Origin of the sequence: Rhizobium sp. SU303, from assembly GCF_021052345.1 — a bacterium.
In the GTDB taxonomy this organism is placed as follows: domain Bacteria; phylum Pseudomonadota; class Alphaproteobacteria; order Rhizobiales; family Rhizobiaceae; genus Rhizobium; species Rhizobium laguerreae.
In genome coordinates this window covers 339,416-396,407 of sequence record NZ_CP088096.1, presented here as the reverse complement: position 1 = coordinate 396,407, position 56,992 = coordinate 339,416, and the positions used below count along the sequence as shown (strand labels likewise).

General features: G+C 60.5%; 54 protein-coding genes and 2 pseudogenes (2 of these 56 cut by a window edge). 33 read left to right on the top strand and 23 right to left on the bottom strand.

Annotation, left to right across the window (positions count from 1 at the left end; translation table 11 throughout):
* Together RlegSU303_RS26435 and RlegSU303_RS26430 are read right to left on the bottom strand one after the other, a co-directional pair.
* Positions 1-131, bottom strand: the 5' portion of a protein-coding gene (locus tag RlegSU303_RS26435; RefSeq protein ID WP_131718340.1) for a TIR domain-containing protein. The gene continues 988 nt to the left of window position 1, outside the view; 131 of the gene's 1,119 nt are visible here — the first part of the coding sequence; it begins with the start codon at positions 129-131; its stop codon lies beyond the left edge, outside the window.
* Between the two features lie 11 nt (positions 132-142).
* The gene (locus RlegSU303_RS26430; RefSeq protein WP_231283897.1) at positions 143-922 is read right to left on the bottom strand and encodes an HNH endonuclease; all 780 of its coding nucleotides are present in this window, start codon (positions 920-922) and stop codon (positions 143-145) included.
* 70 nt (positions 923-992) lie between these two features.
* Between RlegSU303_RS26430 and RlegSU303_RS26425 the strand changes: the two are divergent.
* Positions 993-1,744 (top strand): annotated as a pseudogene (locus RlegSU303_RS26425) (IS6 family transposase).
* A gap of 55 nt (positions 1,745-1,799) precedes the next feature.
* Here RlegSU303_RS26425 and RlegSU303_RS26420 read toward each other — a convergent pair.
* Together RlegSU303_RS26420 and RlegSU303_RS26415 are read right to left on the bottom strand one after the other, a co-directional pair.
* Positions 1,800-2,165, bottom strand: a pseudogene (locus RlegSU303_RS26420) (transglycosylase SLT domain-containing protein); the annotation flags it as partial.
* Positions 2,166-2,168: 3 nt separating this feature from the next.
* The gene (locus RlegSU303_RS26415) at positions 2,169-2,711 is read right to left on the bottom strand and encodes a hypothetical protein (protein WP_131718344.1); all 543 of its coding nucleotides are present in this window, start codon (positions 2,709-2,711) and stop codon (positions 2,169-2,171) included.
* 91 nt (positions 2,712-2,802) lie between these two features.
* Between RlegSU303_RS26415 and RlegSU303_RS26410 the strand changes: the two genes are divergently transcribed.
* The gene (locus RlegSU303_RS26410; protein WP_131718345.1) at positions 2,803-3,156 is read left to right on the top strand and encodes a MarR family transcriptional regulator; all 354 of its coding nucleotides are present in this window, start codon (positions 2,803-2,805) and stop codon (positions 3,154-3,156) included.
* Here the strand turns inward: RlegSU303_RS26410 and RlegSU303_RS26405 are convergent.
* Positions 3,112-3,681 carry a hypothetical protein gene (locus RlegSU303_RS26405; RefSeq protein WP_131718346.1) on the bottom strand — a complete coding sequence of 190 codons (570 nt, stop codon included), beginning with the start codon at positions 3,679-3,681 and terminating at the stop codon, positions 3,112-3,114. The genes RlegSU303_RS26410 and RlegSU303_RS26405 overlap by 45 nt on opposite strands.
* Before the next feature lie 127 nt (positions 3,682-3,808).
* Between RlegSU303_RS26405 and RlegSU303_RS26400 the strand changes: the two genes are divergently transcribed.
* From RlegSU303_RS26400 to RlegSU303_RS26375, 6 genes are all read left to right on the top strand, one after another.
* The gene (locus RlegSU303_RS26400; RefSeq protein WP_131718347.1) at positions 3,809-4,804 is read left to right on the top strand and encodes a glycosyltransferase; all 996 of its coding nucleotides are present in this window, start codon (positions 3,809-3,811) and stop codon (positions 4,802-4,804) included.
* Between the two features lie 62 nt (positions 4,805-4,866).
* Complete coding sequence (gene glf / locus RlegSU303_RS26395; RefSeq protein ID WP_131718476.1) at positions 4,867-7,224, top strand: UDP-galactopyranose mutase; 2,358 nt, start codon at positions 4,867-4,869, stop codon at positions 7,222-7,224.
* Entirely contained in the window at positions 7,217-10,459 is a 3,243-nt protein-coding gene (locus RlegSU303_RS26390) for a glycosyltransferase (protein ID WP_131718348.1), read from the top strand. The genes glf and RlegSU303_RS26390 overlap by 8 nt, the downstream gene beginning before the upstream one ends.
* Complete coding sequence (locus RlegSU303_RS26385; protein ID WP_131718349.1) at positions 10,456-12,750, top strand: glycosyltransferase family 4 protein; 2,295 nt, start codon at positions 10,456-10,458, stop codon at positions 12,748-12,750. Before RlegSU303_RS26390 ends, RlegSU303_RS26385 begins: the two co-directional genes overlap by 4 nt.
* 189 nt (positions 12,751-12,939) lie before the next feature.
* Positions 12,940-13,854 (top strand): PhnA-like protein, encoded by a 915-nt coding sequence (locus tag RlegSU303_RS26380; RefSeq protein ID WP_131718350.1) that lies wholly within the window; start codon positions 12,940-12,942, stop codon positions 13,852-13,854.
* Between the two features lie 22 nt (positions 13,855-13,876).
* On the top strand, positions 13,877-14,371 hold the full coding sequence (locus RlegSU303_RS26375; protein ID WP_131718351.1) for a YciE/YciF ferroxidase family protein: 495 nt from the start codon (positions 13,877-13,879) through the stop codon (positions 14,369-14,371).
* A 358-nt stretch (positions 14,372-14,729) separates the two neighbouring features.
* Here the strand turns inward: RlegSU303_RS26375 and RlegSU303_RS26370 are convergent, their stop codons facing one another.
* The 3 genes from RlegSU303_RS26370 to RlegSU303_RS26360 all read right to left on the bottom strand — a co-directional run bounded on the left by RlegSU303_RS26370 (position 14,730) and on the right by RlegSU303_RS26360 (position 16,303).
* Entirely contained in the window at positions 14,730-15,449 is a 720-nt protein-coding gene (locus tag RlegSU303_RS26370; protein ID WP_131718352.1) for a Crp/Fnr family transcriptional regulator, read from the bottom strand.
* 218 nt (positions 15,450-15,667) lie between these two features.
* Positions 15,668-15,823, bottom strand: a complete 156-nt coding sequence (locus tag RlegSU303_RS26365; RefSeq protein ID WP_231283896.1) for a hypothetical protein — start codon at positions 15,821-15,823, stop codon at positions 15,668-15,670.
* 66 nt (positions 15,824-15,889) lie between these two features.
* On the bottom strand, positions 15,890-16,303 hold the full coding sequence (locus tag RlegSU303_RS26360) for a hypothetical protein (protein ID WP_131718353.1): 414 nt from the start codon (positions 16,301-16,303) through the stop codon (positions 15,890-15,892).
* Between the two features lie 714 nt (positions 16,304-17,017).
* On the opposite strand from RlegSU303_RS26360, the gene RlegSU303_RS26355 reads away from it, so the two are divergent.
* From RlegSU303_RS26355 to RlegSU303_RS26340, 4 genes are all read left to right on the top strand, one after another.
* Positions 17,018-18,379 (top strand): TadE/TadG family type IV pilus assembly protein, encoded by a 1,362-nt coding sequence (locus tag RlegSU303_RS26355; protein ID WP_131718354.1) that lies wholly within the window; start codon positions 17,018-17,020, stop codon positions 18,377-18,379.
* The gene (locus RlegSU303_RS26350; protein WP_131718355.1) at positions 18,376-18,906 is read left to right on the top strand and encodes a TadE/TadG family type IV pilus assembly protein; all 531 of its coding nucleotides are present in this window, start codon (positions 18,376-18,378) and stop codon (positions 18,904-18,906) included. The genes RlegSU303_RS26355 and RlegSU303_RS26350 overlap by 4 nt, the downstream gene beginning before the upstream one ends.
* Position 18,907: 1 nt before the next feature.
* Positions 18,908-19,492, top strand: a complete 585-nt coding sequence (locus RlegSU303_RS26345) for a TadE/TadG family type IV pilus assembly protein (protein WP_131718356.1) — start codon at positions 18,908-18,910, stop codon at positions 19,490-19,492.
* A 338-nt stretch (positions 19,493-19,830) separates the two neighbouring features.
* The gene (locus RlegSU303_RS26340; protein WP_131718357.1) at positions 19,831-20,613 is read left to right on the top strand and encodes a pyrroline-5-carboxylate reductase; all 783 of its coding nucleotides are present in this window, start codon (positions 19,831-19,833) and stop codon (positions 20,611-20,613) included.
* Here the strand turns inward: RlegSU303_RS26340 and RlegSU303_RS26335 are convergent.
* Positions 20,610-21,158: a cupin domain-containing protein gene (locus tag RlegSU303_RS26335; RefSeq protein ID WP_131718358.1), complete on the bottom strand. Its 549-nt coding sequence runs from the start codon at positions 21,156-21,158 to the stop codon at positions 20,610-20,612. The genes RlegSU303_RS26340 and RlegSU303_RS26335 overlap by 4 nt on opposite strands.
* 143 nt (positions 21,159-21,301) lie before the next feature.
* Between RlegSU303_RS26335 and RlegSU303_RS26330 the strand changes: the two genes are divergently transcribed.
* Positions 21,302-22,636, top strand: coding sequence for an aspartate aminotransferase family protein (locus RlegSU303_RS26330; protein ID WP_131718359.1), 1,335 nt, complete (start codon positions 21,302-21,304; stop codon positions 22,634-22,636).
* Between the two features lie 84 nt (positions 22,637-22,720).
* Here RlegSU303_RS26330 and RlegSU303_RS26325 read toward each other — a convergent pair whose 3' ends face one another.
* From RlegSU303_RS26325 to alr, 3 genes are all read right to left on the bottom strand, one after another.
* Positions 22,721-23,743 (bottom strand): helix-turn-helix transcriptional regulator, encoded by a 1,023-nt coding sequence (locus RlegSU303_RS26325; RefSeq protein WP_131718360.1) that lies wholly within the window; start codon positions 23,741-23,743, stop codon positions 22,721-22,723.
* Positions 23,744-23,830: 87 nt separating this feature from the next.
* Positions 23,831-25,081, bottom strand: a complete 1,251-nt coding sequence (locus RlegSU303_RS26320; RefSeq protein WP_131718361.1) for a D-amino acid dehydrogenase — start codon at positions 25,079-25,081, stop codon at positions 23,831-23,833.
* Between the two features lie 29 nt (positions 25,082-25,110).
* A complete protein-coding gene (alr, locus tag RlegSU303_RS26315) occupies positions 25,111-26,244 on the bottom strand; it encodes an alanine racemase (protein ID WP_131718362.1) in 1,134 nt (377 codons plus the stop codon).
* Positions 26,245-26,370: 126 nt separating this feature from the next.
* On the opposite strand from alr, the gene RlegSU303_RS26310 reads away from it, so the two are divergent.
* Positions 26,371-26,835: an Lrp/AsnC family transcriptional regulator gene (locus RlegSU303_RS26310; protein WP_003550368.1), complete on the top strand. Its 465-nt coding sequence runs from the start codon at positions 26,371-26,373 to the stop codon at positions 26,833-26,835.
* Positions 26,836-26,931: 96 nt separating this feature from the next.
* Here RlegSU303_RS26310 and RlegSU303_RS26305 read toward each other — a convergent pair whose 3' ends face one another.
* The 8 genes from RlegSU303_RS26305 to RlegSU303_RS26270 form a co-directional block, all read right to left on the bottom strand.
* Positions 26,932-28,272 (bottom strand): NAD(P)/FAD-dependent oxidoreductase, encoded by a 1,341-nt coding sequence (locus tag RlegSU303_RS26305; RefSeq protein WP_231283907.1) that lies wholly within the window; start codon positions 28,270-28,272, stop codon positions 26,932-26,934.
* Position 28,273: 1 nt separating this feature from the next.
* Positions 28,274-29,161 (bottom strand): dihydrodipicolinate synthase family protein, encoded by an 888-nt coding sequence (locus RlegSU303_RS26300; RefSeq protein WP_131718363.1) that lies wholly within the window; start codon positions 29,159-29,161, stop codon positions 28,274-28,276.
* 46 nt (positions 29,162-29,207) lie between these two features.
* Positions 29,208-29,915 carry a GntR family transcriptional regulator gene (locus RlegSU303_RS26295; protein WP_131718364.1) on the bottom strand — a complete coding sequence of 236 codons (708 nt, stop codon included), beginning with the start codon at positions 29,913-29,915 and terminating at the stop codon, positions 29,208-29,210.
* Between the two features lie 228 nt (positions 29,916-30,143).
* Complete coding sequence (locus RlegSU303_RS26290) at positions 30,144-31,178, bottom strand: L-idonate 5-dehydrogenase (RefSeq protein WP_131718365.1); 1,035 nt, start codon at positions 31,176-31,178, stop codon at positions 30,144-30,146.
* A 9-nt stretch (positions 31,179-31,187) separates the two neighbouring features.
* Positions 31,188-32,594, bottom strand: coding sequence for a TRAP transporter large permease (locus RlegSU303_RS26285; protein WP_131718366.1), 1,407 nt, complete (start codon positions 32,592-32,594; stop codon positions 31,188-31,190).
* Positions 32,595-32,598: 4 nt separating this feature from the next.
* Positions 32,599-33,171 carry a TRAP transporter small permease gene (locus RlegSU303_RS26280; RefSeq protein WP_131718367.1) on the bottom strand — a complete coding sequence of 191 codons (573 nt, stop codon included), beginning with the start codon at positions 33,169-33,171 and terminating at the stop codon, positions 32,599-32,601.
* A 225-nt stretch (positions 33,172-33,396) separates the two neighbouring features.
* Positions 33,397-34,371, bottom strand: coding sequence for a sialic acid TRAP transporter substrate-binding protein SiaP (locus RlegSU303_RS26275; protein ID WP_131718368.1), 975 nt, complete (start codon positions 34,369-34,371; stop codon positions 33,397-33,399).
* A 23-nt stretch (positions 34,372-34,394) separates the two neighbouring features.
* Positions 34,395-35,153, bottom strand: coding sequence for a FadR/GntR family transcriptional regulator (locus RlegSU303_RS26270; protein ID WP_131718369.1), 759 nt, complete (start codon positions 35,151-35,153; stop codon positions 34,395-34,397).
* Between the two features lie 226 nt (positions 35,154-35,379).
* Here RlegSU303_RS26270 and RlegSU303_RS26265 point away from each other — a divergent pair, with 226 nt between their 5' ends.
* Positions 35,380-35,640 (top strand): hypothetical protein, encoded by a 261-nt coding sequence (locus tag RlegSU303_RS26265; protein WP_131718370.1) that lies wholly within the window; start codon positions 35,380-35,382, stop codon positions 35,638-35,640.
* A gap of 65 nt (positions 35,641-35,705) precedes the next feature.
* Entirely contained in the window at positions 35,706-35,957 is a 252-nt protein-coding gene (locus tag RlegSU303_RS26260) for a hypothetical protein (RefSeq protein WP_231283906.1), read from the top strand.
* A 220-nt stretch (positions 35,958-36,177) separates the two neighbouring features.
* Here RlegSU303_RS26260 and RlegSU303_RS26255 read toward each other — a convergent pair whose 3' ends face one another.
* The 3 genes from RlegSU303_RS26255 to RlegSU303_RS26245 form a co-directional block, all read right to left on the bottom strand.
* The gene (locus RlegSU303_RS26255) at positions 36,178-36,705 is read right to left on the bottom strand and encodes a sigma-70 family RNA polymerase sigma factor (protein WP_131718371.1); all 528 of its coding nucleotides are present in this window, start codon (positions 36,703-36,705) and stop codon (positions 36,178-36,180) included.
* A 417-nt stretch (positions 36,706-37,122) separates the two neighbouring features.
* Positions 37,123-37,437, bottom strand: coding sequence for a hypothetical protein (locus RlegSU303_RS26250; RefSeq protein ID WP_131718372.1), 315 nt, complete (start codon positions 37,435-37,437; stop codon positions 37,123-37,125).
* 169 nt (positions 37,438-37,606) lie between these two features.
* Positions 37,607-38,311, bottom strand: coding sequence for a transcriptional regulator NanR (locus RlegSU303_RS26245; RefSeq protein ID WP_131708248.1), 705 nt, complete (start codon positions 38,309-38,311; stop codon positions 37,607-37,609).
* 138 nt (positions 38,312-38,449) lie between these two features.
* Here RlegSU303_RS26245 and oiaX point away from each other — a divergent pair, with 138 nt between their 5' ends.
* The 17 genes from oiaX to RlegSU303_RS26160 all read left to right on the top strand — a co-directional run.
* A complete protein-coding gene (gene oiaX, locus RlegSU303_RS26240; RefSeq protein WP_181018168.1) occupies positions 38,450-39,745 on the top strand; it encodes a 3-oxo-isoapionate-4-phosphate decarboxylase OiaX in 1,296 nt (431 codons plus the stop codon).
* Between the two features lie 5 nt (positions 39,746-39,750).
* Positions 39,751-41,088, top strand: a complete 1,338-nt coding sequence (locus tag RlegSU303_RS26235) for a four-carbon acid sugar kinase family protein (protein WP_017957297.1) — start codon at positions 39,751-39,753, stop codon at positions 41,086-41,088.
* A 120-nt stretch (positions 41,089-41,208) separates the two neighbouring features.
* Complete coding sequence (locus tag RlegSU303_RS26230; RefSeq protein WP_017957298.1) at positions 41,209-42,036, top strand: phosphogluconate dehydrogenase C-terminal domain-containing protein; 828 nt, start codon at positions 41,209-41,211, stop codon at positions 42,034-42,036.
* Positions 42,037-42,111: 75 nt separating this feature from the next.
* Positions 42,112-43,053, top strand: a complete 942-nt coding sequence (locus RlegSU303_RS26225) for a D-ribose ABC transporter substrate-binding protein (protein WP_131718373.1) — start codon at positions 42,112-42,114, stop codon at positions 43,051-43,053.
* 73 nt (positions 43,054-43,126) lie between these two features.
* Positions 43,127-43,771, top strand: a complete 645-nt coding sequence (locus tag RlegSU303_RS26220) for a DUF2291 family protein (RefSeq protein ID WP_131718374.1) — start codon at positions 43,127-43,129, stop codon at positions 43,769-43,771.
* Positions 43,768-45,318: a sugar ABC transporter ATP-binding protein gene (locus RlegSU303_RS26215; protein WP_131718375.1), complete on the top strand. Its 1,551-nt coding sequence runs from the start codon at positions 43,768-43,770 to the stop codon at positions 45,316-45,318. Before RlegSU303_RS26220 ends, RlegSU303_RS26215 begins: the two co-directional genes overlap by 4 nt.
* On the top strand, positions 45,315-46,379 hold the full coding sequence (locus tag RlegSU303_RS26210) for an ABC transporter permease (RefSeq protein ID WP_017957302.1): 1,065 nt from the start codon (positions 45,315-45,317) through the stop codon (positions 46,377-46,379). Before RlegSU303_RS26215 ends, RlegSU303_RS26210 begins: the two co-directional genes overlap by 4 nt.
* Before the next feature lies 1 nt (position 46,380).
* Positions 46,381-47,415, top strand: a complete 1,035-nt coding sequence (locus RlegSU303_RS26205; protein WP_131718376.1) for a Gfo/Idh/MocA family protein — start codon at positions 46,381-46,383, stop codon at positions 47,413-47,415.
* Positions 47,412-49,271: a D-apionate lactonase gene (gene apnL / locus RlegSU303_RS26200; RefSeq protein ID WP_131718377.1), complete on the top strand. Its 1,860-nt coding sequence runs from the start codon at positions 47,412-47,414 to the stop codon at positions 49,269-49,271. Before RlegSU303_RS26205 ends, apnL begins: the two co-directional genes overlap by 4 nt.
* A gap of 55 nt (positions 49,272-49,326) precedes the next feature.
* Complete coding sequence (locus RlegSU303_RS26195) at positions 49,327-50,331, top strand: dihydroxyacetone kinase subunit DhaK (protein ID WP_094087992.1); 1,005 nt, start codon at positions 49,327-49,329, stop codon at positions 50,329-50,331.
* A 3-nt stretch (positions 50,332-50,334) separates the two neighbouring features.
* Positions 50,335-50,979: a dihydroxyacetone kinase subunit DhaL gene (gene dhaL / locus RlegSU303_RS26190; protein ID WP_131718378.1), complete on the top strand. Its 645-nt coding sequence runs from the start codon at positions 50,335-50,337 to the stop codon at positions 50,977-50,979.
* 70 nt (positions 50,980-51,049) lie between these two features.
* A complete protein-coding gene (locus tag RlegSU303_RS26185; protein WP_131718379.1) occupies positions 51,050-52,303 on the top strand; it encodes an ABC transporter substrate-binding protein in 1,254 nt (417 codons plus the stop codon).
* Between the two features lie 93 nt (positions 52,304-52,396).
* Entirely contained in the window at positions 52,397-53,296 is a 900-nt protein-coding gene (locus RlegSU303_RS26180) for a carbohydrate ABC transporter permease (RefSeq protein WP_094087995.1), read from the top strand.
* Positions 53,293-54,177, top strand: a complete 885-nt coding sequence (locus RlegSU303_RS26175; protein ID WP_020047421.1) for a carbohydrate ABC transporter permease — start codon at positions 53,293-53,295, stop codon at positions 54,175-54,177. The genes RlegSU303_RS26180 and RlegSU303_RS26175 overlap by 4 nt, the downstream gene beginning before the upstream one ends.
* A gap of 33 nt (positions 54,178-54,210) precedes the next feature.
* On the top strand, positions 54,211-55,731 hold the full coding sequence (locus RlegSU303_RS26170) for a DUF5060 domain-containing protein (RefSeq protein ID WP_131718380.1): 1,521 nt from the start codon (positions 54,211-54,213) through the stop codon (positions 55,729-55,731).
* Between the two features lie 20 nt (positions 55,732-55,751).
* Positions 55,752-56,822 carry an ABC transporter ATP-binding protein gene (locus RlegSU303_RS26165; RefSeq protein WP_011649149.1) on the top strand — a complete coding sequence of 357 codons (1,071 nt, stop codon included), beginning with the start codon at positions 55,752-55,754 and terminating at the stop codon, positions 56,820-56,822.
* Positions 56,823-56,975: 153 nt separating this feature from the next.
* Positions 56,976-56,992, top strand: the beginning of a protein-coding gene (locus tag RlegSU303_RS26160; protein WP_094087998.1) for a GNAT family N-acetyltransferase. Its footprint extends 493 nt past the window's final position; 17 of the gene's 510 nt are visible here — the first part of the coding sequence; its start codon is at positions 56,976-56,978; its stop codon lies off the right edge, out of view.

The window sequence follows — 56,992 nt, the reverse complement described above, 5'->3', positions numbered from 1 at the left end:
AGCTTCGGCTTCTTCGTCTCTATCTTGGTGCACGCTGCCTTCAACGCCTTTCGGATGGCGTTGAGATTTGTATGCGCTGGCAGGTCGCTTTGCCACGAATAGAAGATGCAAAGATCTTGTGTTTTTGCCATCGTGTGCTGCCTTAAACTCGTCCGACGATCACTCGTGCACGATGGTGGGCCAGCCGCCTACGGTGCTCGTCCGTGAGGGAAATTGGATAATGCCAACGCAACTCGCCACGCGCGTGTTCACTGAGGTTGGGAGCGAATTCCGGTCGCCCTTCATCGTTGAAAGTAACGAGCGCGCGGTCGAATGCGGCGTCCCACAGCGCTGAGAGGAGGAAGCCGTTATGGACGTCGAGCCGCTCGGCATCACTTTCGCAATCTGCCCAGGGGATGATGTGCGAGGCACGTAGCAGCGCCGGGTCGGAAATCCCAGTCAGCGGGCAACGGCCTTGCCAATAATCCATCAGACCAGCGCGAAAAATGTCCTGACCGATCCTCTGCACGACCAGCCGTTCTACTTCGGTCGTCCTAGGAAGGACCGCTACCCGTATTTGAAACTCCCGCAAGGGTGCATCCGGCAAGCTGATCGTGAGTTCATAGACCCGACGCAAAATCCGGTAGAGGGTGCCAAGGCTATCAAAGGAGAGGCGGACGCGCCCAGGACCTGGCATGTCAGCCGCAGGTAGGTCTATCTCTGCTATGACGCCTGCGTGGTCCAGCGCGAGAAACCACGGCCCTTGCCCTCCTGCGGCCCCAAGATGGATTTCGCCCTCGGCCGTCGTCGAGCCGAAGGCTGCCCAGCCAGCCTTTTCTCCCAGTACGCGACGAAAGCCATTCTGCGAGGCAGCCTTCTCACACTCCTCGCGGACTATGAAAGACTGAGGTGCCTCAACCATCGCATGTCCCTGCTGGTGCATGGCTAGAGATCCATCCCGAACAGTCGCATTTCTGCAGGGGTCGAGCTCATTCGAAGCCTGACATGCGGCGATGTCACGTTGTCGGCAACTTAACGGGTGGCGGATAATTCGGTTGAGATGACCTCATCGACCATCAGCTACAAGAACCACCGCTTTCCACCGCAGATCATCGCCCGTGCGGTCTGGCTGTATTTCCGGTTCCCGTTGAGCCTGCGGTTGGTCGAGGAAATGTTGCTGGAGCGCGGCATCGTCGTCTCTTACGAAACGATACGGCGGTGGGGCCGCAAATTCGGGGCAGCCTACGCCAAGCAGTTGCGTAGAAAGAAGCCGTCGCGGAAGGATATCTGGCATCTGGACGAGGTCGTGATTTCCATCGGCGGTCAAAAACATTGGCTTTGGCGCGCCGTTGACCAGGACGGCTACGTTCTCGATGAGATCGTCCAGACCCGCCGCGATACCAAGGCTGCCAAGCGATTGCTGGTCAGGCTGCTGAAGAAGCAGGGCCTGTCACCGAAGCGCATCATCACCGACAAACTGCGCTCATACGGAGCGGCAAGTCGGGATGTGATGCCCGGCGTCGAACATCGATCGCACAAGGGCCTTAACAATCGCGCGGAGAATTCTCATGTGCCCCTTCGAAAACGAGAGCGGGTGATGCAGGGCTTTCGATCCGTCGGAGGTTTGCAACGTTTCATCTCGGTCTTTTCAGCAGTCCGAAATCTTTTCGTCGCGCCGCGCCAGAGACACTCAGCCCTAACCACCCATATTCATCGCATCCGCGCCATGGCGCAGTGGAAAGCCGTGACCGCTGCAATTGCATGAGTTTACCAACAAGCGGCTTTACGGCCGTTGATCAAACAACGTGACATCGCCCCTTCTCGGCCTGCGTGGTATCGGCGCCGGCATGCAATGCGAGGCGATAATAGCTGTTGAGCAGAGTAGCCGTGGCCTTCAGGTTCAGGCAGGGATCGAACGCATCCGAAATCGAAAGCTTCAGCTTGCGCAACTCTTCCATGCCGATACCGCCAAGGCCGATCTGGGTGTCCTGATGATCAGCGGCAAGCGAGATCGCGAGCTCAATGGCTTCCGCTTTCGACGCGGGCTGGCGCTCAAGCGGCGGGCCGCTGTTGATACGAATGGCGAAGGGCTTGAAGCCGCTCTCGAGACTGATGACCGCGGCAAGCGTTCTGATCTCCACCATGGGTGCGCAGTTCTGCGCGAGATCCACGAAAGTGACGGCCATCGTTCAGTACCAGACCCGCTGCGTTGCCGTGCCGTCGATGGTGACGTCGACATAGTGGGGTTGCGGGCGTACGTTCGGGCGAGCCGTCGAATAGCCCATGCACTGGCGGCGCCCTTCCTCCCGCTGCCAGCGTGGCGACCGCACCAAATCCTTGTTGAATTTGTGATCATCTCCAAAAACACTGGGGCAGTATGCATTGCTCACCGGCTGGAGGGACGTCGACACGCAGGTAGTTTCCTGTCCGCGAGGACCATAATCGGTTTCCAGCCGGTAACCCGTTTCGCAGTAATAAGGCTCATAGCCGGGGCGCGAACTGGTAAAGCCGACGCCGCTGCATGCCGGGAACGAATGTCCCTCGGCGAGCTCTCGCCACAGCTTCTGGATCGGCGGCCGGCATGCCGCGAACTGCGTCGCACCTCCTGGGTTGGAAAGGCACAGGATAACCTCGCAGCCCCATTCATTTGCGTGCGCCTGGCCAGGTGAAGTAAGGTAGGGTGGCAATATGCAGCAGGCCGCGACGACCGAGTTGAGCAGAAGGTTTTTCATGAGTACGACCCTCCAGAGGACATCCCATTGCGAAAGAGGTGGCTTGCCCGTAAAGGCGTTTATACTGATTTATATAACACAGTAAAAGAGCATGACAAGAGCACTCACAACCCAATGGCGTAATCTGGCTTTCTCAGGTCTCATCCTGCACGAAATCCTCGATCATCCACTCGAAGACGAGACGCCTCAGGCACGGCTGAAGCAGGTCGGCATGATGACGGTGCTGTACAGCATGAACCAGGCGCATCAGAAGTTAACCCTCTCCAGCATCATGGAAATTACTGCACTAACTCGCAGCGGCGTCAAAGAGACGGTCGATCTCCTGGTCAAACGGGGGATGCTGGACGAGACGATCGTCAAGAATTCGATGGGACGTGGAACGGCCCGTCAGTTCGAGATTTCAGAAGCGCTTCTGGAGAAACTGAGTTCTTTCGCAGCCGGATGATAGCGGTTTTAAGTGATTATTTTGGTTGCCTGTCGGTTGGTCAGAAATCACCGCAATGCCTGCAGCCGCGAGAATTGGTTGACATCGCAACGCCAGGGTCATGACATGCAGGGTGAAGGTGAGCGTGCGGGCACATTGGCGCTCGATTGTCATTCGCCGACAACAAGAAACCGCAAAATCGCTGTGTTCACCATCCCTGTCGCGTCCGCCTGGCGCGGAGGAAACTCGCCAACGAAGCCTCCTAATGACGCGCTGGGCTTTAAAGACAATCTGCTTGTGCACCCGTTGGACACGACGGCCGTAACCGCAGCGACAGAAGAGCATTTGCTCTCGGCAGGAAAAGCCGCAACCATCGCCCACGACAATGAGATGCCTGGACCGCTCCAGCTCGAGCGCGGTGCGAAGCAATGCGACAATTGGAACCTTATTTGCGATCGCATGGTTCGGGCTGCAGACATGATGCCGCGGGACCTCCATGCCATTACTGCCAGCAGCGCCGAGAGCGCTACGACGAATAGTCATCATCAGCGACTTCCAGGACGGCGATGGCGAAAACGTAGAGCCTCGGACCCCGGCGTGGTTTCGCAAACAGTGGCTCGCCGGCAACCGGGGACCTCGTCCTCAACCCGCCGATCGGGGCCCAAGCCTTCAGGTGATCGGCGGCTATATCGAACGGCTGCCGCTTGCCGTTCTCAAAGCCGGCCTTGTGGACTGCGCCGAAGTATGGACACATTGGCGCGGTCCGACACCGCCGACTGAACAGCCTGGCGCCAGCCCTCTCCTCATGCGCCGGGCATTTCAGGCAAACGGGTCTGAAGCGCCGTTTTCTTCCAACGACATGCTCGGGCACATTGCCGCCTTCGGGCCGCCGTCGATCCTCTGTGTCTGGGGCCTCGGTGTGAGTGAAGACGTGTTGCTGGCTTGCCGCGGAAGTTTCAAGATTTACAACTCGATCGACGCACCCGCCTTGCGAGTTCCCTTTGACGTCGGCCGGCACTTCGACCTCATTCTCACCGGATCGCAAGGGCAGTCGGAGGCGGTGCGGTCGCGCCATCCGACGATACCGACGATCATCATGCCGATCGGACCCGAGTTTGCCTCCGAACTCACCTTCACGCCGATCGACATGCCGAAGACCTACGACGTGATCTACGTTGCCGCCGCGCAAGCCTATAAGCGCCACGACATCCTGTTTCAGGCGCTTGCCAAGCTTCCGCGTTCGATGCGGGCCCTTTGCGTCTGCGGCTACGGCGAGATGATGGACACATTGCGAAGCGAGGTCGGCGAACTTGGCATCAATGTCGACTTCATCGACCCACCCGGCGTGCCGTTTGCGGAGGTGAACAGGCTGATGAACCAAGCGCGTATCGGCGTGGTTTGCGGCATCGATGACGGGGCACCGGCAATCCTGACCGAATACATGCTGGCGGGCATACCCGTCCTCGCCAACAGCCAGCTGCGCTGCGGGTTGCAATTTATCACCCCGGAGACGGGTCGAGTGGCCTCGCCCGAGAACTTCCATGAAGGCATTTGCGACATGCTGGGCCGGCTCGGGACGTTCAACCCGCGCCATGTGGTGCTCGCCAACTGGACGTGGCCGCACAGTCTGCGAAAACTGAGGCCCTTCCTTGGCGGATCAGCCAGATAGCGCCTTACGGGAACATTCGTCGCCATTCGCGGTTCGGGGTCATCGTGATTGCGAGGTGCTCCATGAACCTGCTGAATTCCGTCCCGCACTTGTCCGACAATAGCTTGTTGGATGACGCGCCGCTCATTTGTTTTTCGCATCTAAGATGGGACTTTGTGCTCCAGAGGCCGCAGCATCTGATGGAACGGTTTTCGCGCGAGCGGTCGGTCTTCTATTTCGAGGAATTCATCCCCACCGACCACCATTTCGCCTATCTGGAGATTCATCCCTTCGAAGGAACGAGCGTCAAGGCGGTCCGTCCGCGGATCCCACATTGGTGGAACGAGGTCGATCGAGAAGCCGCTCTTGGCAGACTGCTGGACGAACTGATTTGGCTCCACGGCGCCAAACGTCCGATCCTTTGGTTCTATACACCGCTGATGTTTGGCTTTGCCCGGCATGTCGACGCCGTCGCGGTTGTCTATGATTGCATGGACGAACTCGCGAACTTCAAATTCGCGCCGGCCAATCTCAACGCCTCAGAGCGGGCCCTGATGGCCTGTGCCGATGTCGTTTTTACCGGCGGTCTCAGCCTCTATGAGGCAAGACGGGACCAACACGACAATATCCATCCGTTCCCGTCGGGGGTCGATACGCATCACTTCCGCGCCGCCCGATGCCCTTTGCCCGATCCACCCGACCAGGCGGGTATTCCTCATCCTCGTCTCGGATACTATGGGGTGATTGACGAAAGGCTCGACCTCGACCTGGTCGGCAGTGTCGCATTGGCCCGGCCTGACCTTTCTTTCGTGTTCCTGGGCCCAATCGTAAAGATTTCGCCGGATGATCTACCCCATGGCGCGAATATCCATTATCTCGGACAGAAGGCCTATGCCGATCTTCCCGCGTATCTTTCGGGTTGGCAGGCTGCGCTGATGCCGTTCGCGCTGAACGAGGCCACGCGCTTCATCAGCCCCACCAAGACTCCCGAATATCTCGCCGCCGGCCGGCCGGTGGTTGGAACCCAGATCGTCGATGTCGTGCGAGGTTACGGCGACGTGCCGGGGGTGTTGTTGGCAAACGGCGCCGAGGCCTTCGCGGAAGCCTGCGACGCCGCGCTCTTGTTGTCCCGCTCCGACACGGCGTGGTTGGAAGTGGTGGACGGGGTTCTGGCGCAATCGTCATGGGATAGTACCTTTCGCAGAATGTCCGCGCTTGTCGAACAGGCGGCAGCGCAAAAAATCGTTTCGGCCACCCTTCCCGAACGATTTCGCGTCGGAACTTCGCGCAGGGCGCCTTCGGATACCTACGACTATCTGATCGTCGGCGCAGGATTTGCCGGGTCGGTTCTTGCCGAGCGGCTCGCTGCCGACGGCGGCAAGAGGGTCCTTGTCTGCGACAGACGGCCCCATATCGGCGGCAACACCTACGATCACTATGATGAGGCGGCGATCCTGGTTCACAAATATGGCCCGCACATCTTCCATACCAACAGCGAGGATGTCTTTGCCTATCTTTCCCGCTTTGCGGCATGGCGGCCCTACGAACATCGGGTGCTTGCCCAGGTCGGCGATCTGCGCCTTCCGATCCCGATCAATCGCACGACACTGAATGCGCTCTACAACATCGATCTGACCAGTGACGCCGAGGCGGCGCGTTTTTTGGCGGACCGTGCGGAGCCTTGCGATCCGGTGAAGACATCGCGCGACGTGGTGATATCGCAGGTTGGAGCGGAGCTCTATCGGACCTTCTTCGAGGGCTACACTCGCAAGCAGTGGGGGCTCGATCCGTCCGAACTTGACCGCTCGGTGACGGCTCGTATCCCGACCCGGACCAATACCGATGACCGCTACTTCCTGGATCGCTTTCAGGCCATGCCGGTTGGCGGCTACACCCGCATGTTCGAACGGATGCTGAACCATGACAATATCACGGTGATGGTCGGCACCGATTTCGCCGATCTCAGGCGTGAGGGCCTGGCTGATCATACCATCTTCACGGGTCCCATCGACGAATACTTCGGCCACTGCTTTGGGCGTCTGCCCTATCGCAGTCTCAAGTTCACCCACGAAACGCATGATGTGCGGCGTCTGTTGCCGGTCGCCGTCATAAACTACCCGTCGGAGGACGTGGCCTATACGCGCGTCACGGAATACAAGCACCTGACCGGCCAGGTCCATCCGAGGACTAGTATCAGCTATGAATATGCGAGCGCCGAGGGAGAGCCCTACTATCCGATCCCGCGCCCGGAAAACCAGGCGCTTTACAAACAATACGAAACCCTGGCGCGTACGCGCGACGACGTCACATTCGTCGGGAGGCTTGGCACCTACAAGTACTACAATATGGATCAGGTCGTCGCCCAGGCGCTGGCGACATACCGGCGCCTGCGGGATCGCCATGGAGCCAGCAGAGCCCTCGCCGGCGTCCAGCATGATTAGGAAGGCCCACGTCCTTCTGGCAACCGACAGCTTCAATCCCTCCGGGATGGGCGAACACATGCTCGCGCTCGGCCGCGGTTTGAGTGACCGCTGGAATGTCACCATCGCAGTGATGTCCGAGGCTCGAACGGGCTTGTTGGCGCGCGCCGCGCGCTGCGGGCTTGCGGTCAAACTGATCCAGGATACCGGCGAGTTTCACGAGTGGTTGTCGAGGTCCAGCGTCGATATCCTGCACGTCCACGCAGGGATCGGATGGGAAGGGCACGGTCTGGCAGCGGCCGCCGATGCCCGCGCCATCCCAATCATACGCACCGAGCACCTTCCATATCTTCTCAATGACCCGGAACAAATCGAGCGTTATCGACGCGAAACCGAGAAATTGGCGCATATCATCGTCGTTTCCGAAGCCTCACGTCAAAGCTTCCGGGAGGCACAGGTCGCGCCCTCGCGTTTGACGGTGGTTCGAAACGGCATATTTCCGCTTGTGCCCGTGCGATCCGCCACCGATTTTTCGCAGGAACTCGGCCTTGTCGGAAAGACCGTCCTCTTGACGGTCGCGCGTTTCACCGAGCAGAAAGACCAGGCGTCGCTGGTGCGCGCCTTGCCGGCCGTCTTGGAGGACAATCCTTCCGTTGTCTTGCTTCTTGTTGGGACAGGCCCCGAAGAAGAGCGCGTCAGTGCCCTGGTGACGGAGTTGGACGTGGGCGATCACGTCCAGTTTCTGGGGCACAGATCCGATGTCGCCGAGCTCATGGCAATCGCTGATCTCTTCATTCTTACATCGCATTTCGAGGGCCTTCCGCTGGCGGTTCTGGAGGCCATGTCGCTTGCCGTGCCCGTCATTGCAACTCGCATTGGCGGGACGGTGGAGGCGCTAGGTGATGGTCATCCCTATTTCACCGAGCCGGGCAATCCAGCGGCGATCGCCGCAGTCATCAATCACGCACTCGCCAATCCTCATCGTCTGGTGGCAAGCGGCCTGGCCGGCCTTGAGCGTTTCAAACGGGACTTTTCCGTCTTTCGAATGGCTGCGGAAACCGGGGCCGTCTACGAGCGGTTCCTCAGCCAGCCGAAGCATCAAATACAAAAGGACAGTTCCATGGAAAAAACACGGCTGGGCTTCATCGGTGTCGGCGGTATCGCCCGCCGGCACCTGGACATTCTGGCGAGCTTCGACGATGTCGAACTCGTGGCTTTTGCCGACCCCGATCTTGGCCGGGCCGACGAGGCGGCGATGCGATTTGGGGCGAGATCATTTGGCCATCATCGCGAAATGCTCGATAGCCAACAGCTTGATGCGGTCTATATCTGCATTCCACCTTTTGCCCATGGCGAGCCCGAGCGCGATCTCATCCAGCGCCACATGCCGTTTTTTGTCGAAAAGCCGGTGTCGCTGGGCCTGGCGCAGGCCGAAGACATCGCTGCGGGCGTAGCCAACGCCAACCTCGTAACGGCTGTCGGCTATCATTGGCGGTATCTCGATATCGTCGACGAGGCCAAAAGCCTGTTGGCGGACAATCCCGCCCAGCTTCTGTCAGGCTACTGGCTCGACTCGACACCCCCGCCGAAATGGTGGTGGAAAGAGGGCAAATCGGGCGGTCAGATGGTCGAACAGGCAACCCATCTCCTCGATCTCGTCCGGTGGCTCATCGGAGACGTCACCGAGGTCTACGGGCGCGCCGGCTATAAGGACAGACCGGAATTTCCAGGCCTGGACGTACCGACGGTGACGACGGCAAGCCTCACCTTTGAAACGGGCGTGGTCGCCAATATAGCTTCCACCTGTCTTCTCGGCTGGAGCCATCGGGTCGGCCTGCACGTTTTTGCAGATAAGCTGGCGATCGAGCTGACCGACCGGGAGATCATGGTCGATGTAGGACGAGGACGCCCCGTGCGCGCCGCCGACGGTGATCCGGTCTGGCGCGAGGACCGCGATTTTATCGATGCCGTGCGCGGTGGTGAAAACCGCATCCGGTGCCCCTATGGCGATGCTGTGGCAACCCACCGCCTCGCCCTTGCCGTGGTGTCCTCGGCCCGCAGTGGGTCGGTCGTGCACCTCGACCCTTCCGGGATAAGACGGGATCAACCAGCGCCGCTGCAGAGGCAACCGCGGCCGCCGGCACCGCACGGGCTTCCACCAGGCCATCGCAAGATACGCTCGCTTGGCGTCGAGGCGCCGGGCCGGGCCTATTTCTTCGACTATGAGGAAGGCCCGCCGGCCGACGGCCACTTGCGACTTGACACGCTGTTCACTGGCCTGTCTGCGGGCACCGAACTGACCTTCCTGAAGAACACCAATCCATATTTCCGTTCCCGCTTCGAAGGCGGGCGCGGCGTCTTCATCGAAAGCGAGCCCGACCTGCACTATCCTATACCATTCCTCGGCTACATGGAGGTCGCGCGCGTTTCGCAGTCCCGTGCACGTGGCTTTCCCGAGGGCGCGGTGCTTGCGGCGAGTTATGGTCATAAGACCGGCCATACGGCAGACCCGTTTCACGATCTCCTGGTCGAGATGCCCCCAGGGCTCGATCCCCTGCTCGGCATCTTTGTCGCCCAGATGGGGCCGATCGCCGCCAACGGGATCCTCCATGCCGACGCGGAAACGTTCGGGGCGAATGTCCCTGCACTCGGTGCGGGTGTCGCCGGCCGTCCGGTGATCGTTCTCGGGGCCGGCACCGTCGGTCTGATGACGGCACTCTTTGCCCGCGTGCTCGGCGCCTCCGAGGTGGTGATCAGCGACCCGTCCGACTTTCGCCGGAAAAAGGCCGAGGCGATGGGGCTGACGGCGATGAGGGAAGATCAGGCCTGGCAGCATGCCAAGGCTCGCTGGCACGACGGGACGATGGGACGCGGCGCCGATCTCGCGTTTCAGACACGAGCTCATCCCGGCAGTCTGCACACGGCGCTCAAAGCTCTGCGGCCGCAGGGTACCGTGATTGATCTTGCCTTCTACCAGCACGGGGCGGATGCCTTGCGGCTTGGCGAGGAATTCCACCACAATGGCCTGAACATACGGTGCGCTCAAATCAACCGCGTTCCTCGCGGGCTCGCTCCTCTCTGGGATCGACGCCGACTTGCGCGTGCGACGGTCGACCTCCTTGCCTCGGACGGAACAACGATCCGTGAGCACATGGTTACCCACGTCGTCCCAATCGACGAGGCACCATCCTTCCTCGCCGATCTGGTCGAGAACCGACCGGAGTTTCTGCAGGTCGTCTTCAAGGTTGGCGAATGACCATCGAACCGACGCCCATCCGGATCCTCTTCGTCTTCGCGTGGCTGGTCGTCGGCGGGGAGGAGACCGAAGTGCGGCTGCTGGCCAAACACCTTGATCGCCGCCGTTACCGCATCGACGTCGTGGCCTGCTTCAAAAAGCCCGGCATGCCCGAGCAGACCCATGTACAGCTCCGCTCGCTCGGGATCGACGTCGACACTACGCCCTACGATTTGTCGTTTACCGACACCGTCGGCTACCTTGCCGGGAAAATCTCGAGCTACGACGTCGTCATCTCCTGTCAGAACGTCGCGGATATCTATCCTGCGCTGGAGCGCCTGCATCTTCGCCCGCCGCTGATCGAGCATGGCGGGCTCGTTTCTGAAGCACTGGCCGGCCCCAAACATTTGACGAAACGCTACGTCGGCGTCTGCCGTTCCATCCGCGACGCCGCCGCATCGCGGATGTCGGGACGCGAGCATGATGCGCTGGAGATTCCCTCGATGGTCGACCTCTCAGCGTTCGATCCGACACTGCGGGGACCGACCCGCAGGGCTCTGGGGATTGCCGAGGACGAGGTTCTGATTGGCTGGGTCGGCCGGCTCGACCCCAAGAAGAACGTCGAGGACTTCATCGAAGCCGCTGCTCTGGTAAGCATCGCGGCCAAGCATGCGAGGTTCGCGATCGTTGGCGGACCCGACGCCTTCGTGCCGGACTATGCGATAAAACTCAAGGCCTTGGCGGCCCAACATGGGCTCGGCGGTGTGCTTCAGTTTCTGGGCGACCGAAAGGATATCCCTGCCCTCATGGCGTCATTCGATATCTTCGCCTGGCTTTCAAGCGGCGAAGGCATGCCGCATGTCATTGCAGAGGCCGGTGCTGCAGCCCTCCCTGTGATCGCAACGCCCGACAACGGCGCGCAGCAGCAGATTGACGACCACGTATCTGGTCTGTTCGTCCCTTATCGGGATGCCGCCGCCGTGGCCGGACAGATGATCGCTCTGTTGCAGGACACGCGACGTCGGCAGGCACTTGGCGCCGCATTGCGGCGGAAGGTCGAGACCACCTATTCAGTCGAGGCGGTTTTGCCGCAGTGGGAGCAGCTGCTGGCGGATGTCTGCGGCAAGGGAAAGGCGGCCGGTCCGACCGGACTGTTCCGGTCTTTTCTGCAGGGCGGTTTCGAATGCTCAACCCATCGGCTTCGGGCGCGGGAAGGTGAGGCCAAGGGCCGCCGTCTCGACATGATTGCCGCCGTCAGCCACGATCGCTACGCCGAAGAGGACTACCGTCAACTTCAAGGCCTGGGGATCCGCACAGTGCGCGACGGTTTTAGATGGCACCTGATCGAGAAATCCGGTGGCTATGACTGGTCGAGCGTGCGACCGATGATACGGGCGGCCGCGCTGACCGGCACGCAGGTCATCTGGGATCTGCTGCATTATGGCTGGCCGGACGATCTCGACATCTGGTCGCCGCGTTTTGTCGATCGCTTCGCCGCGTTCGCGCGCGCTTGCGCAAAGCTGGTGCGCGAGGAGTGTGACAGCGTTCCCTTTTATTGCCCAGTCAATGAGATCTCGTTTTTCTCCTGGGGCGGCGGCGATGCCGGCTATCTCAATCCGTTTGCCAATGGCCGGGGCTTCGAATTGAAAGTGCAGCTGGCGCGCGCCGCAATCGCCGCGATGGACGAAATCAGTTCAGTCGACCAACGGGCGCGCTTCGTTCACTGCGAGCCGGTGATCAATGTCACCGCGCATCCCTCACGGCCCGAAGACAGAGGCATTGCCGAAGGTCACCGCCAATCGCAATACCAGGCGTGGGATCTCATCAGCGGTCGGTTGTGGCCACAGATCGGGGGAAGCGAGCGCTATCTCGACATCATCGGCGTGAATTATTACTTCAACAACCAGTGGATTCATGGGAGCACGCCGATCGACATCGGGCACGCGCTATACAAGCCCCTCAACGAGATTTTGCGAGAGACTTTCGCGCGATACGGCAGGCCGATCCTCATCGCCGAGACTGGTATCGAGAATGAGCGACGCGCGACTTGGTTCGAATATGTTGTTGGCCAAGCTTCCCTGGCAATGCAGTCTGGCGTTCCGCTGGAGGGACTATGCCTCTATCCGATCGTAGATCATCCGGGCTGGGACAATGGCCGCCAGTGCGCAAATGGCCTTTTTTCGACCGAGGTCACGGCTTCCGGACGAACTGCCTACGCGCCGCTGGCGGCCGCTATTCAAGCGGCGGGGGCTGAGATGCCTTTCGCAACTGATCAGAGTCGGCCAAAAGTCCGTCCGGCCACCGCCCGATGAGAACGGGACGGCTGATTTAGCCGTACGCGCGAACGACCCACTTCTCGTCATGCGCCGACCGCGAGGCAGGACAGCGGTTCTGATCAAGCCGCCCTGCGCGCCATAAGATAAATTGGTTCTGCGGGAACAATTCCTCGACGCGTGAGTACGACGTCACCACGCACTCGAGAACTCAAAGGAGTTCAATCCATGTCAAAACTCGCCACCAACCGAATACCCGGCGACGTCGCACATACTTTCGATCCTTCCCTAACGACATCATTCACCAACATCGCATGGGGAGCCGTGTTTGCCGGTGTCGTTGTCGCTCTTGCCACACAGCTCCTTCTAAATCTGCTCGGCGTTGGCATTGGTGCGGCTGTCCTCGATCCGGCGACCTCGGACAATCCCGCGGCCAGCACGTTCTCGATTGTCGGCGGCATCTGGTTCGTCGTCGCCGGCATCATCGCATCCTTCATCGGTGCCTATGTTGCCGCGAGGCTTTCCGGCAGACCAAGCAAATCCACGGGCGGCTATCACGGGGTCACAACCTGGGCCGTGACCACGCTTGTCGTTCTCTTTCTTCTGACAACGTCGGTGGGTTCGCTCGTCGGCGGTGCGTTCAGCGGCCTGTCGAGTATCGTCGGCGGAGTTGGCCAGACGGTCGCAACGGCTGCGACCGCGGCCGCTCCGGCGTTGGCCACAGCAACCGACCCGATGGGCACCATCGAACAGCAGATCAGAAATGCCAGCGGAGGCAACGATCCTGCGGCTCTGCAGACTGCAGCGGTCTCGGCCATGACGGCGGTTGCCACCGGCGATCAGTCGAAGATAGACGATGCCAAAACACGTGCCGCCGAGGCGCTGGCCAAGGCCCAGAACATCCCAGTCGATCAGGCACGGGCGAAGGTGGATGAATACGAGGCCAGCTACAAAGCTTCGGTCGAAGAGGCAAAACAGCAAGCGTTGGCCGCAGCCCAGACGGCGACGAAAGTCGTGTCACGGGGTGCGCTCCTGGGTTTCCTCGCGCTCATGCTCGGCGCAATCGCAGCCTGGTTCGGCGGCACGGCCGGCACCAAGCCCGCTTTGCTTGTCGAAGAACACACTTCCACCCAACGGCTTTAATCACCACCGGAAAGGAAATATCATGTCTATCGAACCGAAAAATCTCAGCGATCTTCTCTACGAAACCCTCAAGGACATTTACTTTGCGGAAAATCAGATCCTAACCGCCTTGCCGAAAATGGCAGAAGCGGCCCGGTCTCCTGACCTCAAGCAGGCTTTCCAGACCCATTGGGAGCAAACCGAGGGCCAGGTCGAACGTTTGGAACAGATCTTTGAACTGATTGGCCAGCCAGCGAAGCAGAAAACCTGTAGTGCCATCCTCGGAATGATCGAGGAAGGGAAGGAGATGATGGAAGAGTTTAAGGGAACCCCCGCTCTTGACCCCGGCCTTCTAGCCGGCGCCCAAGCGATTGAGCATTACGAAATCAGCCGCTATGGCACCATGCTTTCTTGGGCAAGGACGCTCGGCCAGGACGAGGTTGCCGAGCTTCTCGGCCAGACACTCGACGAAGAAGAGTCGACCGACGAGCTACTATCAGAAATCGCCGAAACCGCGGTCAATGCAGCTGCCGCATGAAAGCTCGCGCGCGCGCCGCATAGGCGCGCGCCTGAGGAAGCAGACTCACTCAAAATCTGTCGGGTTAAATATCGCCGAGAATATCAGCAAGGAAAACAACGGATCTGCTTCGAAACCGGCGCCAGATGTGGCCACGTGCAGCGGCGGCACGGCGACCGTTAGTCCTTGCCACGCACAACCGCGATGATGGGAGCCCCCTCTGCTTTGCCGTAGGCTCATGCGTAGAGGGCGTCAGGGGACGACCTGATCCTCCCGGAGATTCGGCGCCCTTTGATCGAATGGAAACCAGCCCTTAGCGTCAGTCGCTGAAGCTGCAATGCATGCGCGGTGATGGGCCGTATGGTGGGAGTGGGTTACTCTAGGGCTGCGCGTAGCGCGCTTGCAGCAATGCCCGGTACTCGTGTTCAGGCTGCCCATAGGACCCCGCGGAATATTCCTCCAGTCCCGGTCGGTCTCTGAGAACAACGCGTCCACGGTCCGACCGAATTAGCCCCTCTCCCTCCAACATATGCAAGGCGGTGGTCACGCTTGGCCGTCGGACGGCCAGCATCAAGGAAATAAACTGGTGCGTGATGGGCATATTGTCCGTTACAAGACGATCGTGGCACATCAAGAGCCATCTCGCTAAACGTTGATCGATTTTGAATGCTGCATTTGCAAGGGCGGTATAGGCCACCTGCGCTGCAAAGACATAGAGGTAGCGAGACAACAGGTCTGCAAAAACTCCATTGTCGGCAACGATTTCCTGAAACAGCCCGACTGGAAGGCGATGTGCAAATCCTTCAACCTGGATCACGATGTCGTAAGGGTTGGTATTTGCCCCCACCGATGACGCAGTGGGCGCAAATCCTTCTCGGCCAAACATGCCGGCCTCCGCTTTCAGGCCGCTATCCGAAACAGCCAAAACAGAACCGATGCCAGACGACAAAAAATAGACCGTTTCCAGCGGCTTTCCCGCCTGCGCGATCTGATGACCTTTAGGTAGATAAACCCTTTCAAGGCGCTCGGTGAAAGACCGGCGCTCTTCGTCTGGAAGCAGTTTAATCAAGCCGTTATCGCATCCCAGCTGACCTTCCATCTTGCGACCCCTGTTATGACGCACCGCTCGCTAGCCGCTCGAATTTCGGCATGTCACATGGCCTTCGGCTATGGCCGCCCATCCTGACGCAATTCCCGGCGCAAGGGAATGGCCGAAGGGGATCAACGGTCAGTGGACCGTCGAATTCACTACCGAGTAGCGGGCAATTTCTGACCGAAGCTCGACGGTCCGTCGCAGAAGCCGGGCAGCCTCGTCCATCACAAGGACGACTCCGTCAACTTTTCGATTTCAACGTGAAGCCTATAGGCCTCGACCTCGTCGAGTCCTGCTCCCAGCAGTCGCCTCGCCGCGTCGATCAGGCGTTCGGCGCGATCGACGACGTCGAGATTATTCTTGATGATGATTTCGAGCATGCGTTTTCCCCTCGCTTGCAAGTCAAGCGTGCCGGAGAAACGCCGTAAGCGCAATCCCGCGAGGACCTAGATCCGGTCTCGTACCCTGTCATAAAGATCGCGCATCTCGTCGAGCGCGCGGTCGTAACGCGAGCGCGGCGGCGCCGAACGGGAGCCTCCTATAGCAAAGGCGATCGCCCCGACGGCGGCTGCGACCGCGATCATCGTCGAAACAGGATACAACTTCACCGTCGCTTGCGTCTGCCTCGCAGCCTCACGCGCGCCACCCTTGATAGTCTGGGCGGCATCCGACACCTGCTTCTGTAACGTTTCAAGCTGCCTGCGGAGGGCGCCAAGTTCTTCGCGAGGATCATAATCGGGCTGGACAGGGACGCCGACCTGTCCCGTCGCAGTATCCACGACGCCCTTCGGTACTGGGCTGGCGATCTTCGCAGCGGTGGCTTCGAGCGTAGCAGATTTACCGGGCTTACGAGGTGGCATGTGTGTCCTCCAAACATTGCTTCACGGGTGAAGATGGGGTTGTGCCGCCGGAGGGCAAGCCTGTAGCAAAGGAGCCCGGCCAAGCAAGCGTTACGCCAGCTTCCCAACCAGTTCCGCTTAGTCTGAGAACATGAACGTCTTGCCGCGCTGGGCGGCGTTTGGCCAAGAGGAGCACGCGGACCGGAAAGAGCGTGGCGGCACGGTTCGAGGCGGAAAGCTCGTGGTCGTCGTCCCGATCTGCCTTGATCGTGCAGTGGCGGCCATCGCATTCCTGCTTTACGTCACCGTCCTTGTCCATGGTCTTATGCACAGTGTCTAGAACATAGAGCCCGTGACGGCCGTAGAGCCAGCCGCCGCGATAGAATGCGAGGCTTGCTGCGCGGTGGCAAGACCGTCGACGGTTACTGAGCCGAGGCCGCGCGTCTGGAGAAGCTAGCGGGTTCGTCCCAACTTACGAAGACCAAAGATCCGCCCGGGTGTCATCTCATGAAGGCGATATCTAGACCCGCGCGGCGGTCGACGTTGCTAGTCCAGCAGCGTGAGACGGCTTCTCTATCAACTCGCGATATCCATAACTCGCAGACATATACGATTTGCGCAGGAAACACGGATTCGACAGTCAGCATTTTCCCGGAAAACTTATAAATTAACAGAGACTTAAACAGTTTGGACACTTCTTGCACATAAGTATGACTTTATGTGGCGGTGGCTGTTTTGCGCTTGGGTCTTTCACTTTCACTTACTCGGGCCTTCGAAGCCCTGCGCGGCCTCGGAAGGGACAGGGGCGGCAATGTCGCGATCGTCGTTGCTCTCACCCTGGTGCCGATGATCGTCGCAGTCGGTGCGAGCTTTGACTACGTTCGTACCTACAATGTCCGGCAAAGGATGCAGAGCGACCTCGACACGGCCCTGATCGCCGCAGTCAAAGAGATCGATACCGACGACACCGACGCCCTCAAGGAAAAGGTTGCAGACTGGTTCCACGCGCAGGTGGAAAACAGCTATACGCTTGGCGACATCGACATCGATACATCGAACCATAAGATCACGGCGACGGCCAGCGGCACGGTTCCGACGACGCTGATGAAGATCGCCAACATCGACACGGTTGACGTCAGCGTGGCAAGCGCCGTCAAGGGGCCGGCCACCTCCTATCTTAACGTCTATATCGTCATCGACACATCGCCATCGATGCTTCTGGCGGCAACAACTGCCGGCCAGTCGGCCATGTATTCCGGCATTGGATGCCAGTTCGCCTGCCACACGGGTGATTCACACACTATCGGCAAGACGAAATACGCCAACAATTACGAATACAGCACAGCCAAGAACATAAAGCTGCGCGCCGATGTTGCCGGTGACGCCGTCAGAGACGTGCTCGACATGATCGACACGTCCGACAGCAATCATCAACGCATCAAGGTCGGATTATACAGCCTTGGTGATACCCTCACGGAAGTTCTGACCCCGACGCTGAGCACTGACACGGCGCGCAATCGCCTTGCGGACGCAAGTTACGGCCTTACCAGCGCGACCTCGAAGGCAGCCACCTATTTTGACGTGTCGCTTGCGACGCTCAAGCAGAAAGTCGGCACCGGCGGGGACGGAGCCTCCTCGGGCTCGCCGCTCAAGCTGGTTCTCCTGCTGACGGACGGCGTCCAGTCGCAGCGCGAATGGGTGACCGACAAGGTGACATGGAAAAACGGAAAGGCCACGTACGGAGCATACTGGAACAAGGTGGCGCCTCTCAATCCGGACTGGTGCGCCTACGTCAAAAACCAGTCCGCCACCATGGCGGTTCTTTACACCGAATACCTGCCGATCACCTCGGACTGGGGTTACAACGCAACCGTCGGCTCGACCATGGCAAGCGCCAGCTGGAAGAGCACCTACGGCGGCACTATGCAAAGCGGCGTGTCGACCAGCATCACGAGACGCGACTACATCCCCTATGCGCTCTCCGACTGCGCATCTACCAAGAGCCTGTTTCTATCCGCGTCGTCGTCGACCGAGATTACCGCAGGCCTGTCGGCGCTTTTCACGCAATATCTCGCATCCGTCCGGCTGACCCAATGAGACGAGAAAAACGCTTCGCATCGCTGCGCCGTCTGCTTGGCGATCGCAAAGGGGTCGCTGCGATCGAATTTGCGATCCTGGCTCTACCGCTCTTCATCATGATATTCGGCATTATCGAAGTGTCGCTGATGTTCTTCGTCAACTCGGCGCTGGACGCTTCGGTGCACAAGATCTCCCGGATGATCCGCACCGGCGAGGTTGCGTCCTCCAACATCACGCTGGCCGATTTCAAGGCCAGAATCTGCAACGACATGCTTCTCTCGTTCAGTTGCTCCAGCGATCTGCTGGTCAAGGTGATCGTGCTTTCCGACCTCTCGTCCGCCGCCAGCACCGACCCCATCGACGCCAGCGGCAATCTCGCAGTCACCGAGACCTATGATATCGGCAAGGGCAGCGACTACATCCTGGTTCAGACGTTCCTGCCATGGAAAGCCGTCGTCAATTTCTTCAGCCTGTCGAGCGCCCAGCTTTCGGACGGCCGCTACCTGCTCGGATCTTCCGTTCTGTTCCGCAACGAGCCTTTCTGACATGATCATGAAACGGAGCCTGTCCTTCTTCCGCTTCGCCCGATCCCGCGCCCGCCATCTCCTGCGCGACCGGTCGGCCGCTTCGGGCGTGGAATTCGCGCTGGTGTTGCCGATCCTGGTGATGCTCCTGTTCGGCACCGTCGATCTCGGCCATGCACTCACAGTCAGCCGGAAGATAGATGAGATCGCCTCTTCCACCGGCGACATGATTTCGCAGCAGGGTTCCTGGACGAAGTCCGATGTCGCCAAGCTTCTCTCCGGCGCCAGCTTCATCCTGCAGCCCTATGAGACGACAGGGCTGACGATCATCGTCGCGGTGGACGATATCACCAAGAGCGGCAACGCGACGGTCAACTGGTCTGCAGCACTCAACACCTCGGCCCTTAACTCCGGCGCGGCGAGCGCAATCGAGGTCCCTTCGCAGATCCAGGATGATGGCGTGCAGGTCGTGCTGACCAGGGTGCAGTACACATTGACGACGCCGGTCTCGGCGTTCTTTTCAAACTTCACGGGGCAGAATGGCTACAGCTTCGATCGCCATTACTTCAATCGCCCGAGGGTCGGCGACAAGATCACTTACAATTGAGCTCCAGGGTTTGTCGAAATGGGCCGGAGGCCCGCGCAGCTGCGATTATCACTGTAACCTCTACGGATCGACCGTTTCCATCGGTCCGGCATGCAGCCACCTAGCTCGACCGACCCTTTCCAACCACGGCTTCCGCGACTTTGTGGAGAACGGCAATCGTCCGACCGCCGCTCATACCCGGCTTTGGGGCAGACGGCATTGACCCGGAGCCTGTCGGGTGCATAGTCGCTGGCGAGGTTCTGGAGAAGGCGGCAACCCCGCCTGTCATTTTGTGGGCTATGTGGTCCGGCGCAAGGATGTCGCGCTAGGCCGCCCGCTGCGGGCTGCGGAGTAATCATATGAAAATCGACAGTATCGGATTCGTCGGAACCGGCGCGATCACCGAAGCGATGGTTCGCGGGCTTCTCAGTGAGCCGGCCTATGCCTCCGAGATCCACGTGTCTCCACGAAGCGCTCACATCGCCGCGACGCTAGCAGCCGAATTCGCCGCCGTCAGAATTGCCAAGGACAATCAGGACGTCGTCGAGCGCAGCGACATTGTGTTCCTGGCGATACGGCCGCAAGTCGCCGAGGAGGTCGTGCGCACGCTGTCGTTCAAGGATGGCCAAATGGTCGTCAGCCTCGTTGCGGCGACGGAGCGCCAGGCCCTCTCCAAATGGATCGGCGCCGACGTGCATCTCGTGCAGGCGATTCCCTTGCCCTTCGTCGCCGGCCGGCAAGGCGTCACTGCCATCTATCCGCCCGATACCGCCGTCGCAGCGCTTTTCGATGCGCTCGGAACGGCTGTCCAATGCCAGTCGAGGAAGGAATATGATCTTCTCGCGGCAGCGAGCGCAATGATGTCGACCTATTTCGGCATCATGGAGCAGGTTGCCGTCTGGCTGGAAAGAAGCGGCCTCGAAAAGGCCAAGGGACAGGCCTACCTTGCCCCGCTCTTTGCAAGCCTTGCGCAGAAAGCAACCAGCCCCGGCAACGAACCGTTCAGCGCGCTGAGCCGCGAATTCGCGACCAAGGGCGGACTGAACGAGCAGGTTCTTTCAGACTTCGAGAAGAAGGGCGGCCTTGCCGCGCTGACGGCTGCACTCGACGGCGTGCTTGCCCGCATCGAGGGCAGGAACTAGAACGTCGGCGGCGTGCAGGCGCTGATGACCTCGCAGGGCACCGGTCCGACGCAGCGGAAGCGGTGCGGGCGCCTGCTTTCGAAACAATAGGCGTCACCCGCTCCAAGAATACGCCGCTCGTCATCGACCGTCACCTCGAGCCGTCCCGAGAGCACGATCCCGCCCTCTTCCCCCTCGTGAACAAGGGGAACCTTTCCGGTATCCGCGCCCGGCTGGTAGCATTCCTTGAGGATTTGCAGGCTGCGCCCGAACAGGTTTTCCCCAACCTGCCTGTAGGAGATGGCGCCCTTGCCGATCTCCACCAGTTCCTCGACCGCATAGAAGGCCTTCCTTGGACGCTCGGGCTCGAAGGCGAAGAATTCCGCCAGACCGATGGGGATGCCGTCCAGGATTCGCTTCAGGGCCCCGACCGACGGGTTGGAGGCGTTCGATTCGATGAGCGAGATGGTCGAATTGGGCACACCGGTGCGCTTGGCAAGCTCGCGCTGGGAAAGCTTATGGGCGATACGAAGGTGGCGAAGGCGGCTGCCGACGTCGACTGACATGATGCGGTTCGTTTGTGTTGTCCAGAATATCTAAAATCATACCTTTCCATTTGTTCAATTTCAATAGCTTGCACCGACAAAGAAAAGGACTTGTTTGAAATGGAGAAATTGCCATTCTCGGCGCCATCCCAAAGGAGGCCAGGATGGACCAGCTCAGCAAAACGAACGCGCCCGTACTCGAAAATTTCTGGATGCCGTTCACCGCGAACCGGCAATTCAAGGCCACTCCGCGGCTTCTCGCAGCAGCCGAGGGAATGTACTACACCGACGTCGATGGAAATCAGGTGCTTGACGGCACGGCCGGGCTCTGGTGTTGCAACGCCGGCCACGGCCGCAAGAAGATCGCCCAGGCCGTCGAGCGGCAGCTTGCAACGCTGGACTATGCGCCGACCTTTCAGATGGGGCATCCGATCGCCTTCGACTTCGCCTCGAAATTGGCTGCGAACGCCCCGGGTGGTCCAGAAGCCAAACTCGACAGGATCTTCTTCACCGGCTCGGGCTCGGAATCGGTCGATACGGCGCTGAAGATCGCCATTGCCTACCAACGAGCGATCGGCCAAGGCACCCGCACGCGGATCATCGGGCGCGAGAAGGGATATCACGGCGTCGGGTTCGGCGGCATTTCCGTCGGCGGTCTCGTCAACAACAGGCGGGTCTTCCCGCAAATACCGGCCGACCACATGCGCCACACGCTCGACGTCGAGCGCAATGCATTTTCAAAAGCCCTCCCCCCGAACGGCGTGGAACTGGCGGACGATCTCGAGCGCCTGGTGCAATTGCACGGCGCTGAAACCATCGCAGCTGTTATCGTCGAGCCGATGTCGGGATCGGCGGGCGTGGTCCTGCCGCCGAAGGGCTATCTGGAGAAGCTGCGTGCGACCGCCGACAAACACGGCATTCTGCTGATCTTCGACGAGGTCATCACCGGTTTCGGCCGTCTCGGCACTCCTTTCGCGACCGACTATTTCGGCGTCGTGCCTGACCTGGTCACCACGGCAAAGGGCCTCACCAACGGCGCAATTCCCATGGGCGCGGTCTTTGCCAGCCGCAAGATCTATGACGGCCTGATGGTCGGACCGGAAAATGCGATCGAGCTTTTCCACGGATATACCTATTCCGGCCATCCGGTCGCCTGCGCAGCCGGGCTCGCTACTCTGGAGATCTACCAGGAGGAAGGCCTGCTGACGCGCGCATCCGACTTGGCCGAATACTGGCAGGAGGCTCTCCATTCGCTGAATGGCCTGCCTCATGTCGTCGACATCCGCAATCTCGGGCTGGTCGGCGCAGTCGAACTGGCTCCTCGTGACGGGGCGCCGGGAACCCGCGCCTACGAAATCTTCGTCGACTGCTTCGAAAAGGGCCTGCTGATCCGGGTGACCGGTGACATCATCGCGCTTTCTCCGCCGCTCATCATCGAGAAAACCCAGATCGACACGATCGTTTCGATCCTCAGCGACGCCTTGAAGCGCGCGGCATAGATCCGCATCCCGCGTGTCGTTTCCGTCGGCGATCGGACCTGTGGTCCATCGTCGACGGAACCATCCGGCACACCGAGACGACGCTCAACGCTTCAAGGTCTGTGACGGCAATTGGCCGAAACGCTTCCTGTATTCGGCAGCAAATCGCCCCGGATGCATAAATCCCCATCTGAGCGCGACGTCGGCGATGCCCTGCCTCGCGTCAGACTCGAGCAAATCGCGATGGGCGGCAACCATCCGAAGTTCATGCAGGTAGGCCATCGGGGTCGTATCCCTGAACTGCCGGAAACCCTGCTGCAAAGTCCGAACGCTTACCTTGGCTGCCATCGCGATATCGTTCAGCGAAATCGGCTCGGCGATGTGTTCCTGCATGAAGTCGATGGCCCATTTCACATGGCGTGGGGCTGGCGCCGGAGCAGGGAGTGCAAGCTCGTTCGAATAGCGATTAGGACAGGTCTCCAGAAGCAGATAGATCGCCGCGTCGCAGAGCGAGCTGGCGGCCAGCGGCGACTGTTGCAACGGTCCGTTCCCACTGAGACCGCGATGGAGGCTCGAGACAAGTTGCTGCAATACCAGCCCCGGACCAGTCGTCAAATCGATGTGAGGATGAAAATCGATGTCGCCACTGATCGTTCGTTCGAACATATGCGTCAGGTGGCTAATGATCTTCGCCTGATCGACGAACAGGCCGAAATGACGGCGGGGCCCAAACAGGCGGGCACCCGCGGCACGACCTGCCTCAAGGATCGTACCACGAGCGGGAACGGAATAGATTTGCTCCCGCATGCCTTCGAAGGATGCGTTCCCTGCCATCGGTAGAAACACGATCATCCTATCGCTGGGCGCCTCCCGCCTGATCAGGATTGTGCCTTCGTAGGTACAGTCGGCTACCGTTACCTCTTCTCCCACGGAGACGAAATTGCAGTCGTATGCAATCGGCATATTGCCTTCCGCCGCAACCTTGATCGGGGAGGTTGGCGTCGACAATATTTCCGAGAGTTCATCCGGGTCCGTTCCACTGTGCGCCGTTTCCCGAAACAACATGCTCTGCACCGCCAGCTGTCGGGCGAGGCTGCCATCGTTATGTATATGAGAATTAACGGACATTCGTGACCTCGAAAGACGATGTACACAAGTGATAATGGATTTGCGCAATCATGTTCATCCCTCTTTTTTTGTGTTGCCCCGGCGGTTTCAACCGTAGCGGCTGATTGCGAGATCCCTCGCGTCGATTTCCGGCTGGCCGCCGCCGACGAGATCGCCGATGAGCCGCGCCGAACCGGTGCTCATCGTCCAGCCGAGCGTGCCGTGACCGGTATTGAGAAAGAGGCCGGCGACCTTTGTCGGGCCGATGACCGGCGTGCCATCCGGCGTCATCGGGCGCAGGCCGGACCAGAAGGAGGCCTTGGAAATATCGCCGCCCGGGAAGAGATCGGTGACCGAGTATTCCAGCGTGCTGCGGCGGGCCAGGCCGAGATCATTGGTGTAGCCTGAGATTTCAGCCATGCCGCCGACACGAATGCGGTCGCCCAGCCGGGTGATCGCGATCTTGTAGGTCTCGTCCATGACGGTCGATTCCGGCGCGCGTGACGCATCGGCAATCGGGATCGTGAGCGAATAGCCCTTGACGGGATAGACCGGCAGCCTGATGCCGAGCGGCGCGAGCAGCAGCGGTGAATAACTGCCGAGCGCGACCACCACCGCCTCCGCGCTCATCCGCTCACGATCGGTGATGACCCCGCGCACCCGGCCGGCCTCGACATCCAGCGCCTTGATCGTCGTCCCGTAAGCAAAACGGACACCGAGCGCCTCGGCTTTGGCCGCCAGCGCATTGGTGAACTTGAAGCAGTCGCCGGTTTCGTCCTTCGGCGTCAGCAGACCGCCGACAATCTTGTCGCGCACATGCTTCAGCGCCGGTTCGAAGCGGATGCAGCCGTCCCGGTCCAGCACCTCATAGGGAATACCGTCGGCAGCCAGCGCTTTGACATCCTTTGCCGAGGCATCGAGCTGCTGCTGCGTGCGGAACAGCTGCAACGTCCCCTGCATGCGTTCATCATAGGCGATGCCGGTCTCGGCGCGAAGATCGGCCAGCGCGATGCGGCTGTAATCGGCAAGGCGCAGCATGCGGCTCTTGTTGATCGCGTAGCGCTCGGAGGTGCAGTTCGACAGCATCCTGGCCATCCAGGAGAGCATGGCCATGTCGAGTTTCGGGCGCAGGATGAGCGGCGCATGCTTCATGAACAGCCACTTCATGGCCTTCATGGGGATGCCGGGCGCCGCCCAAGGCGAGCAATAGCCGAAGGAGACTTCGCCGGCATTGGCAAAGCTCGTCTCCAGCGCCGGACCCGGCTGCCGGTCGACGACCGTGACCTCATGGCCGGCCTTGGCCAGTTGATAAGCGGATGTGACGCCGACGATGCCGGCTCCTAGAACGATGACCTTCATGATGTTCCCAATGATGGAGCCGCCGGCTCTCAGCGATATTGCCTGTCGTAACGATCGCCCAGGCCGGTTAGGATTTCGTAAGAAATGGTGCCGGCGTCGCGGGCAATGTCCTCGAGCGTCTGATGGCGGCCAAGCACTTCGACGAGACTGCCGAAGGTCAGCGCGCCTTCGGGCAGTGCTGATATGTCGACGGTCGCGCTGTCCATCGACACGCGGCCGACGATCGGCAGGCGGATGCCCTTGAAATAGACGGCGCCGCGGTCGCTGAGGCATCGCGGCAGACCATCGGCATAGCCGGCTGCAATGGTGGCGAGACGCGTTTCCCGTTGCGTGATATGCGCGCCGCCATAGCCGACCTTCGCACCCGCCGGCACGGTGCGCGTCTGCACGACGGCGACATTGAGGCTGACTACCGGCTCCATCGGGCTCTTCTCGCCGGCGTTCGGAGCGCCGCCATAAAGCGCGATGCCGGGACGGGCGAGCACGCCGTGATAGGCGTCGCCCAGGAAAACGCCGCCGGAATTGGCGAAGGAAATGTCGAAGCAGGGAAATTCGTCGGCGATGCGGGACATCTCGGCAAACTGCTCGCCGTTCTGCTCGCTGTCGATGTCGTCGGCCGAAGCCAGATGGCTCATGATGAACAGGATTTCAACATTGCTGCCGTCGCGAAGAGCCGCCGCCAGCTCTGCTCGCTCTTCCCTGGGAAAACCGAGCCGCGACATGCCGGTGTCGAATTGTAGGACGGCAGGCAGGTGGCGCTTCAGAATGCGCGCAGCCGCTGACCACTGCCGCCACTGCGCCAGCGAATTGAGAACAGGGACGATGCCCATCTCGGCGCAGGCGATCTCATTGCCGGGCTGCAAGCCGTTCAGCACGAAAATCTGGGCGTCGTGCGCAAGGGCCGGTCGGAGCCTCAAGGCCTCTACAAACTGGGCGACGAAGAAATGCCTGCAACCTTCACTGTGAAGCGTTCCCGCCACCCGTTTGGCGCCGAGACCATAGGCGTCAGCCTTGACGACGGCGCCGGCGCGGACCGGTGCCAGCATCGATACGAGCTTGCAATAGTTACGGCCGAGGGCGGCAAGATCGATCGTCAGATAGCCCGTGGCTCCCTGCGCGGTCGTGGCAGTTCGTGTGCGGGAAACCAAAATATCGCTATCCATGTCCACCCCTTTTCGATCTCAGGGAGTTTATGAAATAATGAGCGAAATTGCCGATCATTCAGCAGTCGATTATTGCATGATCCGCCAATTATCCGCATAATCAATAAAAATTTGGAATAATCCACTATGCCTGCTCTCGACGCGATCGATCGCAATATCCTGAGACTGCTGCGCCTCGATGCCCGCATGAGCAATGCCAAGCTCGCCGCCGAGATCGGTCTCTCGCCATCGGCCTGTCTCAGGCGCATCAAGATCATGGAAAAATCAGGCGTGATCCGCGGCTATACGGTGCTGGTGGACACCGGCAATGCGGATGAAATGATCGCCGTGATCATCAACATCACTCTCGAACGACAAACGGAAGACTATCTCGACCGCCTGGAGGCGGCGGTACGCCGGCATCCAGAGATCCGGGAATGTTTTCTGATGACCGGTGGTTCGGATTACCTGCTGCGTGTGGAGGTTGCCAATGCCGGCGAGTTCGAGCGGATTCACAAAGAGATCCTGTCGACCTTGCCCGGCGTCCTCAGGATTCATTCCAGCTTCTCGATCCGCAATGTTCTGGCGACGCGCACGAGGGGCAGGCGCTGAACCGTGATCCCCACCCGCGCATCCAGCCAGATCGCGTATGGTCAGCCTCGCCGTATCGTCAACTGCGCCGTTGGCGCAGATTGGAGATCCCGCTTATCACTCGGATCCTGCACTCCACTCGCGATAGGCGAGGTGGATCTTTGCTCCGGTGAAGGGCTGCGGCGGCAATGCCGCAGGGGCAGCGAGACGCGCATAGACGCGGCCGAGTTCGGAATCATGTCCGAGCACCAGTTCCGCGGCCGCGATCCCTGATGCCGTCGAGTTCGACGCTCCAAGACCGTTGCAGCCGCATGCCGCGAACACGCCTCGCTCGATCTCACCGAATGCCGGAACATGATTGCGTGTGAGCGCCATCGCGCCGGCCCAGCGATACTGCATCCCGACGCCGCCAAGGGTGGGAAAGCGTTTGGAGAACTTGCCGTCGTGGAGGCGGCCGGCCCGCTGGATCGCGGAGTCGCTGACTGCGATGCTCGGATTATAGCTGTAGCGGGAGCGCACCAGGATTCGATCGCCGCCGGCCGTGCCGATGCGGCGGACGGTCGTTCCCATCGGCAGGGCGGGCGTGGCGGCCCACTTCCGTTCTCCGCCGAGGCGCGAGGGGTCGAACTCCTCGGTGAGGGAGGCGTAGGTGAAGACGTGGAGCAGGCGTCCACGGAAGAACCCGAAGCTCTCCGCATGTCCGTTGTTTGCCATGATGATCTTTGCCGCCTGCACGGAACCCTGCGGCGTCTTGACGAGCCAGCCCGTACCGAGGCGCTCGAACGAGAGCGCCGGCGACCGCTCGTAAAGGGTGGCCGGCTTCTTCAGACAGTCGGCGACCCCGCGAATGTAGGCGGCGGGCTGCACGATGACCGTGCCGGGCGTGAACAGACCGGAGGTGTAGACCGGCGATCCCGTTACCGCCCCGATCTCCCCGGCGCTCAGAAGCCGATGGTCTTCGCCCATTTTCGAGAGCTGCTGCGCATAGTCCTCGAGGTGCCTGTCGCCTTCCGCGCTGATGGCGACGCTGTATCGGCCAGAGGGATCGAACACGTCCTTGCCCCAACCGTTTTCGGCGGCCATCTCGCTCGCCAGAGCAATGGCCGAGCGCTGTATGAGCACGGATTGCCTGAACCTCGCCTCCGACTCTCCGCTGAAATCGTCGGACGAGACCTCGTGCGGCAGGTCGATGATGAAGCCCGAGTTCGCGCCCGCCGGCCCCTCGCCGACGATACCCGCTTCCAGCACGGCGACCTGCGCGGTCGGGTCCAGGCGTGATATGCGCCGGGCCGCGGAAAGGCCGGCGAAACCACCGCCGATGATCGCGACATCCGCAATGACCGATCCGGTCAGCGCCGGCCGTGGCGTGCGCGGCGCAAGTGTGGCAACCCAGCCCGAAACGCCTGCGCGTTTCGGAAGCCTGGATGCAATGAAAACGTTTTTTCCGGCCTGGGTCACGTCAGATCGCTTCATGCTCCATGAGCGTTTCGAGGGAGCGCCGGATGGCCGGAAGCTTTTCTGGGACAAGCCCGCGCAGCGGTTTTCGGGGAACTCCGGCGCCGTAGCCCACCAGATCTGCCGCCGCATAGACGGACTGCACGTAATCGCCTTCCCAGATCAGCCCCATCGACGGCTCCAAGATTTTCCAGAGGGCGCGAACCTCGTCCCATTTATGCTCGGCGGCGGCCTCGACGAGGGCGACGCAGGTTCTCGGAGCGAAGTTCGCCCCACCCCAGATCAGGCCGTCGCATCCGGCATAGAGCGCGTAGGGAACGAGAGGGTCAGCGCCGTTCATGACGAAACGGCCGGTGCGGATAAGTGCTGCCTGCTTTCCAAGATCGCCGCTGCTGTCCTTGACGGCACAGAAGCCGGGGATTTCGTTCAGCCTGTCGAAAAGTTCCGGCGTAACGGCGACGCCGACCGCCTGGGGAACGTTGTAGCCGATCACCGGAAGACCGGCCTTCGCAACCTCGCTGTAGAAATCGACGATGCCCTGGTCGTCGGTCGGTCCTTCGAAGAAGGGCGGGAGAACCATGACGCCTTCGGCGCCGGCATCTCGCGCGCGGATGGTACGCTCGACGACGTCTTCCACGAGGAGAGCGGAGGTCTGCGCAATCACCTTTGCCCGTCCGTTGACGATCCGCGCTCCGCGTCGGATCAGTTCCTCGGATTCCTCCTTGGAAAGGTAGACGTGCATGCCGGTGCCGGAGCTGAACAGTAAGCTCCTGACGCCTGCCGCAAGATAGCGCTCGACATTGTATTCGAGCCTGCCGTAGTCGATACGTCCGGCATCGTCGAACGGCGTGGTAATGGCAAGGTTCAGGCCTGGAAACTGGAAGTCAGACATTCGTTTGGTGTCCCGCGTTAGGCCGTCGAAGGTCAAGGCAATGGTCCTAGAGGGTTGGCGTCTCCAGACCCTCTGGGGCCGCGTACATGGCCATGTTTCGTCGTGAAAGTTCGAGGTGAAGCCGCGCCAGTTCTCCGGCTACGTCGGGATTGCGTTTCCCGATGGCGTCGATCATCTCGTCATGCTGTTGCGTGGCGAGTTCGAGCTCTTCCTGCATGCGAGGCGTGTTCGGGTGCTGGTAGAAGACCTTGCCGATGCGCGCGTGGTCGATCTGCAATCGCCGCAGGCTTGGAACCAGATAGATGTTGTGCGCCATCTCGCCGATCTGTCGGTGGAACTGGTCGTTGTAGAAGACGCGCCCCTCGACGTCGCAGTTGTCAACGGCGTTTCGAAATGATTGCTGAATCTGCTTGAGCACGTCGAGCTGCCCGCGCGTCCCGTTCTCGGCCGCCAGCTTGTTAGCGGTGATGTAGATCATCGGCGCAAGAAGGAAGAAGTCGCGCAGCGACTGGTAACTCATCGAACTGACGCGCGCCGCCCGGTTGGCTTCGAGCTCGATATAACCTTCGCCAGCCATCTGCCGCATCAGCTCGCGAACCGGCGGGCGGGACAGCCCGAACTCCTCGCTCAGCGCCACCTCGTCCAACACCGCACCTGGCGGCAGCTCCATCGTCAGGATGCGTCTGCGGAGCGCAAGACCCAGGTTGCCCTTGCGGTCGGGGTTGCCGATTTCGGAGAGAATGTCATCGTCCATCTCATAATCCTTTTGGAAGACATTATGTAGACATAAGATAGACGTCAAGAATTTCGTGAGGCTCCGGAATCGAATCCGCTCGCCCAGTCAGCGAGAAAACAGGTTCGGGTCAGGAAAAGTTACTGCCTTCACGCGCAGCGAATGCTGCGTCGGCAAGGCGACCGGCAACCGGCAACCTCGATTGCCCATCGATCCATCCGGCAACAGCTATGAGTTCGGCGACGCGCTCTAAAAGGTGAGTTGCACCTTGCAGGCAGCTGCGCGATCGCCGGCGAGCGTGAAGGCGGCGGTGGCTTCTTCGAGCGGCAGGCTGTGACTGATGATCGGCCGCACATCGATCTTGCGGCTGGAGATCAGCTCGACGGCAGTACCGAACTCCTCGTGGAAGCGCTGCGTTCCGTGGAGTTGAAGCTCCTTGCCGACGATGGCGTTGAGAGGGATCGGGACGTCTCCTGTGACGCCGACCTGCACGATCGTTCCGCGCGGCCTGATCGCGGCAATCGCGCCGCGGATTGCCGGGGCGGCGGCCGAGCATTCGAAGACGAGATCGAAATAGCCCTTTCCCGCCTCATATTCCGCAAGCGCAGCGACGTCCTTCGAAACATTGATCGTCCGGCTGGCGCCCATCGCTTTGGCCCGGTCCAGCGCCGCATCCGCGAGATCGGTCACCACGATCTCATCTGCGCCGAAATAACTGGCGACGGCAACCACCAGGGCGCCGATCGGGCCGGCTCCGGTGACCAGCAAGCGCTTGCCTGTGATATTTCCTGCGCGCGATGCCGCGTGCAGGCAGACGGAGAGCGGCTCGCTGCAGGCCGCTTCCGCGGCGGTTGTCGCAGGTCCGACCGCAAAGCATTGCTTGGCCGGCACCACCAGCCATTCCCGGAACATGCCCTGCTCATGCGGCAGGCGCATCGCACTGCCCATGAAGCGCATTTCCAGGCAGTGGATCGGCATGTTTTTCTGACAATATTCGCAATGCCCGCAGGGTTGGCTGGGATTGACCGCCACCAGCGTCCCGGCCTTCAGATCGACCCCCTCGCCCGCTTGGCTTACGGTTCCTGATGCCTCGTGGCCTGGTATGATCGGCTCGCGAACCCGAACCGGCCCGAAGCCGCCGTCCTGATAATAATGCAGGTCGGAGCCGCAGATGCCTGCGGCCGCCATTTTGAGAAGCACCTCGCCGGGGCCAGGGGCCGCAACCACGGCGGTCTCGATCCTGAGGTCGCCCTTTTGGTAAAGCCGTGCCACACGTGTCCGCATCTTCCGCTCCTATCTCAGCAGCCCGAGTTGCTGCGGCAGCCACAGCGATATGGCGGGCACGAAGGTGATCAGGATCAGCGCCAGGAAAAGCGGCACCAGCCAGGGCAGGATCGCCATGGTCGTGCGTTCGACGGAAAGTTTCGCGACCCTCGACAGCACGAAAAGCACCATGCCGAGCGGCGGGTGCAGCAGGCCAATCATCAGGTTCAGCGTCATGATGAGACCGAACTGGACGGGATCGATCCCGAACTTCAGGACGATCGGCAGAAGGATCGGCACGAGGATGGTAATGGCCGCGATCGTATCCAGGAAGCAGCCGACGAAGAGCATCAAGAGGTTCACCAGGATCAGGAAAACCCATTTATTGTCGGTGATCGACAGGATCGCATCGGACAGCAGCTGGGCCGCCTGGCTCACCGTCAGCAGCCATGCAAAGACCGATGCCGCGGTGACGATGAAGAGAACGGATGCCGTCGTCTCGATCGTATCGAAACTTGCCTTGGCGAGCGTCGAGGGCGTCATCGTACGGTAACGCACCAGACCGAGGAACAGAGACCAGAGGACGGCTGCGACGGCGGCCTCCGTCGGTGTGAACCAGCCCATCGTCATGCCGCCGATCAGGATGACGGGCGTCATCAGCGCCATGACGGCGGAGAAGCGGAAATACCAGTCGAGGGCAAGAAGCAGGGCAAGGGCAATGCCCGCCGCAACATTCATCGATACGCCGGCACGCATCATCAGATAGATGGCCAGCGGCACCGCCAGGACGACGACGATTTCCATCCCCGCCGATAGGAGCTCTCTGACATTAAACGGCGCATCCGAGCCCCACCGCTTCTTATAAGCAAAGGCGGCGACCGTGATCATCATCAACAGCGTCATGACGATGCCGGGCAGGATGCCCGCCATGAAAAGAGCGCCGATCGAGACGTTCGCCATCATGCCGTAGATCACGAAAGGCAGCGACGGCGGGAAGATCGGGCCGAGCGTTGCCGAAGCCGCCGTCACGCCGACCGCGGCCTCGACCGGATAGCCGTGATCCTTCATCGCCTTGATCTCGATCGTACCGATACCCGCCGCATCGGCGAGCGCCGTGCCGGACATGCCGGAGAAGATGACCGAACCGATGATATTGACCTGCGCCAGACCGCCCTTCATCCAGCCGACGAGAGCGACCGCAAAGGAATAGATGCGGCCGGTGACGCCGGCCGAGTTCATCAGGTTGCCCGCGAGGATGAAGAACGGCACGGCGAGCAGCGGGAAGCTTTCGACGCCGGCGATCATGCGCTGGGCGACAATGATGTCGGGGGCGACGCCGTAAAGGACGATGTAAAGCACCGATGCCACCGCCATCGAGATGGCAACTGGCACCCCGACCAGCATCAGCACCAGAAACGAGCCAAGAAGCAGTAGCATCAGATCAACCCTCGATGGTCTGGAATTCTTCGGGACGCTCCAGAACGGAGTAGCCGCGGCGCATATTGGCGATGAAGACGACGATCGCGCGGATCAGCATCAGCACGAAGGCGACGAGAACGGAGTAGAAGACGATGTTGCGCGGCAGGTCGATGGTGACCATCTGTTCGTCCGCGACGATGTCGACGTAACGCCACATCAGATGGCAGCCATAGGCGAAGAAGCCGATGCGAACGATATCGACGAAAGTGGCGAGCACGCGCGCCAGACCTGCCGGCATATAGTGATAGAACACATCCACCTGGATATGACGCGAGGTGCGCACGCACATGACGGAACCGAGAAAGACGACGCCGATCAGGCAGTTGATCGCAATCTCCTCGGTCCATGCGTAGCTGTCGTTCAGCACATAGCGCGTGAAGAACTGCAGGAAGACGCAACCCGCCATCAGCCAGAAGACGATCAGCGTGATCCAGTCTTCGATGGCATAATCCGAGACGTTTGCGGTCGGCGCGTGCCCTTCGAACTCGTGACCGATTTCTTCGGCGGTGATTGGCGTGTGAATTTCTTGCGACATGATCGGCCCTGTTTCAGTTGGGGAAGAAGGGCGCGGCGTGTGGGCGCGACCTTTAAACTGCCGACAAAGCTCGTTCTTTGCTTGCTGGCATCCTTCGGCCTTGTGCCGAGGATCTGCCACGCATCGATCGGAGCAGATGCTCGGGACAAGCCCGAGCATGACGAAGGAAAAGTCGGCGAGCTTTGTTAGCGAAGGGCGCGACGCTTAGGCACCGCGCCTTGGGCTTTACTTGATCGCGCGGATTGCTTCCCAATCGGCCTTCTCGTAGCCGAAATCCTCGAAATTGACCTTTTCCATCACGGTCTTTTCGAAATCGGCCTTGTCGACCTCGGCGACGTTCAGGCCCTTTTCCTTGAAGGTCGCAATGAGGCCGTTTTCCTTGCCGGCGATCGTCTTGCTCGTGCGCTCGGCGGCCTCCTGCATCACATCGCCGAAGATCTTCTTGTCCTCGTCGGAAAGGCTCGCCCACCGTGTCTTCGAGATCACGGTGTTGAGGTGATCGACGATGTGGCCGGTGAGGATGATGTTCTTCTGGACTTCGTAGAACTTCTTCGCCTCGATTGTCGTCAGCGGGTTCTCCTGCGCCTCGACCGTGCCGTTCTGCAAAGCGAGATAGACTTCGGCAAAGGCGATCGGCGTCGTGTTGGCGCCGCAGGCGCGCGGCATGGCGAGATAGGCCGGAACGTCAGGCACGCGGATCTTCAGGCCCTGCATATCGGCGCATTTGGCGATCGGCTTGTTTGATGTCGTATGGCGCGTGCCGTAATAGCTGACGGCGGCGATGTGGTTACCGGTCTTGTCTTCATAGCCTTTCGCAAGCCGCTTGAAGACATCGCTCTTGGTGTAGGCGATCAGATGATCGGGACCGCGGAAGATATAGGGGAAGTAAGTCACGCCGATCGGCTTGTAGTCGCGGGCCGCGAAGCTCGATCCCGAGATGATGATGTCGACCGTGCCGAGCTTGAGGCCTTGGTTGATGTCGGCTTCCTTGCCGAGCTGCGATGCCGGATAGACCTCGATCTTGTAGCGCCCGTCGGTGCGCTTGTTGATCTCTTCCGCAGCCCATACGGAATCCGTATGGAAGGGCTCGGATGTTTCATAGACATGCGCCCATTTCAGCACTGTCTGGGCATGCGCGATCGCGCTGCTCGCCATGATCGCGGCTGCGGTGCAAAGTATCGTTGCCAGTCTGCTTTTCATTGCTCTCTCCTCCCGAGCTTGGGTTAAGTCTTGGCAGTTCCTTTCGACGGCCGCTCGTTGCGTCCGCGCTCCTCTTCTCCCGAAAACTCCTCCCCGAAGCTCTCGGAAAACCTCTTCTGCGACATTGTGAGATGGGCGCGCATGGCCGCCTTGGCGCCGGCGGCATCGCCGGCGGCGATCGCGTCGCGGATGGCGCGATGCTCGTCCAGGGCGCTGCGCCATGTCGTGGGCCCCTCGAAGTGGCTGGCAAGCCTTGCGAAATAGGGGGTCATGCGCATGTCGAACATCTCGCCCGTCACCCGGATCAATGTCGCATTCCCAACGATGGCGGCAATGCCGGTGTGGAAGGCGCGATCGGCATCGAGCACTGCGATTGCATCGGTGACCACACCCCCCATGCGCGTCAGCGTTTCATCGAGCAGAGCGATATCGTCAGGTTTGGCGCGACCGGCAGCTTCTTCGGCAATGGCGCATTCGATAATGGCACGCGCCTGAAGCAGCTCGAAGGGCCCCTCCACGGGCTCGCGCTCGGCTCCGGCAATGGTCGCGGCTTGCTGGCGCACCACATAGATGCCGGAGCCCATGCGGATGTTGACGAGGCCTTCGACCTCCAGGACGATCAGCGCCTCGCGGACGGTCGGGCGTGAAACCGACAGTTGCTCCGCCAGGTCGCGCTCGGCCGGCAGCCGCTGGCCGACGGCAAGCTCGCCGCTCGCGATCATCAGGCGAATCTGATCCGCGACCTGCCGATACAGGCGGCGTGATTCAACAGGCGAAAACATCGTGGTCTCCTCGGCGCTTCTCCTCAAGCGCAGCTGGTCAATTGGCCTGACCAATTGGAGAATGAATATCATCGCATGAGTTGTGCGTCAATCCGCCGCACAAACGCAAGACACGAGTATCTGTGAAGGCGTTCGCCCTATTCCCGGAGAATGGCAGCGGTTGTGAGATTGATGGGAACCTTCGTCGTCATTCAAGGTTGGGTGGCCGGATATCGGGAGCAGGACGATGAATTATCTCTGGCTTTTTACGGTCGCGGGCGGAGCGGCGCTCCTGGGTGTTGCCCTTGGCTTTGGAATGATCAAGCAGGATGGACCACGAGCGGTCGCTGCCATTGCGGGTGCTTTCGTCGTTGCCATCGGCGCTCTCGGACTCGGTCTTTATGTCGCCAGTGCGCCCACGCCCCCCCTGCGTGCATCCGACAGAGATGGGTCGCAGAACAGCCTTGCGGCGGCTGCGACGAAGGAAAAGGATTTGCCCGAAAAGTGAAGCAAACCGCCGTGAGCGTGCTGTGCATTGACGCTACAGACGCCGCCATCGGCAGGAGGTGCACTGTGAGATGTTTTGTGGCTGCTGCGGAGCAGGCGTTCGCCTCCGCTCTGGAGGCGATGACGGATGAAGAGCTTTTCGCAATTATGGCAGATCTGGAAATCCGCAGTGAAGCCTGGGTTAATCCTTCGCCTCACGACGAAGACTTCGCAAAAATCGTCCTTACCGAAAGTGCCATAGAAAGACGATTCCCGGGACAGATGTTAAAGCCGTACAAGGAATGGCAAATTCGTCGGACACATCGAGATTGCGCATAAAACACGCCGTGGGCCGGCGTCCCATTGTTTGGCCGGCCGGCTCCCCATACGGAGACAAGGCCCGGGGACGGACACCAGCCAGCGCGGCGCTTACATCGAACTGAGAGGCCGTTGCGGATTTCATCAAACAGCGGGTGGAATAAGGGGATGCCTAGCTCCGGGGATGTGCAAAGCCTCAGTGAGCTGCCTCGCCGACTGAGTCGCCTGACCGCAAGCGTAGTCAATCGAGGAGGTGGTTTCCCAGCATCAACAGTAAGGACTCGCGGGCGCGGCTCACGCGGCTTTTCAATGTGCCGATCCGGCACCCGCACATCCTGGCGGCGTCCACGTAACTCGTCCCGGTAGCCACCAGTGTTAGGGCACGGCGCCTGTCGTCGGGAAGCAGCGTTAGCGCCTGTTGCAACTCACGCTGACGCAGAGCCCACTCTTGGGTTGGCGCGATCGACACCTGCTCCATCGCTACGTCCATGCCAGCCGGTTCCCGTCTTTGCTTGCGATAATTGGTGCAGAACGTGTTTCGAAGAATGGTGAAAAGCCAGGATTTGAGCGAGGTGCCTGGGTGGTAGAGATGAAGCGAGTTTAATGCCTTCATCAGTGTTTCTTGTACAAGATCATCTATATCATCGTCGTTGCGCAGAAACCTTCTGGCGAAGGCGCGTAACGCCGGCGTCAGTTCAACGATTTCTAGCTGGATTGCGGACGTCTCTTTGCTGTTAGAAGCAGAGCGTACCGTAGATAAGAACGTCATTTTGTCTCTCCTATGATGAAAAGGAAAGTTCTGGACGTCCTAATCGTTGCCGTCCGATACCGGACCAATGTCGATAGACAGCGCCATCCCCCGGCGGGCCTGCTGGTCGCAATTGCCTCCGTTTGCGTAGGCGCTAAGCTCGGCCGGAACGATGCCTTCCCGCGGCTGCAAGCAACCTGGCCGAGAAGAGGCAGGCGACGAGAAACTCACGGCGCTCGCACAGTCGTTCGCGAATGCTTGGGGGAAAGCGGGCGGCCTGAAACCCATCACGCCGGCCGGCAAGGGTCGCCGCCTCGGCGGCTATGCTTCCTCGGGTTTCCTTACGCAAAAACCCCGCCAAACTGAACTGACACCAAGGTTGGGTTTCCAACTTCCGGGGTCAGTTCAAAAAGCGGGGTTTTTTCGTGAAGCGGCCGATCAATTATTATGCGCGGCGCACGCCTCATCCATCGGGGTCGCGTTGCTCGTGCCGCCTTGTGTCTGGAGTTTGGCAGAGTTATTGACCGGATTGGGGCACTTGACCTTGTCCGTCGCGCCGCTGGTCGTGGAACCCGTCGTGGTGGTATCCGTTGCCATCGGCTTCTTGGTCTTCGTGTCGCTGGCTGCGCCGCCACCCTGATCGGCTTGATTCTTGTCGATGGTGGCACCGGCCGGAGCCGGATTCGATTGGGCGAAGGCGGATGTGGCCATGCCGATAGCCAAAAGTGACGCTGCTACGAGTTTCATACGCATTGTGATGTCCTCCTTGGGATCCTTGTTGACCCACTCAGAACCTCATTCTTAGATCATTGTTCCGGCTGCAGCCGACAAAATGCACTGCCGCGTCCACAGCCATCGCGCAGCCAAGGTTGAGGTCTGAAACAGCAAAAGGGACAGCTATGACGCGCAAGGGGAATGGCGACTACTTCGCGTAAAGCGCTCGCGACCGCTCGAGATGCTTGAGCAGTGCCGTTTCCGAGCCATCCACGTCGTTTGCTTCAAGGCGGTCGACGATTTCGTCGTGTTCGGCGAGCGTGAATTTTTCCTTGCCGGTCCAGATCAGCATCTCGGTATGGTATTCCTTCAGCCAGGCAAGCATTGCTTCGCTGACGGCGACGTAGATCGGGTTGCCTGATATCTGCGCGATGCGGGTGTGGAATTCCATGTCCGCGTCGATGAACTCTTCGGCCCGCCCAAGCGACATTCGCTGGCGTTCGATAACGTTCCTGAGGTCGGCGATATCATTTGCGGAGGCCCGCTGCGCGGCCTCGCGTGCCATGCCCCTTTCGAAGAAGATGCGGGCGCTCTTGAGATGCTCCAGCGAGTCCGCTGATTGCGACAGCATGATCTTGGCGGTGAGATCGACCTGGCGGAATATCGACTTTGCCGTCAGCCTGAGGACCTTCGCCCGCTCTCCGTGCGAAATGCTGACAAGACCTTTGTTGGCAAGGGACTGCATGGCCTCCCTGATCGCCGGCCGGCCAACGCCGAAGCGTTCCATCAGCACGCGCTCGGACGGCATTTCATCGCCGGGCTGAAGCTCGCCCGAGGTGATCATTCGCTCAAGTCGATCAAACACTTCGTCAGAGAGTTTCCGGCGGACGATTTGTTCGAGGGGCTGGGTCATCACATCTCGCTGGCTCAAAATGTTTCCTCCTAACAGTTTCCGGGTCGAGAACAAAGCTGTCGGCGAAATTTTGCGGATCCGAAGATTCTACTTTTCATAATTTGGAATACTCATTATACCAGATCATGAGTTGACGCCATGGCAATCTACCTGGCGAGAGGAGCAACCACCAGTTTCATGATGATCACCCTGACCTACCGTATCGAAACGCCCGGCAACGTCGAGGCGATGGCGGAAAAGATCGCGAGCGACCAGTCGACCGGAACCTTCGTGCCCGTCCCCGGCGAGACCGAAGAGCTGAAATCGCGTGTCGCCGCCCGTGTGCTGGCGATCCGTCCGCTCGAAGGCGCCCGTCACCCGACTTGGCCCGAGGTCGCCCCCGGCACGCTGCTTCATCGCGCCGATGTCGACATCGCCTTTCCGCTGGACGCGATCGGCACAGACCTTTCTGCATTGATGACCATTGCAATCGGCGGCGTCTACTCCATCAAGGGCATGACTGGCATCCGGATCGTCGACATGACGCTGCCCGAAGCCTTCAAAAATGCGCATCCCGGACCGCAGTTCGGCATCCCTGGAAGCCGCCGCCTCACCGGCGTCGAAGGCCGACCCATCATTGGAACGATCGTCAAGCCGGCGCTTGGTCTCAGACCGCACGAAACGGCGGAACTCGTCGGCGAGCTGATCTCATCCGGCGTCGACTTCATCAAGGATGACGAAAAACTGATGAGCCCGGCCTATTCGCCGCTCAAGGACCGCGTTGCGGCGATCATGCCGCGCATTCTCGATCACGAGCAGAAGACCGGCAAGAAGGTCATGTATGCCTTCGGCATCTCGCATGCAGACCCCGACGAGATGATGCGCAACCACGACATCGTCGCCAAGGCCGGCGGCAATTGCGCCGTCGTCAACATCAACTCGATCGGCTTCGGCGGCATGAGCTTTCTGCGCAAGCGCTCCAATCTGGTGCTGCACGCGCATCGAAATGGTTGGGACGTGCTGACGCGCGATCCGGGCGCCGGCATGGATTTCAAGGTCTACCAGCAGTTCTGGCGGCTGCTGGGCGTCGACCAGTTTCAGATCAACGGTATCAGGGTCAAGTATTGGGAGCCGGACGACAGCTTCGTGTCCTCCTTCAAGGCCGTCAGCACGCCGCTCTTCGACGCCTCCGATTGCCCGCTTCCGGTCGCAGGCTCGGGTCAGTGGGGAGGACAGGCGCCTGAGACCTATCAGCGGACCGGCCGCACCGTCGATCTTCTCTATCTCTGCGGCGGCGGCATCGTCAGCCATCCCGGCGGACCGGCGGCCGGCGTTCGGGCCGTGCAGCAGGCCTGGCAGGCAGCCGTCGCAGACATCCCGTTGGAGACCTACGCAAAAGATCATCCGGAGCTCGCCGCCTCGATTGCGAAATTCAGCGACGGCAAGGGCGCGTGACCGCGATGGATGGACCTCTCATCAGCTATTACGGGGATGACTTCACCGGCTCAACCGATGTCATGGAGGCCTTGGCCTCGAACGGCGTGTCGACCGTGCTCTTCCTCGACATTCCGACGCCGGAATTGCTCGCGCGCTTTGGGGATTGCCGCGCAATCGGCATTGCCGGGACAAGCCGCAGCGAGACCCCCGCCTGGATGCAAGAGCACCTTTCGCGCGCTTTCGAGTGGCTGTATTCGCTCGGTGCTGACATCTGCCACTACAAGGTCTGCTCGACCTTCGATTCCAGCCCCGACATCGGCAATATCGGCAAGGCGATCGAAATCGGCCGATCGGTTTTCGGGCAATCCGTCGTGCCCGTCATCGTCGGCGCGCCGCAATTGAAACGCTATACGGCATTCGGCAATCTCTTTGCCGCTTACCAGGGCCGGATCTTTCGCATCGACCGCCATCCCGTCATGAGTCGCCATCCCGTCACTCCGATGGACGAGGCGGACCTTGCGGTCCACCTGTCGAAGCAGACCCCCCTTCCCGTCCTGGTCGCCGATCTCGTCGCCATCACCGCGATGGACGCCGATGCGCGTGTCGATGAACTCGCGTCGACTTCAGAAGGGATACTGCTCATCGATGTCGACTCCGAGGCGACGCAGGAGGCCGCGGGCCGACAACTGCTTCGTGTCACCGGCCGTTCCGGAAGTTTTGTCGCCGGCTCCTCCGGGATCGAATATGCCATGCTCAGTGCTAGGCGGCGGAGCGGCTTCATCGCCAACAGCGGCGCCGAGTTTCCGGATGTCGGCCCGGTCGACCGCCTCGCCGTCGTGTCGGGCAGCGTATCGCCGACGACCGAGCGCCAGATCCGGACGGCTGTCGAGAACGGCTTCGAGAGCATCGCGCTCGATCCGCTTGCACTGGTCTCGGAACATTGCGAAGCCGCGATGGATGCGGCGGTAGAGGCCGGCATCCAGAAGCTCAGGCAAGGCAAGAGCGTCATCCTGTACACCGCGCTTGGCCCGTCTGCGGACCGTGGCGCCGACATAGACAGGCTTCCGGGCGCTCGTCACCGGCTCGGGAGCGCGCTCGGCACGATCTTGCGCCGCCTGATCGAGAACGAAGCACTATCACGTGCGGTCGTCGCCGGCGGTGACACATCCAGTCACGCACTCAGGCAGTTGAAGATCGACGCGCTGACGACGCTTCTTCCGCTGCCTCAGACGCCAGGCTCTCCGCTTTGCCTTGCGCATGGCGACTATCAGCCGACCAACGGCCTGCAGATCGCCCTCAAAGGCGGCCAGGTCGGGACTGACGGTTATTTCACGCAGATCCGCGAGGGAAGGAAACACTGATGATTTCCATGATCCGGCTTGGCGGAGAAAAACGTGTGGATCATATAATTTAAGTGATATGGTGATTGACTCATCATACCAGTATATGATCCTATCCAGAAACGGAAAAGGTGAGGAAACATGACTAAGATTGCCCTCTTCGGCGCAGGCGGGAAAATGGGATACCGGCTCGCCAAAAATCTCAACGGCTCGCGTTTCGAGGTCCGCCATGTCGAGGTGAGCGACGCAGGCAAGGCCCGTTTGAAGAATGATCTCGGTGTCGATTGCGTACCCGTCGATGTCGGGCTCGACGGCGCTGAGGTGGTGATCCTTGCCGTGCCGGATACGGCAATCGGCAAGGTCGCGGCAGGCATCGTCGACAAGCTCGCATCAGGTACCATGGTGATCGCGCTGGACGCTGCGGCTCCCTTTGCCGGCCACCTGCCGAAGCGCGATGATCTTACCTACTTCGTCACCCATCCCTGCCATCCGCCGATCTTCAACGATGAGACGGACATGCAGGCGAAAAAGGACCACTTCGGCGGCCTCTTCGCCAAGCAGCATATCGTCTCGGCGCTGATGCAGGGTCCGGAAAGCGCCTACGCGCTCGGCGAGGAAATCGCCAAGCTGATCTGGGCCCCGGTCATGCGCTCGCACCGGGTCACGGTCGATCAGCTTGCCATGCTCGAACCGGGCTTGTCGGAAACCGTCTGCGCATCGCTGCTCGTCGTCATGCGACAGGCCATGGACGAATGCGTGGCACGCGGCGTTCCGGAACAGGCCGCCCGCGACTTCCTGCTCGGTCATATGAACGTGCTCGGCGCGGTCATCTTCAAGGAAGTCGACGGCGTATTCTCGGATGCCTGCAACAAGGCGATCGAGTTCGGCATCCCGGCTCTGATGCGCGACGACTGGAAAAAGGTATTCGAACCGCAGGAGATCGCCGAAAGCATCCGGCGCATCACCTGAACCGGCTTGGGGAGGCAAACCCTCCCCTCAACCGCCCCAGGGAGAAGGGGCTTCATTCACAACAGGGAGGAAACCATGAAACTGACGCGCAGACTGACACTTGCAGCTTTTGCCGGCGCACTGGCGCTTGGAACGGCTCTTCCGGCCTTTGCGGCCGATCTCATCGCCATTATCACGCCGGCGCATGACAACCCCTTCTTCAAGGCCGAAGCCGTCGGCGCTGAAGCCAAGGCGAAGGAGCTCGGCTACGAAACGCTCGTCATGACGCATGACGACGACGCCAACAAGCAGTCCGAAATGATCGACACGGCGATCGGGCGCGGCGCCAAGGCGATCATCCTCGACAATGCCGGAGCTGACGCTTCCGTCGCGGCCGTCAAGAAGGCAAAGGATGCAGGCATCCCCTCCTTCCTGATCGACCGCGAAATCAACGCGACGGGCGTTGCCGTCGCCCAGATCGTCTCGAACAACTATCAGGGCGCCCAGCTCGGGGCGCAGGAATTCGTCAAGCTGATGGGCGAGAAGGGCAATTACGTCCAGCTGGTAGGCAAGGAATCCGACACCAATGCCGGCATCCGCTCGCAAGGCTATCATGACGTCATCGACGACTACCCGGAGCTGAAGTCAGTCGCCAAGCAGTCGGCCAACTGGAGCCAGACGGAAGCCTATTCGAAGATGGAAACCATCCTCCAGGCAAATCCCGACATCAAGGGCGTCATTTCAGGGAACGACACCATGGCCATGGGCGCCATCGCTGCGCTGCAGGCGGCCGGTCGCAAGGACGTGATCGTCGTCGGCTTCGACGGTTCCAATGACGTGCGCGACTCCATCAAGTCGGGCGGCATCAAGGCAACGGTCCTGCAGCCAGCCTATGCACAGGCTCAGTTGGCGGTGGAACAGGCAGACGCCTACATCAAGAACAAGACGACGCCAAAGGAAGAGAAGCAGCTGATGGATTGCGTTCTCATCAACGCCGACAATGCCGGCAAGCTCGAAACCTTCGCCCTGACGAACTGATCAGCCGCGAATTGCGGAGGGCGCAGCGCTGCGCCCTCCGCAATGCATTTTGCAAGACGTCGAGGTTCAAAGCATGTTGAGAATGAAGGGCGCCCTGCTCGCCGCCGTCGTGGCGGCCGCCTTGCCCGGTTGTAAGATCATCAAGACGCCGACGGCCGAGGAAAAGGCTGCGGCAGCGGCCAAGACCGCCTTCGACCCGAATGCAAAGGTCGAGGCGATCTGGCAGTCCGAGGCAGTGCCATATTTCGAAAAGCGCGCCGGCGACCTCAAGGACGTCATGCAACTGGCCACCTCCAGCGCCGACACCGCAGGCGAGAAATATGGTAATCCCCGCAAGCAGAGCAGCTCGCCATGGACCTATGCGGTGAAGATCAGCGGCAAGGTTGTCGCGGCCGATACAGCCTCGCGCGCGGCGACGCTCGATGTCGACACCGATGGCGACGGCAAGGCCGATGCGAAGGTGCAGATCGGGCCGGCGCTGCGCGGCACGGCACTCCGCGACACGCTGGAATTCGTCAATTTCAACGAATTCAAGAACCAGATCGAGTGGGCGCAGTTCGGCAAAGCCTTCAACGAGAAGGCCAATACCACCTTTCTCTCCGCCATCCCGCGTGAGGGCCTCCCCGGCAAGACGTTGACCGCGATCGGCGCCTTTCCGCTGCCGAAGAGCGGCGAGTTGCCGCTCGTCACGCCTTCGGAACTGAAGGTCGGCCCATGACCCAAGGAGAGGCACAAAAGGACGATGTTATCCTGCGGCTCGACGATGTGTCGAAGGTCTATTCGGGCATCGTCGCCGTCAAGCGCGCCAATCTTGAGCTTCGCCGCGGCGCGGTGAACGTCCTTGTCGGCGAAAACGGTGCAGGCAAGTCGACACTGATGAAGATCATCGCCGGTGTCGAGCGTCCGACGCTCGGACGCATCATCCTGGATGGGAAGCCCGTATCCTTCGACAGCCCTGCAGACGCGCAGCGGCACGGCATCGGCATGATCTTTCAGGAGCTCAATCTCTTCGCCAACATGTCGGTCGCAGAAAACATCTTTGCCAGGCGTGAAATCACCCGTGGCATCCTCGGCATCGACCACAAGGCGCAGGTGCAAAAGGCCAATGCGTTTCTGAAGCGTCTCGATGCCGGGATCGAGGCGGATACGATGGTCGAGGACCTGCCGATCGGCCAGCAGCAGCTCGTCGAGATCGCCAAGGCAATGTCGTTGAATGCCCGGATCCTGATCATGGACGAGCCGACGTCGGCGCTTTCGGCAGCCGAGGTCGAGATCCTGTTCAAGGTGATCGCGGAACTGAAGGCCCAGGGTGTTGCAATCGTCTATATCTCGCACCGGCTCGAAGAACTGATGCGGATCGGCGATTACATCACGGTGCTGCGTGACGGTCAGGTCACCGGTGAGGCAATGGTCCGCGACATCGACACACGCTGGATCGTGCGCTCGATGATCGGCTCGGATGCCAAGGACTTTGCAAAGTCCGTGGACCACGCCGTCGGAGCCGAGGTCTTTCGCGCCGAAAATATCAGCCTGCCGCGGCCGACGGGCGGGCTTTCGGTCAACGATGTCTCCCTGTCGGTCAAGGCAGGTGAAATCCTCGGCATCTACGGCCTGATGGGCGCCGGGCGTAGCGAATTCTTCGAATGCGTGATCGGGCGGCACACGCACTCGACCGGCAAGATCTTCATCGACGGCAAGCATGTTCGTGCCCGCGACACCACGCGGCGTATCCGTCGGGGCCTTGCGCTCATTCCGGAAGACCGGCAGCGGGAAGGTCTGGTCCAGGTGCTCTCGATCGCCTCCAATCTGACGCTGGCGAGCCTTGGCCGCTTCACCCGGCTCTTCCATATCGACAGGGGTGCGGAAAAGAATGCCATTCGCGATGCGATCCGCGATCTCTCGATCAAGGCGCCGAACCCAGACTTCGAGGTGACCTCGATGTCGGGCGGCAACCAGCAGAAGGTCGTCATCGGTAAGGCGTTGATGACCAATCCGAAGGTGCTGCTGATGGACGAGCCGAGCCGTGGCATCGATGTCGGCGCCAAGGCCGATGTCTTCCGCACCATGCGGCGGCTGGCGGCAAACGGGCTCGCCATTCTGTTTTCGACTTCCGACCTCGAGGAGGTCATGGCGCTTTCCGATCGCATCGCGGTCTTGAGCAACGGCCAGCTGGTCGCCGTCTTCGACCGCAACGAAGCCACGGAAGAAGCTATTATCGCGGCTTCGGCCAAGGGACACGGACATCAAGGGAAACTCGCGTCATGATGGCGGCAACATCAACCACTCTTGCGCCGAAGGGCGCCAACGGCTCGGCGCTTCTGACGCTGATGAAGCTCAGGACGTTCATCGCGCTGTTTGCCGTCATCATCTTCTTTGCGATCTTCGCACCGAACTTCACCTCGACGGCGAACATGATCCTGATGTCGAAGCATGTGGCGCTGAACGCCTTTCTGGCGATGGGTATGACCTTCGTGATCATCACAGGCGGCATCGATCTCTCGGTCGGATCAATCGTCGGGCTTTGCGGCATGGTCGCCGGCGGCCTGATCCTTTACGGCATCGAATTGCCGATCGGCTATACGATCTTTTTCAACCTCTTCGAGATCGTGCTGATCACTTTGTCGATCGGCCTACTCATCGGTCTGATCAACGGCCTGCTGATCACCAAGCTCAACGTTGCGCCCTTCATCGCCACACTCGGCACACTCTATATCGCCCGCGGTCTCGCTTTACTGTCGTCGGACGGCCAGACCTTTCCGAACCTGGTCGGCCGGCCTGAATATGCGACAACCGGCTTCGATTTCTTCGGCGCGGGACGAATTCTCGGTCTGCCGGTATCGATCTGGATCCTGATCGTGTTGGCGCTGCTGGCGGCCTATGTCGCCCGTTCGACGCCGATTGGCCGTCATATCTTCGCCGTCGGCGGCAATGAACGGGCCGCGCGCATGTCCGGTATCCGGGTCGATGTCGTGAAAATCTTTGTCTACATGTTCTCCGGACTGTGCGCCGCAATCGTCGGCGTCGTCATCTCCTCCGAACTGATGGCAGCCCATCCGGCGACCGGCGAAAGCTTCGAACTCAATGCGATCGCCGCAGCGGTGCTCGGCGGCACCTCGATGTCGGGCGGCCGCGGCACGATCGGCGGCACGATCATCGGCGCCTTCGTCATCGGCATTCTCTCCGACGGATTGGTAATGATGGGCGTCTCCTCCTTCTGGCAGATGGTCATCAAGGGCCTCGTCATCATCATTGCTGTCGTCGTCGACCAGGCGCAGCGCCGCCTGCAGCAGCGCGTCACCCTCATGCAGATGGCAAAGGCAGGTTGAGATGACGGAATTGAAAGGGGCTTTGATCGGTTGCGGTTTCTTTGCGATCAACCAGATGCATGCCTGGAACGACGTTCGGGGCGCTGACATCGTTGCGATCTGCGATCGCGATCCGGAACGGCTGAAGATCGTCGGCGACCAGTTCGGCATCGAGCGTCGATACAGTGATGCCGAGGCGATGTTTGCCGATGGCGGTTTCGATTTCGTCGATATCGCCACGACAGTGCAAAGCCATCGCTTTCTCGTCGAAATGGCGGCTCGGAACAAGGTGCCGGCCATCTGCCAGAAGCCGTTCGCCAAGACCTTGTCGGACGCGAAGGCGATGGTCGAGGCGTGTCGCAATGCCGGCATATCGCTGATGGTGCACGAGAACTTTCGCTGGCAGACGCCGATCCAGGCAGTGCGCAAGGCGCTGCACGCGGATGCGATCGGCACGCCCTTCTGGGGTCGTTTCTCTTTCCGTTCGGCTTACGACGTCTTCTCCGGCCAGCCTTATCTGGCCGAAGGCGAACGTTTCATCATCGAAGACCTCGGCATCCATACGCTCGATATCGCCCGCTATATCCTTGGCGACGTTCGATCGCTCACGGCCCGCACCAAGCGGGTCAATCCCAATATCAAGGGCGAGGATGTCGCGACCATTCTGCTCGATCACGAAAACGGCGCCACGTCGGTCGTCGACGTCAGCTACGCCACCAAGCTCTCGAAGGAGCCGTTCCCCGAGACCTTGATCGAGCTCGACGGTTCGGAGGGCACGATCCGCCTGACCCAGGGTTACGGCCTTGAAATCACCAACGCCAAGGGCACCACCACCACTGACGTGTCGCCGAAGCTGCTGTCATGGGCCTCGCGACCGTGGCACAATATCCAGGAGAGCGTCTACGCCATCCAGCAGCATTGGGTCGACCAGCTGGAGCGCGGCGCCGAACATTCGACCTCCGGGGCGGACAATCTGAAGACTTTTGCGCTCGTCGAGGCCGCCTATGACAGTGCGGCCAGGGGACAGACGATCGACGTCGGAGCGATGCTGCGATGACGGTCGATGCGTTCCAGCTTTACGGCACTCGCCTCGTTGAAACGCCGCCGGTTCGGCTGAGAGCCGGAAAACTGGAAGCCGATCTCGCCAACGGTAACCTCCGCACGATCCGCTACGATGGAACCGAGGTGCTGAGGGCGATTTCCTATCTCGTTCGCGACCGGGACTGGGGGACCTACAGCCCCGAGATCACCGATCTCAGGATCGAGCAGAGTGACGATCGTTTCGAGGTCGCCTATCTCGCCCGCTGCGAGGGACCGGATGATACAAAGCTCATCATCGATGTTCGCATCGTCGGAAGTCCGGACCGGCTCGACTTCGAGGCCGAAGCCATCGCCCCGACCGGCTTCGAGACCAACCGCTGCGGCTTCTGCATTCTGCATCCGATCGTCGGCGTGGCGGGTTCACCGGCGACGGTCGAGCATGTCGACGGGCAGATCGTGGCAACACGGTTTCCCGATGTCATCGAGCCCTGGCAGCCGTTCAAGGACATGCGCGCCATCACCCACGCGGTTATGCCTGACGTTCAGGCGGAATGCCGGATGGAGGGCGATACATCTGAAATGGAAGATCAAAGGAACTGGTCGGACGCATCCTATAAGACCTATGTCAGACCGCTCGCTCTTCCCTGGCCGTACCAAATGCCCGCTGATCGGCCGGTCCGGCAGAAAACATCGCTTGTTATCAGGGACGCACGCGGCTCGACACGGCGTCCCCCTGGAATGTCAGGCGGCGCCGTAAAACTTGAACTCGGTGCGCGCACCGGCACCATGCCTGATATCGGCGTGATCATTACGCCCGAAGAGGCCGATGCGACACTGTCGGCAAAGTCCGTCCTGTCGGAGATCGCTCCCCAGGAACTCCTCTTCCATTTCGACCCCGGTGCCGGGCACGGCGTCGACGCGCTCGCGCAGTTCGCCGTACTCGCCGCGGCCCATCGCGGCCGCTCGACGCTGGAGATCGCCCTTCCCTGCAAATCGTCCCCGTCAAGCGAGGCGGCCGAGATCGCCCGCCAGATGCGGCTGGCGGGATTCAGACCGGATGCGATCATGATCTCGCCTTCCGTCGACCGGCAATCGACGCCGCCGGGCAGCAAATGGCCGGAATGCCCGCCGCTGGATGAGGTCTATACGGCTGCCCGCGCCGCCTTTCCCGGCATTCGCATCGGCGGCGGCATGCTGAGCTACTTCACCGAACTCAATCGGAAGCGCGTCCCCAGTGGACAGCTCGACTTCGTCAGCCACTGCACCAATCCGATCGTCCACGCCGCCGACGATCTCAGCGTCATACAGACATTGGAAGCGCTGCCTTTCATCACGCGATCCGTTCGAGCGATCTATGGCGACAAGCCCTACCGGATCGGCCCGTCGACGATCCCGATGCGGCAAAACCCCTATGGCAGCCGCACGATGGACAATCCGGCGGGCGCGCGCATCCCGATGGCCAATCGCGACCCGCGCCACAATGGACGCTTCGCGGAGGCCTTCGCGCTCGGTTACGCGATACGGGTGCTGGATGCCGGTCTGGAATGCCTGACGCTCTCGGCCTTGTCAGGCCCGTTCGGTTTGATCGCCGGTCCGGCCGAACCGACCGAGCAAGGCGGACGGCGCCCGTTGTTCAACACCGTGCACACATTGTCCCGATTGGCTGGCGCATCCTGGCAGGAATGCGTCTCCTCCTCGCCCTCCGAGGTCCTGTCTTTCGTTGCACGGGATGTCGCAGGCGCCAGGCTTCACGTCGTCAATCTGACGGGCGAAGAACGAAAGGTCGATTGCGGCGCATGCCGGCCGGCAGATGCGGGCAAAGAGTTGCTGCTCGCGCCGTTTGCGACCGCAGCCCTCCCGCTGGCGGATTGACCTTCGGCGGTGCAATCGCATTTATGCAGGTGGAGCTCGCACTGGGAGGATCAGCATGAAGACGAAGAAGCTTATCAATGCCGGCGCAGATGCCGTCGATGAGATGCTGCAAGGCGTTCTGGCGGCGCATCCGCGCCATCTGTACGCCGTGGAGAACATGCCCCGCGCGATCATTGCCAGAAACGGGCCCCGCAAGGGCAAGGTCGGCTTGGTCATCGGCGGCGGATCGGGGCACGAACCGACATTTCTGGGGTTTGTCGGCAAGGGGCTGGCGGACGCGGCCGCAATCGGCAACGTCTTCGCGTCGCCGCCGCCCGATCCGATCATCGCCTGCGCCATGGCGGTCGACGGCGGCGCCGGCGTGCTGTTCATGTATGGAAATTATGCCGGCGACGTGATGAACTTCGACATGGCTGCCGAAATGCTTGCTCTCGATGAGATCGAAGTGCGCACCGTGCTCACCACGGATGATGTAGCGTCCGCCCCTGCCGATCAGCGGGACAAGCGACGAGGCGTGGCAGGCAACGTCTTCATCTTCAAGGCTGCCGGCGCAGCCTGCGATCTTCTCTACTCGTTTGACGATGTCGAGCGTGTCGCCCGCCATGCCAATGCGCGAACCTATACGATGGGTGTGGCGCTTTCGCCCTGTTCGCTGCCCCAGACCCTCCGGCCGAACTTCCTGATCGGCGAAGGGGAGATGGAGATCGGAATGGGTATCCATGGGGAGCCTGGCGTGGCGCGCGAGCCGCTGAGAACGGCCGACGAGGTGACCGACGAACTCATGGACAGCATTCTTCGCGAAATGAAAGCAGCCCGGGGCGATCGTGTCGCCGTGCTCGTCAATTCGCTGGGTTCGACCCCGATGATGGAACTCTACATTATCATGCGGCGCGTGAGGTCCCGGCTCGACGATGCCGGGCTCATCCTCCATACGTCGCTCGTTGGGAATTACTGCACCTCGCTCGAAATGGCCGGCGCATCGATCACGGCCATGCATCTCGATGACGAGCTTCAGCGATTGATCGACCACCCCTGTGATTGCGCGATGTTTGCGAGGTAATCGATGACGTTTACGACCGAAGACCTGCAGTGCATGTTTGCCGGGATTGCCAAGGATATTGCAGCAGAGAGCGACCATCTCTGCGCGTTGGACGGCGCCATCGGCGATGGGGATCACGGCCTTGCCATGGATGCAGGCTGCCAGGCCGCGGCGAAAGCGGTCGGCGAGCTTGACGCCGGGATTGCCCCGACAACCGCATTCAATGTCGCTGCAAAGGCTTTCCTGAATGCGGTCGGCGCTTCGTCCGGCCCGCTATATGCCACGGCCTTCATGCGTGCCGGAGCGGCCACCAAAGACAAGCAGACATTGAGCGACGACGACTTCCTGCGTGTCTTCGCCGCGATGGCGCAGGGAATCCAGGAACGCGGAAAGGCCGAACCCGGTGAAAAGACGATGGTTGACGCCTGGAAGCCCGCGGCCGACGCGGCACTCGATGCCTGGCAGTCGGGAAAGCCCCTCCCCCAATGCTTCGAGGCAGCCGAGCGGGCAGCGCGGGCAGGCTGTGAAGCGACCAGCAACATGAAGGCGGCCAAGGGACGGGCTTCGCGATTGGGGGACCGCGTGATCGGGCACATCGATCCCGGTGCCGCCTCGGCCGTCATCATCATCGCCGCAATGGCAAAATTTGCGCAGTGCGACAATGGTTAGCTCATCATACCAGTTGACATGTCGATGAGTATCTGCAACAAGGGGCCGGCTTTACAAGAGGAGGACGGTAATGCTGACCCTTTCTGCGAAATTGAAGACTGCGAGCATCATTGCGATCGCCGTGGCGTCGCTATCGGCCACGCCGGTTCTTGCTGAAGACATCACGCTCTGGACCCTCAACTTCGACAACAATGCTGCCAATACGGCCCTGAAGAAGGTGGCGACAGACTTTGAAGCTGCAAACCCCGGAACGCATGTCGAGATCGTCCAGCGCGCCGTCGACGAGCACAAGACCGCATTGCGCGTCGCTGCGGGCTCCGACAAGGGACCCGACATCTATTTCAGCTGGGCCGGCCTCGGTCTCGGCGGCGAATATGTGAAGGCCGGTCTGTCCTTGCCGCTCGACAAATACTATGCCGAGTATAAGTGGAGCGACGAATTGTTGCCCTCGGCAGCGGCTTTTGCCGACCTCTATCCCGGCGGCAAACACGGCGTTCCCTTCACCTTCAAGGGTGAGGCCGTCTATTACAACAAGAAGCTGTTCGAACAGGCCGGCATCAAGGAAGAGCCGAAGACCTACGAAGAACTCCTTGCCGCAGCCGATAAGCTGAAGGCCGCTGGCATTCCCGCCTTCACCTTCGGCGGTACGGTCAACTGGCACGTCATGCGTCTCATGGACGTTATCCTTGAAACGAAGTGCGGCGCTGAAAAGCACGACGCGCTGAAGGCGATGACGCTGGACTGGACCAAGGAACCCTGCGCGGCGGACTCATTCGCAGAATTTGCGAAATGGACGAAGGACTATACGCTGCAGCCATTCATGGGCATCGACAATAAACAGTCCTACAGCCTCTTCACCGCAGGCCGCGCGGCGATGATGCTCGAAGGCGACTGGCTGGTCAGCCAGCTTAACGGCTCGGGCGCCAATCTCGACGACTACGGCATTTTCCCCTTCCCGACCAATACCGACCGCCTCTATGGCTTTGCCGAGTACAATTACATCAGCACCAAGAGCAAGAGCCCTGATGTAGCGGCGAAGTTCCTCGACTACTTCCTCTCGACGAAGGTCCAGCAGGATCTGCTCGGCCAGCTGAGTTCGACCTCCGTCAACAAGAACGTGCAGTATGCCAACCAGAAGCCGCTCGAGGCGGAATGGCTGGGGATCTTCCAGAAATACGGCAAGGTCTACATGAACGGCGACCAGGCGTTCCCGCTCGATGTCACGACGGAATATTTCCGGGTCATCAACGATGTTGCTTCCGGCAACACCGAGCCGGCCGATGCCGCCAAGCAGCTGCAGAGCTTTATCGCAAGCCGAACCTGATTCCTCCCGAGGCGCCAGCCGATCGACCTCAGGGTCGCGCGGCTGGCACATTCTTTCGTGAGCTGGCAGCAAATGCACCGCCAGGAGGAAAACATGTCACTTCGACAATCGACACATGATCCGCGCGTACAAGCGCTCATCCTGCTCGTGCCGGCCCTGGCAATCTATGCCGTCTTCGCTCTCTATCCGATGCTCAACGTCGTGATCCTGAGCTTTCAGAAATGGAACGGGCTTGATCCCAATCGACAATTCGTGGGGATTGCGAACTACCAGGCAATTTTCACAAGAGATCCTGTGTTCTGGGTTGCCTTTCGCAACACGGTGATCTGGACCCTGATGAGCCTGATTTTTCCGCCGATGGTCGGACTGCTGCTGGCGCTCAGCCTCAATCAGAAGATATTCGGCCGCAATGGCCTCAGGGCCATCTTCTATCTGCCTGTCATCATCGCGCCGATCGCGGTGGCCACCATGTGGAAGTGGATGTACGATCCGTTCTTCGGCCTTTTCAGCCAGCTGCTCACCTCCTGGGGCATGCAAGGCTGGATCAATGACTGGCTGGGCAACCGGGATATCGCCCTTTATTCGGTTTTCGTCGCCTATTTGTGGCAGACGGTTGGCTTCTCGATGGTCCTGTTTCTCGCGGGCCTGCAGAATGTCTCTCAGACGCTCGTCGAGGCAGCGCGCATCGATGGCGCCGGCCGCTGGAAGGTATTCAAGCACGTGACATTGCCGGCCTTGCGCCCAACGATCACGATCGTTCTCGTTCTTTCCGTCATCTCCTCCCTGAAGGCCTTCGACATCGTTTACGGCCTGACCGGCGGCGGGCCGGCGCAGTCCACCCAGATGCTGGCGCTCTGGGCATTCACGCAGGCGATGCAGATCTTCGATTTCGGACGAGGCGCGGCGATTTCGGTCGTGCTGCTGCTGATCACCATGGCCGTCGTCATTCCCTATCTCAAATGGACCCAGAAGCACGAGGAGGTTGAATCGTGACAGCAGTACCGACCGACCAGACCGCAGTGCATCTGCAGGTCGAACCATCGTCGATGAAGCGGGATCCGATTCTGATCGGCCTCTGGATCACGCTTGTTATCGTGGCGCTCGTCTGGGTCGCGCCATTCGTCTTCATCGTCTTCACCTCCTTGAAAACGCCGGCGGCGGTGACGGGTACGGGCGCCTTCGTGCCGCCAACCGAGCTCGCTTTCGAAAACTACAGCGCCGCATGGAGCCGCGGCAACTTCGCAAACTCCTTCTTCAACAGCGTCATCATCACCGTCATCAAGGTGCCGCTCGGGCTGTTCCTTTCGGCGATGGCCGCCTATGCCCTTGCCAAGATCAAGCTGAAGATCACCAAGGCCCTGCTGCTGCTCGTGGTGTTCGGCACGATGATCCCCTTCCAGGTAATGCTTGCGCCGCTCTTCACCCTGGTCAATTCGTTCGGCCTGATCGACACCTATCCGGGCGTCATCCTTCCCTACATCGCCTTCGGCGTTCCCTATCAGGTTTTCATCCTGCACGGCTTCTTCAAGAGCATTCCCAAGGAGCTGTCGGAGGCAGCACTGATCGACGGCGCCAGTCACTTCATCATCTTCAGACGGATCTTTCTGCCTGTGTGCCTGCCCGTGCTTGCCGCACTGCTCATCCTCGACTTCGTTTCCACCTGGAACGAATTCGCCATGGCGCTGGTGCTGCTCCAGGATCAGCACATGTGGACCTTGCCGCTCGGCCTGATGTCGTTTCAGGGGCAGTTCTCGAGCAATTACGGCCAGCTCAATGCCGCCATTGTGATGACCGTCCTGCCGGCGACGATCGTCTATCTCATCTTCCAGCGTTACTTCGTCTCTGGCCTCACCTCCGGCGCCGTCAAAGGCTAGCGACCACAAAAGCATTCACGAGGAGAATATTCTATGTCTGATGCAACTGTCGAAAAATGGGGCGTGTTCGAGGCCTCTTTTGATGGACCCTCCGGCGGAAATCCCTATCTCGACGTGGCATTCGATGCCGTATTCACCCACAAGAGCCGCGAAGTTCGCGTGCCGGGCTTTTATGATGGCAACGGCACCTACCGCATCCGCTTCATGCCGGATAGCGAGGGCGAATGGTCGTTTCTGACCCGTTCCAAGACTGCCGTACTCGACGGCAAGACCGGCGCACTGATTGCGACCAGGCCTTCGGCCGGCAATCACGGCCCAGTGCGCGTGCGCAACAAGTTCCACTTCGCCTATGCCGACGGCACCCCGTTCCTATCCTTCGGGACGACCTGCTATGCCTGGACGCACCAGCCGCTCGACATGCAGAAGCAGACCCTCGAAACCCTCAAGAAGGCCCGCTTCAACAAGATGCGGATGGGCGTGTTTCCGAAGGACTATCCCTATAACGTCAACGAGCCGCTGCACGCCTGCTTCGAACGCGGGGCGGACGGAAGGGAAGACTTCGACCGTCCGAACCCCGCCTCGTTCCAGCACTTCGAAAAGCAGGTCGCAGCGCTCTGCGAATTGGGGATCGAAGCCGATATCATCATCTTCCACCCCTATGACCGGTGGGGCTATGCCGACATGTCGGCGAAACAAGATTTTCGCTATGTCGAATATCTGGCCGCTCGTCTCGCCGCCTACCGGAACGTCTGGTGGTCGCTTGCCAACGAATATGATTTCCTCATCGATACGAAGCCGATGGAACAGTGGGATCGCTACTTCCACATCCTGGAAGAGAACGACCCCTACCAGCACCTGCGCTCCATCCATAATGGCGACGTGACGGCGAATTTCGATCATCGCAAGCCGTGGGTCACGCACACCTGCATTCAAAACCCCGACGTCAAGCGGACCCAGGAATGGCGCGATGCCTACGGCAAGCCTGTCGTCAACGACGAGCCCGAATATGAGGGCGACATCCTGCAATCATGGGGCAATCTCAATGCGCAGGAGCTCGTGCATCGCTTCTGGATCACGATGGCGCGCGGCGGCTATGCCGGCCATGGCGAAACCTATTCCCATCCCGAGGACCTGATCTGGTGGGCAAAAGGCGGGGAACTGCGTGGCGAAGCGTGGAAGCGCATCGCCTTCCTCCGCGACCTCCTGGAAGCCGATGTCAAGTACGGGCTCGAGCCGCTGGGCATCATCGGCGAATGGCCCTGGTCCCGTGTGTCGGGCGCGCGCGACGGCGACGGCGATTTCCGCCTGATCTATTTCGGCGAGCATCAGCCAGTGATCTGGTCCACGGGCCTGCCGGTCGACGGCGACGACTATGATGTCGATCTCATCGACACATGGGAGATGACGATCACGCCGGTCGAGAAGGTGGCGGCTCCCGTTCCGCATCCGACGCGCCATGGCTCGGTCGTGCGCGGCGGCAAGCCGGACGCGGCCTTCGGCGTGAAAATTCCGCGCAAGCCCTACCAGGCACTGCGCGTGCGCAGGAAGCGCTAGAAGATGACAAGGGGTACGAAATGTCTGGCTTGAGCATCAGAAACGTCAAGAAGTCCTTCGGCACGGTCGACATCATTCATGGTGTCGACGTCGAGATCGCCGACGGTGAATTTACCATTCTCGTCGGCCCCTCCGGCTGCGGCAAGTCGACATTGCTGCGCATGATTGCCGGGCTCGAGGACATCACCGCCGGTCAAATCAGCATTGACGGCCGGGTCGTAAACAATCTGCAGCCGAAGGATCGCGATATCGCGATGGTCTTCCAGAACTATGCATTATACCCGCAGATGACGGTTTCCCAGAATATGGGATTTGCGCTCGAGCTCGCCGGGGCCAAGCGGCCGGAAATCGAACAGAAGGTCGGTGAGGCTGCAGCAATTCTCGGATTGCAGCCGCTTCTCGATCGAAAGCCGGCGCAGCTGTCGGGCGGACAGCGACAGCGCGTCGCCATGGGCCGGGCCATCGTTCGCGATCCGAAAGTCTTTCTCTTCGACGAGCCGCTCTCCAATCTGGATGCGAAACTGCGCGTGAAGATGAGAGCGGAAATCAAGGCTCTGCACCAACGCCTGAAGACCACGATCGTTTACGTCACCCACGACCAGATCGAAGCCATGACCATGGCTGACAAGATCGTCGTGCTCCACGGCGGTCGCGTCGAACAGATCGGCAGTCCGCTCGAGCTCTATGACCGACCACGCAATATCTTTGTCGCCGGTTTCCTCGGCTCCCCCGCGATGAATTTTCTCGAGGGAACCCTTGAGGGCGCAGGCAACCCGGTATTGTCGCTGCCGGGTGGGTCACGCGTAACGCTTTCGCGGGCTCCAGCCAATGCCGCCAACAGACCGCTGACGCTGGGCATTCGTCCCGAAGACATCACCTTCGGCGGCGAAAACGGTGTGGATGCCGTGGTCAAGGTGGTCGAACCCACGGGATCGGAAACCCATGTCGCCGTGGAGCTCGAAGGCAGGGAACTGACATGGGTCGTTCGCGAACGTGTCGAGCTGGTGCCAGAGCAGCCGGTGAAGCTTTCTTTCGAAACGGCCAAGGTTCACTTCTTCGACCGGCAGACGCAGCAGCGCCTGAACGCCTGAAGACGAAAGGCCCGAAGCAAGTCCGTCGAACACGAAACCGGAATGTGACGGCATCGGGCTTGCTTGATGATTCCTCGTCTTCGCAGCGAATTGGCGACTTGCAATCTCTGATCTCGCCGATAGGCTGTACCTCCAAAACGAGGTAGCCAAGGCATGCACATTCGAAGGGC

Coding starts and splice junctions, on each gene's coding strand:
- alr (WP_131718362.1), bottom strand. CDS start 26,244: ATGGATAGCGATATTTTGGTTTCCCGCACACGAACTGCCACGACCGCG.
- RlegSU303_RS26195 (WP_094087992.1), top strand. CDS start 49,327: ATGAAGACGAAGAAGCTTATCAATGCCGGCGCAGATGCCGTCGATGAG.
- RlegSU303_RS26405 (WP_131718346.1), bottom strand. CDS start 3,681: ATGATGACTATTCGTCGTAGCGCTCTCGGCGCTGCTGGCAGTAATGGC.
- RlegSU303_RS26300 (WP_131718363.1), bottom strand. CDS start 29,161: ATGTCTGACTTCCAGTTTCCAGGCCTGAACCTTGCCATTACCACGCCG.
- RlegSU303_RS26350 (WP_131718355.1), top strand. CDS start 18,376: ATGAGACGAGAAAAACGCTTCGCATCGCTGCGCCGTCTGCTTGGCGAT.
- RlegSU303_RS26165 (WP_011649149.1), top strand. CDS start 55,752: ATGTCTGGCTTGAGCATCAGAAACGTCAAGAAGTCCTTCGGCACGGTC.
- RlegSU303_RS26210 (WP_017957302.1), top strand. CDS start 45,315: ATGATGGCGGCAACATCAACCACTCTTGCGCCGAAGGGCGCCAACGGC.
- RlegSU303_RS26335 (WP_131718358.1), bottom strand. CDS start 21,158: ATGTCAGTCGACGTCGGCAGCCGCCTTCGCCACCTTCGTATCGCCCAT.
- RlegSU303_RS26370 (WP_131718352.1), bottom strand. CDS start 15,449: ATGGAAGGTCAGCTGGGATGCGATAACGGCTTGATTAAACTGCTTCCA.
- RlegSU303_RS26365 (WP_231283896.1), bottom strand. CDS start 15,823: ATGCTCGAAATCATCATCAAGAATAATCTCGACGTCGTCGATCGCGCC.
- RlegSU303_RS26295 (WP_131718364.1), bottom strand. CDS start 29,915: ATGGACGATGACATTCTCTCCGAAATCGGCAACCCCGACCGCAAGGGC.
- RlegSU303_RS26380 (WP_131718350.1), top strand. CDS start 12,940: ATGTCAAAACTCGCCACCAACCGAATACCCGGCGACGTCGCACATACT.
- glf (WP_131718476.1), top strand. CDS start 4,867: ATGAACCTGCTGAATTCCGTCCCGCACTTGTCCGACAATAGCTTGTTG.
- RlegSU303_RS26320 (WP_131718361.1), bottom strand. CDS start 25,081: ATGAAGGTCATCGTTCTAGGAGCCGGCATCGTCGGCGTCACATCCGCT.
- RlegSU303_RS26245 (WP_131708248.1), bottom strand. CDS start 38,311: ATGACCCAGCCCCTCGAACAAATCGTCCGCCGGAAACTCTCTGACGAA.
- RlegSU303_RS26290 (WP_131718365.1), bottom strand. CDS start 31,178: ATGCGGACACGTGTGGCACGGCTTTACCAAAAGGGCGACCTCAGGATC.
- oiaX (WP_181018168.1), top strand. CDS start 38,450: ATGGCAATCTACCTGGCGAGAGGAGCAACCACCAGTTTCATGATGATC.
- RlegSU303_RS26375 (WP_131718351.1), top strand. CDS start 13,877: ATGTCTATCGAACCGAAAAATCTCAGCGATCTTCTCTACGAAACCCTC.
- RlegSU303_RS26360 (WP_131718353.1), bottom strand. CDS start 16,303: ATGCCACCTCGTAAGCCCGGTAAATCTGCTACGCTCGAAGCCACCGCT.
- RlegSU303_RS26250 (WP_131718372.1), bottom strand. CDS start 37,437: ATGCGTATGAAACTCGTAGCAGCGTCACTTTTGGCTATCGGCATGGCC.
- RlegSU303_RS26220 (WP_131718374.1), top strand. CDS start 43,127: ATGTTGAGAATGAAGGGCGCCCTGCTCGCCGCCGTCGTGGCGGCCGCC.
- RlegSU303_RS26340 (WP_131718357.1), top strand. CDS start 19,831: ATGAAAATCGACAGTATCGGATTCGTCGGAACCGGCGCGATCACCGAA.
- RlegSU303_RS26430 (WP_231283897.1), bottom strand. CDS start 922: ATGCACCAGCAGGGACATGCGATGGTTGAGGCACCTCAGTCTTTCATA.
- RlegSU303_RS26270 (WP_131718369.1), bottom strand. CDS start 35,153: ATGTTTTCGCCTGTTGAATCACGCCGCCTGTATCGGCAGGTCGCGGAT.
- RlegSU303_RS26205 (WP_131718376.1), top strand. CDS start 46,381: ATGACGGAATTGAAAGGGGCTTTGATCGGTTGCGGTTTCTTTGCGATC.
- RlegSU303_RS26415 (WP_131718344.1), bottom strand. CDS start 2,711: ATGAAAAACCTTCTGCTCAACTCGGTCGTCGCGGCCTGCTGCATATTG.
- RlegSU303_RS26235 (WP_017957297.1), top strand. CDS start 39,751: ATGGATGGACCTCTCATCAGCTATTACGGGGATGACTTCACCGGCTCA.
- RlegSU303_RS26385 (WP_131718349.1), top strand. CDS start 10,456: ATGACCATCGAACCGACGCCCATCCGGATCCTCTTCGTCTTCGCGTGG.
- RlegSU303_RS26345 (WP_131718356.1), top strand. CDS start 18,908: ATGATCATGAAACGGAGCCTGTCCTTCTTCCGCTTCGCCCGATCCCGC.
- RlegSU303_RS26170 (WP_131718380.1), top strand. CDS start 54,211: ATGTCTGATGCAACTGTCGAAAAATGGGGCGTGTTCGAGGCCTCTTTT.
- RlegSU303_RS26265 (WP_131718370.1), top strand. CDS start 35,380: ATGAATTATCTCTGGCTTTTTACGGTCGCGGGCGGAGCGGCGCTCCTG.
- RlegSU303_RS26390 (WP_131718348.1), top strand. CDS start 7,217: ATGATTAGGAAGGCCCACGTCCTTCTGGCAACCGACAGCTTCAATCCC.
- RlegSU303_RS26280 (WP_131718367.1), bottom strand. CDS start 33,171: ATGTCGCAAGAAATTCACACGCCAATCACCGCCGAAGAAATCGGTCAC.
- dhaL (WP_131718378.1), top strand. CDS start 50,335: ATGACGTTTACGACCGAAGACCTGCAGTGCATGTTTGCCGGGATTGCC.
- RlegSU303_RS26180 (WP_094087995.1), top strand. CDS start 52,397: ATGTCACTTCGACAATCGACACATGATCCGCGCGTACAAGCGCTCATC.
- RlegSU303_RS26185 (WP_131718379.1), top strand. CDS start 51,050: ATGCTGACCCTTTCTGCGAAATTGAAGACTGCGAGCATCATTGCGATC.
- RlegSU303_RS26225 (WP_131718373.1), top strand. CDS start 42,112: ATGAAACTGACGCGCAGACTGACACTTGCAGCTTTTGCCGGCGCACTG.
- apnL (WP_131718377.1), top strand. CDS start 47,412: ATGACGGTCGATGCGTTCCAGCTTTACGGCACTCGCCTCGTTGAAACG.
- RlegSU303_RS26330 (WP_131718359.1), top strand. CDS start 21,302: ATGGACCAGCTCAGCAAAACGAACGCGCCCGTACTCGAAAATTTCTGG.
- RlegSU303_RS26230 (WP_017957298.1), top strand. CDS start 41,209: ATGACTAAGATTGCCCTCTTCGGCGCAGGCGGGAAAATGGGATACCGG.
- RlegSU303_RS26255 (WP_131718371.1), bottom strand. CDS start 36,705: ATGACGTTCTTATCTACGGTACGCTCTGCTTCTAACAGCAAAGAGACG.
- RlegSU303_RS26410 (WP_131718345.1), top strand. CDS start 2,803: ATGACAAGAGCACTCACAACCCAATGGCGTAATCTGGCTTTCTCAGGT.
- RlegSU303_RS26275 (WP_131718368.1), bottom strand. CDS start 34,371: ATGAAAAGCAGACTGGCAACGATACTTTGCACCGCAGCCGCGATCATG.
- RlegSU303_RS26325 (WP_131718360.1), bottom strand. CDS start 23,743: ATGTCCGTTAATTCTCATATACATAACGATGGCAGCCTCGCCCGACAG.
- RlegSU303_RS26310 (WP_003550368.1), top strand. CDS start 26,371: ATGCCTGCTCTCGACGCGATCGATCGCAATATCCTGAGACTGCTGCGC.
- RlegSU303_RS26285 (WP_131718366.1), bottom strand. CDS start 32,594: ATGCTACTGCTTCTTGGCTCGTTTCTGGTGCTGATGCTGGTCGGGGTG.
- RlegSU303_RS26215 (WP_131718375.1), top strand. CDS start 43,768: ATGACCCAAGGAGAGGCACAAAAGGACGATGTTATCCTGCGGCTCGAC.